The organism is Pseudomonas sp. PSPC2-3 (assembly GCF_049898265.1).
Taxonomy (GTDB): domain Bacteria; phylum Pseudomonadota; class Gammaproteobacteria; order Pseudomonadales; family Pseudomonadaceae; genus Aquipseudomonas; species Aquipseudomonas veronii.
In genome coordinates, this window is record NZ_JAFCXJ010000002.1 from 513,447 (window position 1) to 569,731 (window position 56,285).

The window sequence follows — 56,285 nt, forward strand, 5'->3', positions numbered from 1 at the left end:
TACCCCATGAACGATTTCAACACCCTCGAACTGATCACCGACAGCCGTGGTTTCGCCACGCTGTGGCTCAGTCGCGAAGCCAAGCACAACGCCTTCAACGCCGAAATGATCCGCGAACTGATCATCGCCCTCGACCAGGTGCAGGGCAATGCGTCGCTGCGCTTTCTGGTCCTGCGCGGGCGCGGCAAACACTTCAGCGCCGGCGCCGACCTGGCCTGGATGCAACAGTCGGCCGAACTGGATTACGCCACCAACCTCGACGACGCACGCGAACTGGCGGAGCTGATGTACAACCTGGCCAAGCTGAAAATCCCGACGCTGGCAGTGGTGCAAGGCGCAGCCTACGGTGGCGCGCTGGGCCTGATCAGTTGCTGCGACATGGCGATCGGGGCCGATGACGCGCAGTTCTGCCTGTCGGAAGTACGCATCGGTTTGGCGCCTGCGGTGATCAGCCCGTTTGTGGTGCAAGCCATCGGGGAACGCGCGGCGCGGCGTTATGCGCTCACGGCCGAACGCTTTGGCGGCGAACGCGCGCGCGACATCGGCCTGCTGGCGGAAAGCTATCCGGCCGAAACCCTGGATCAACAGGTCGACCACTGGATTGCCAACCTCCTGCAAAACAGCCCGGCAGCGATGCGTGCAAGCAAGGATCTGCTGCGCGAAGTCGGTAACGGCGCCCTCACCCCGGCGCTGCGGCGCTATTGCGAAAATGCCATCGCCCGGATCCGCGTCAGCGCCGAAGGCCAGGAAGGTTTACGCGCATTCCTGCAAAAACGCCCGCCCAGTTGGCAGTCGCAGGAGCCACGCTCATGAGCACACTGACCACCGTACTGGTGGCCAACCGTGGCGAAATTGCCTGCCGCGTGATGCGTACCGCCAAGGCGATGGGGTTGACCACCGTGGCGGTCCATAGCGCCACCGATCGCGATGCGCGCCATAGCCGCGAAGCCGATATCCGCGTCGACCTGGGCGGCAGCAAAGCGACCGACAGTTACCTGCAAATCGACAAACTGATCGCCGCCGCCCAGGCCAGCGGCGCCCAGGCGATTCATCCGGGCTACGGCTTCCTTTCCGAAAACGCCGGTTTTGCCCGTGCCGTCGAGGCGGCCGGGCTGATCTTCCTCGGCCCGCCCGCCTCGGCAATCGACGCCATGGGCAGCAAGTCCGCCGCCAAGTCACTGATGGAAACCGCCGGCGTGCCGCTGGTGCCGGGCTACCACGGCGAAGCTCAGGACCTGGACACCTTCCGTGCCGCCTGCGCGCGCATCGGCTACCCGGTGCTGCTCAAGGCCACGGCCGGTGGCGGCGGCAAGGGCATGAAAGTGGTCGAGGACGTCAGTCAACTGGCCGAAGCCCTGGCTTCCGCCCAGCGTGAGGCGCTGTCGTCCTTCGGCAACGCGCAGATGCTGGTGGAGAAGTACTTGCTCAAGCCACGCCATGTGGAGATCCAGGTATTTGCCGATCAGCAGGGGCACTGCCTGTACCTCAACGAGCGCGATTGTTCGATCCAGCGGCGCCACCAAAAAGTCGTCGAGGAAGCCCCGGCGCCCGGCTTGAGCGGCGACCAGCGCCGGGCGATGGGTGAAGCCGCGGTGCGTGCGGCCCAGGCCATCGGTTATGTGGGCGCGGGCACGGTGGAGTTTTTGCTGGATGCCCGTGGCGAGTTTTTCTTTATGGAGATGAACACGCGGCTGCAAGTGGAGCACCCGGTGACCGAGGCGATTACCGGCCTCGACCTGGTGGCCTGGCAGATTCGCGTGGCCCAGGGCGAAGCGCTGCCGATCACCCAGGCGCAGGTGCCGTTGATCGGCCATGCGATCGAGGTGCGCTTGTATGCCGAAGACCCGGCCAATGATTTCCTCCCCGCGACCGGCCACCTGACGCTGTACCGCGAGTCCGCACCCGGCCCGGGCCGCCGCGTGGACAGCGGCGTCGAGCAAGGCGACAGCGTTTCGCCCTTCTACGACCCGATGCTCGGCAAGCTGATTGCCTGGGGCGAGGACCGCGAACAAGCGCGGCTGCGGCTGTTGAGCATGCTCGACGAGTTCGCCGTCGGCGGACTCAAGACCAACCTGGGCTTTGTGCGACGCATCATCGCCCATCCGGCGTTTGCCGCCGCCGAGCTGGATACCGGCTTTATTCCGCGCTATCAGGACGAACTGCTGCCGCTGCCCGGAGCGTTGAGCGACGAATTCTGGCAGGCCGCGGGTTCGGCCTTCATGCAGAGCCTGCCGGCCGGCGACGGGCCGTGGGCAGACACTCGCGGCTTTCGCGCAGGGCTGCCCGCCGAAGTCTCACTGCACTTGAGCTGCAACGGCCAGGATCGCCTGGTGACGTTGGCGCAACACACGCCGCGACTGCAAGGCGAACAGCTGCTGATCGACCATCAGGGCGTGCGCCGTGCCCATCTGGCCGTGCGTAGCGCAGGCACGCTGTTCCTGCGCTGGGAGGGCGACATGCATGCCGTCAGCCTGTTCGATCCGATTGCGGCAGTCGAAGCCAACCAATCCCACCAAGGCGGCCTCACCGCGCCGATGAACGGCAGCATCGTGCGGGTGCTGGTGGATGTCGGCCAGACCGTCGAAGCCGGCACGCAGTTGGTGGTGCTGGAGGCGATGAAGATGGAACACAGCATCCGCGCGCCCCAGGCCGGCGTGGTCAAGGCACTGTTCTGCCAGGAAGGCGAAATGGTTGCCGAAGGTTGCGCGCTGGTCGAGCTTGAACCCGCGGACTAGAACTTCGCCGTGGCCTGCACGACGACGCCGAGGATGCGGCAATCGTCGCTGAACAGGCGCTTGGGGTAAGTCGGATTGAGCGGCACCAGGTACAGTTGGCCGCTCTCTTCGCGCAACTGGCGGAAGGTCGCCTGCGGGCTGTGCGCCCACTGCGCGACCACCAGCTTGCCGGGTTCGGCGTCGATGGCCGGGTCCACCAGGATCATCATCCCGGCACCGATGCTCAGGCCACTGGGCGCGGTCATCGCGTCGCCGACCACGGGCAGCCAGTAAGCCTCGCCCTGGGCATGGTAGTCCGTCAGTTCGAAGCGCGCCGCGCCGTAGGCCGGGCGCTCTTCGCGAAGTTCGCACACGCCTTTCCAATCGCTGACCGGGTAGCGGAAGTACGGGTTGTAGTGTGGTGGCCCAACCGGCAGCGCATCGGCCTTGCGACGAATATCCAGCGCGACTTCCAGGGAGCCCAGCCCCAGCGCTTCCAGCACCCGGTTCATGTCCGCCAGGCTTGGCACCCGGCGCTTGTTCAGCCAATGCCCGACACCGCCCTGGGACATGCCCAGGCGTTCGGCCAGTTCATCCTGCGTGACCTTGCGGTCTTTCATGTTGGCCCTGACCAACGCGATCCATTTATCCATGGGGCCTGACAATACGTCGCGTATTTTTCAGGGCAATAAACAGTTTGTAGTAATCCATAAAACGACATAAATACGATACGTACTATCATCGGGTATCAGCGTTTCGACACCCAACCCGAGTACCGCCCTATGACGACAAGCCCGTATCGCCTGCCCTGCGAACCCGAATCCCATGAGCTGCTCGACATGCGCAGCAGCGGCGCCGCCCAACGTGCGCTGGATTACTATTTGAAAGAAGAGATGTGCGCCTCGGCCCCGAACGACGCCTTCTTCAGCATCAAGCCCGGTGTCAGCCCGGAGGAAGCCCTGGTGCATGCCTCGGACCTGTTGCGCAGCGCGGCTGCCACAGCCTACGAATCGGCGAGCAGCCATCAAGGCAACCAGCGTGACCTGGCATTTTCAGTGGTGTATTTGATTGATATGGCGAAGGCGATGGTGGAGCGATCGTTGCAGGCGCCGCAGGCTCAGGACGGTGCATGAGCCACGCGAAAGAAAAATATTTCTATCCCACGGATAAAAACATTTGACTTGCAAATGATAATGATTATTATTGGACCAAGCTGATCGCGAGATCAGTCGATAGACCAAGGGACCTTAGGTCGGACTCTTGGAATATCTCCTCATCAGGCTAATCACGGTTTTTGACCCGGCTCTTTGGCCGGGTCTTTTTTTTGCCAGTGTTTCTGGCTTGGCTTCAGGCTAATGAAGACTGTGTGTTGCTTGATGGCACGCATGATAGCAAAAGACCATCGTCAAAAGAAAGTCGGGCGACCGCTCTGGCTCAGACCTTTGCGAAATAGCACTTGAGAATCAATCTCATAGATTCTAAGCTGCTGCGGCGTCAAGGATGACGCCCCCCTCCTCCCGCAACAATTTTGCATCCGGATTTTGCCCGGCCTCTGTGTAAGATAACCGCCACAACACTCATACTCAGGCAGCCAGACTATGACCGTGGCCTTGACCTCCATCAAAATCAGCACCAACTTCGACAGCGGCAACATCCAGGTTCTGGATGCCAGCGATGCCTATCACTTGTTGCTGGCAATCAAACCCGATACCCGCAGTCACCATTTCCAATGGTTCCACTTCAAGGCCGAAGGCATGCACGTGGGCCACACCCACACCTTCCGCCTGAGCAATGCCGGGCAATCGTCCTATAAACACGCCTGGAGCGGCTACAGCGCCGTGGCGTCGTATGACCACGTCAATTGGTTCCGGGTGCCTACGCGTTTCGACGGCGAAACCCTGCACATCAGTCTCGAAACCCGTGAGAAACACGCCTGGTTTGCCTACTTCGAACCCTACAGCCGCGAGCGCCACGACTGGCTCATCGACCAGGCGCTGAACCATGCCGGCACCCGCTTGCTGGCCACCGGTAAAAGTGTCGAAGGCCGCGATATCCAACTGTTGCGCCGTGGCAAAGGTGGCGAAGGTCGGCGCAAGGTGTGGATCATCGCCCAGCAGCACCCCGGCGAGCACATGGCCGAATGGTTTATGGAAGGCATCATCGAACGCCTGCAGCAGGACGGCGACGCCGAGCTGAAAAAGCTGTTGGCCGTCGCCGACCTGTACCTGGTACCGAACATGAACCCCGACGGCGCGTTTCACGGCCACCTGCGCACCAACGCCATGGGCCAGGACCTCAATCGCGCCTGGCAGAGCGCCAGCCAGGAGATCAGCCCGGAAGTGCTGTTCGTCCAGACGCAAATGGAAAAGTATGGCGTCGACCTGTTCCTCGATATCCACGGTGACGAAGAAATCCCCTACGTATTCGCCGCCGCCTGCGAAGGCAACCCCGGTTACACCCCGCGTATCGAAGCCCTGGAAAAGCACTTTCGCAGCCACCTGAGCGCCTTGACCCGTGACTTCCAGACCACCCACGGCTACACCCGCGACCTGCCGGGCGAAGCCAATATGACCCTGGCCTGCAATGCCGTCGGTGAGAAGTACGACTGCCTGTCGCTGACCCTGGAGATGCCCTTCAAGGACAACGACGACGCGCCCAACCCGAACACCGGCTGGTCGGGCAAACGCTCGATGCAGTTGGGCAAGGATGTGTTGAGCAGCGTGGCCGATATCGTCGGCCTGTTGCGCTGAATGTGGCGAGCGTGCTCGCCACACGGATCAAGCGCGGGCCTCAGTCCTGGGTGCCCGTCATGCTCTGCAGCACGCCGTCACGGCGAATCAACCCATGGAACAGCGCCGCCGCCAGGTGCAACAACACCGTGAAAAACAGCACGTAGGCGAGATAACCATGGGCCTTGCGCAGCACCGCGAACAGCGGTGCGTTGGCCGACACCAGCGCCGGCAGTTGCACCGAATGGCTGAGCATCACCGGGTCGCCCGCCGCCGAAATCATCGCCCAGCCGAGCAGCGGCAACACCAGCATCAAGGCATACAGCAGCCAATGGGAGGCCTTGGCCGCCAACACTTGCCATCGCGGCAAATCGCCAGGCAACGGCGGTTGGCGCGTGGAAAAACGCACCGCCAAACGCACGATCACCAACGCCAGGATCGCAATACCCAGCGGCTTGTGCAGGTGGATCAACCATTCATGCCGTTCGGAAACCGACGCTGCCAGGCCCGCGCCGATAAACAGCATGGCGATGATCATCAGCGCCATCAGCCAGTGCAGCAGGCGCGCCAGGGGGGCGAAAAACCGTGGTTGGGCATTCATGGCTTCGACTCCTGAGGGGGGCGGTGCAACGGGCTGACTTCTGCGGCGCGGCGCAGGTAGGAACTGGCGTAGGCGGCCGAACGCGCGGCCAATAGCGGGTCATTCGAAGCCTCGATGCCGCTTGGCAGAATCAGCGGATCGAAGTTGATGTCGCGGCAATCGCCGTCTGCTTGCGCTTGGCTGCTTTGCAGCACCAGGGTGCCGGCGTTGAGTATTTTGTGTTCGCCGATCCAGGGTTTGCTTGCATCGTCGAGCGGATCGCCGGGGTTGGCCAGGGTCAGGTTCAACTGCCAACGCAGCGGTCCGGAAGCCAAGCGTTGCACCAGGTCTTTTTCCAGGAAGTCACTGCCGGCTGGCGCGGTATCGCCCACAGCATCCTGACTTTGCGCGACAACCGCCCAACGCACGGCCTGGCGCTTGCCATCGGCGCCCACCAGGAAAAACGCGTTGATGCCGTTGTAGGTTTCCGTCGCATAGCTGGCGGATGGCTTGGCCGTCTTGACCCACGCCAGGAACGGCGCGGCCTCGGGATGGGCCGCAAAGAACGCCGGCATATTCGCCGGGTTGGGCTTGCCGGTGGCCGGATCGGGCGCGCCGGCCTTGAGCAGTTGGTAGAACGCCTCGGGGGTGCCCACCGGAAACACCGGCATGCTGTTCATCCCGGTGCGCCACTGCTGGCCGTTGGCCTGGCTGAATTGCACGGCAAAACTGCGGATCGGCACACTGCTGTCCGGCGCGTAGGGGTTACCGCTGGGCAAGGCAAACCGGCCGATCAATGGGGTCCTGGCCGCATTGAATACCTGGGCACTGGAGTAGGCACGCGCCTCGGCGCTGCTCTCGAAGTACCCCGCGACACACACGCCCTTGGCATGGTTGCGCCGAAACCCCGGGTGGATGCCGTTATTGGTTTCCAGGGCATTGACCAGGGTTTTGGGCTGCAGGCGTTGTGGGTCGAAGGTGCCGTTGACGTAGGCAAACGCCCCGGCGACAGCCGCTACCACGCCACCGATACACGCCAGCCTGATCGCCAGGCTGGCCGTGCTGAGTGGCGGACGGGGCGGTGATGAGTGATCTACCATGAAAAGCTCCAGGGCACATGGCCAAGGGGAAATTGAGCTATGAGACGAATCCCATGTAGGTTTATTCCTCCTTCACTGTAGTTTTTTTCAGAGCAGCCCAGCGCCGAGTCCTTGGCCCTCCTACACCCGATTAAACGCGGCCGGTCGCTTGTCGAGAAACGCCTGCATGCCCTCCTGCTGATCGGGCGTGGCGAACAGACTGTGGAACAGTCGGCGTTCCAGCCGCACGCCCTCGTGCAGCCCGAGCTGCAGGGATTGCTCGACCGCCTCGCGCGCCGCCCGGGTGGCCAGGCGAGAAAAATCGGCGATTTGCGCGGCCACCGCCAGCGTCTGCTCCAGCAAGCTCGCCGCCGGATAGACACGCGACACCAACCCGGCCTGTTCAGCCTCATGAGCCGTCATCGGCCGCCCGGTCAGCACCAGATCCATGGTCTTGGCCTTGCCGATCAAGCCTGTCAGACGTTGGGTCGCCCCCATGCCAGGGATCACGCCGAGCTTGATCTCCGGCTGGGCAAAGGCGGCGCTATCGGCGGCAAAGATCATGTCGCACATCAGCGCCAGTTCGCACCCTCCGCCGAAGGCGTAACCGTTGACGGCGGCGATGGTCGGCGTGCGCAGGCGGGTAAATGCCTCCCAGCCGACGAAGTAATCCTCGTTGAGCATGTCCTGATAGGTCTTGCCGCTCATCTCCTTGATATCGGCTCCGGCGGCAAAATACTGCGCACCGCCAGTGATGACAAAACACCCGACCTGAGGGTCCTGGTCCAGGGCCTCCAGACAGGAAACCAGCTCGGTCATCAGCGCCGAGTTCAGCGCATTCTTGACCTGGGGACGATTGAGTCTGACCAGGACCACCCGACCCTGACGCTCGATCACTACATTCATAGGCACCTCCATTGATTGATATCGTTTAATGAACACACGCACTTCACGAATCCCAGATCGCGCCATAGGCGGGTATCCCCCGGGCTTCCAGCTCTTGCACGACCTGCTGCGTCAGTCGTTGGTTGGCGATACAGATCACGGCCTCCGCGCCACAGGCTTGCACCGCGCCGTAGGCCAACTGCACCAGGTCAGGTTTGCCGCGCTCATCGGTGTCCCAGATCAACGCGTCGGGCTGGGCACCCAGGATCTCGTCGACCCATTCGTCGCCGTAGGTCTTGCGCGGGCTGCGGGTCGACCAGATCAGCTGGATCGGCAGCCGCGCCGCGAGTAAATGCGGCATGACCGGGCCGATCCCGCTGCCGGTGGCGACGTACACCACCGACTTGAACAGGGTTTCCACATGGGCCACGCCAGCGGTGGTGATGCCCTTGACCCACACATGGCGCGGCAGGTCCTCGATAAACCGCCCCGTCCAATCCCCTGCGCGGGAAATGGTCAGCCGAAACCCGGTTTGGCCCGGTGTGGGGATGTTGGCAAACGAGTGCCACTCCAACAGCGGATGTCGGCTGATCGCGGTCGACGAACCGGCGAATGGTGTGGTGTGGGTAAAGCGCGTAATCACCGCATGCCCGGAAGGCCGCGTGTGCTCAACGGCGACCTTGCGCAGCCGCAGCCAGGGCAGCGCGATGCTCAGCGTCAACAGCACCAGCATCCAGAACGCGCCACTGTGCAGCAGGCTCGCACCGCGTTCGACGGACGCCAGCAAGGTCTGCGCCCAAAACAACAGCAACGCGGCCCACCCCGCAAACCGATGAACCCGCTCGAAGCCATTGTGAAATCGCCCCCGGATGCGCGGTTGCGCCATGCCCACCATCAACAGCAACACGCCGAGCAGCGTCGCGCCAAGCCACAACCCGGTGGACGAAACGCTGCCCGGCCGCTGCAGATAGTCCGTGGCCTGCACACCGACCCACCCCGCGAACCAGCCCGTGGCCGCCAGCGCCGCGCCACTGTGCAGCCCGCCGACGTGGTACACCTTGGCCGCGCTGCGCCGCACACGCAGCGGCCAGGTGACGGGGATGCGCGTCGCCAGCCAGAACAACGCATTGATCAGGTATTGCTGGCGAATCAGGATGGCCAGCGACAGGTTGATCAGCACCAGCGACGACAACGTCTGGGCGCTGACGCCCTGCAGGCCGACGCCCAGCACCGCAAACGCCAGGTTGCTGAGCAACACCAACGCCGCCAGGCGGTTGTAGTAGGAAAACACCGGCAACGCCGTCCAGCGCCGCCAAAGCGCCGGTTTGGGCGGCACCACGGTTTGGCTCAGGGCATCAAGCATGGCCGGGCTCCTGCACCGCGAACGCCTGCACGGCCACCCACCTTTCACGCGCCCGTTGCAGCAACAGCGCCTTGTCGATCTTGCCGCGGGCGGTCAGTGGAAAATGCTCCACTGCGTCGATCAGCGCCGGCACGCAGTAGTAGGCCAGGCGCTGCTCGCATTGGCGTCGGCAGGACGCCACGTCGGCGCTGGCCGGCGAAACAAAGGCGACCAAGGTGCGGCTGTCGAGTTTTAGCGTGACGGCTCGCGTGCAGCCATCGCCGGCTTCCAGGGCACTGGACACCGCGTCCAGCTCCACCCGGAACCCGCGGACTTTCACTTGGTCATCGACGCGCCCCAGGTGCTCGAGTTGCCCGTCGGCCGTCCAGCGTCCCAGGTCGCGTGTGCGGAACATCATGGCGTCGCCGCCCACAAAGGGGTCCGGGCGGTACCGTTCGTGGGTCAATGCGCGGTTGTTCAGGTAGCCCGCCGTTACCCCGGCGCCGCCCGCCCACATTTCCCCGGCTTGCCCCGCCTCACAGGGGCGGCCCTGTTCGTCGAGCACATACACGCTGTTGTTGGGGGTCGGCTGGCCGATGGTCAATGGGGTGCCAGGCACATGCCGATGCAGCGTATTGACGATGGTGGTTTCGGTGGGGCCGCAGCCGTTGTAGAACGTGCAATGCGCCGCCCAACGCTCGGCCAGGGCCTGGGAACAGGGTTCTCCGGCGACCGCGACCACCTGGAGATCGGGGCACTGCCGAGGATCGAGGCCGGCCAGGATCGAAGGGGTTGCGATCAACACATGGCACTGTGCAGCGGTCTGCGCAATGGCTTTGCCGCGAATCAGCAACGTCGCGCCATGGGCCAGGCAGCCGAGTATTTCCCAGGCCGCCATGTCGAAGCCGATATTGAGGATCTGCCCGACGTTGCGGCCCGGCGCCATGCCCATCCGCCCGGGCTGCGTCAACAGGATGTTGCATACGTTACGGTGACTGACACACACGCCGTTGGGGCGCCCCGTGGTGCCGGACGTGAACAGCACGAAACACAAGTCGTGGGTGTCGACGACGGCGCCCACCGGCTTATTGTCCTGGGTGATCCAGGGCACTTCGGCCAGGAACGTGTCCAGGCACAAGCTGCGATGGGCGGCGTCTGACGGGATGCGATCCGCCAGGTGCGACAGGGTCAGAATCAGCGGGCTGGTCAATGACTCGAGGACCATGGCCAGTTGCAGGGGCGGGACGATTCTGGCGTCCTGCGGCACATACGCGGCGCCGACCTTCAACACGGCCAACAGGCCCACCAGCATGGGGATCGAACGCTCGACGAACAGCGCCACAGTGTCGCCGCGTTTGACGCCCTGCTCGATCAAGCCCGCGGCCAAACGATTGGCTTGGCGGTTGAGTTGTTCATAACTGATGCGCTGCCCCGCACACACTGCCGCCGTCGCATGCGGCGCCAGCGCCGCTTGCGCTTCGATGGCGTGGTGGATACAGGCGGCGCTCGGCGGGGTCGATGGGCCAAAGCCCCATTGCTCAACCAAGGCGCGCTGCAGGACAGGCAGAGGCGCCAGCATGGGCGGGGAAAAAAGCGGTTTTTCGGTCGGTGAAAACATCATGGATACACCCTCATCGGTTGACTGCCGAAAAATGGCTGGCAGGTACGAGGGTGGATTGAGGTACGAGCCTGCGATTACAGGCGCTCAGGCTTTACAGAAACTTCTCACCGACACGCGTAAAGTTTCTTTTCATCGCGAGTGGAATAACCTACAGGGAGCAGCGTCTACCTGCACACAACCGGTTAGACTCGACTCCCCATGCATGAACTCGACGAACAGTTACGTGAACTCATCCCCAGGCTGCGGCGCTTTGCCCTGTCCCTGAGCCGTAACGCCAGCAGCGCCGACGACCTGGTGCAATCGACCCTGGAACGGGCGATCACCCGCTGGGCCGACAAAACCGTCGACGGCGACCTGCGCGCCTGGCTGTTCTCGATCCTCTACCGGCAGTTCCTCGATGCCCATCGGCGCACCCGGCGCTATGCGCGCATGCTCGAGTTCTTCACCGGCCGCGACGATGTGCAGCCGTCGGTCGAACGCACGGTAATCGCCCAGTCGACCCTGCAAGCCTTCGACCGGCTCAACAGCGAACAGCGCGCCCTGCTGTTGTGGGTGTCGGTCGAAGGCTTGAGCTACAAGGAAGTCGCGCAGATTCTCGACGTGCCCATCGGCACTGTGATGTCGCGTCTGTCCAGGGCGCGCCAAGCCCTGCGTCAACTCAGCGATGGCGAAATGACCAGCCCTTCCCTGCGGATACTCAAATGATCAGCCTGCCCCCCAGCGAACGCGATTTGCATGCCTACGTCGACCAGCAACTGCCGGAGAGCGATCGACGCGTGCTGGAAACCTACTTGGCCGCCCACCCCGAGGTCGCCGCCCAGGTGCATGCCTGGCAGCAGGACGCGCACGTATTGCGCGCCGCCTTGAGTGGCGCGTTGCAGCAGCCGGCCAACCCGGCCCTGGACCCGGCGCTGATCCGCCAGCGCATCAAGCAGCAGTCGCGCCGCCATTTCGCCACGGCGGCGGTGTTGCTGATGGCGGTCAGCCTCGGCGGCCTGGGTGGCTGGCAGGCGCGCGAAGCCACGCAACCGCCCATGCTGCCCATGGCCGATGCCATGCAGGCTTACCGCCTGTTTGCCCAGGACGGTGTGCTGCCCGCCGACTATCACGCCCAGGGCAACGCCACGATGCAAACCTGGCTCGACCGCTATTTCAACCAGGCCCAGCGTCTACCCGACTTGAGCCAGGCGGGTTTCACCGCCGTCAGCGGGCGCTTGCTCAGCACCGAACAAGGCGCAGCGGCGATGGTGCTGTACGAGGATCGGCAAGGCCGGCACATCAGTTTCTACATCCGCCCGCCGGGCCCGGAAAATAACTTCCTGCCCCGCGGCAGCCGCAGCGCCGATGGTTTGCTCGCCGAGTACTGGTCCGGAGGCGGGTACAACTACGCAATGGTCAGCCCGCAGGGGCTGCCGACCACGCCGCTGCTGCAGTTCTGAAGCCCACGCCCCGTAAAGGCCATGCGTTTTCGAGATGGCTGGCGGCGCGCTTCGCTATTGGTCAAATCCCGATTGTCGCCCTAAAGTGAGCGACCACCGCACACAGAGTGACTCCCCTTGGCGCCGCGTTCCCTGATCCGTCGTTTGCTCGGTAAAAAACACCCCACCCACGACGACTCCCCCATCCCCACCTTCTTTCAGACCAAGGCCGAGCAGCACGGCTATACCCTCAGCGCCGCACAGGCCCGGGCGATTGCGGCGATGGCGCGCGAGACCCACCACCTGCTCGCCGGCCAGCCCACCCGCAGCCTGTATTTGCACGGGCCGGTGGGGCGCGGCAAAAGTTGGCTGCTGGACGGGTTTTTCCAGGCATTGCCGATCGCCGAAAAACAACGCGTGCATTTCCATGATTTTTTCGCCCGCCTGCACCGGGGCATGTTCGCCCACCGTCAGCACCACGACGCACTGGCGGTGACCCTGGATGCGCTGCTGGACGGCTGCCGCGTGCTGTGTTTCGACGAATTCCATGTCCACGATATCGGCGATGCGATGCTGATCAACCGCCTGTTCAAGGCGTTGTTCCAACGTCGCGTCCTGGTGCTGGTGACGTCCAATTATCCGCCGCAAGGGCTGTTGCCCAACCCGCTGTACCACGAGCGATTCAAGCCGGTGATCGACCTGATCGCGGCGCGCATGGACGTGCTGGAAGTCAGCTCGCCCAAGGACTTCCGCAGCCTGCCCCAGGCCCATGCCGAACAGCGCTTCAGCAGCGGTCGGTACGTGTGGCCGGGTACACCGGCGCAGCGAACCGCGCTCGGGCTGCCGGCCACGGATTGCCCGGCGCAGGTGCTGACGGTCGGCAACCGCCAGTTGCGCTGCCGCAGCCAGCAGGCACGGCGCATCGCCTTCACCTTCCATGACCTCTGCGAACAACTCACGGCGGTGATGGATTACCTGCTGCTGTGCCAGGACTTCGACGAGTGGATCATCGACGGGCTGCCGCACCTGGCAGACTGCCCGATCGCCGTGCAACAGCGCTTTATCAACCTGGTGGACGTGCTCTACGACCAGGATAAACAGCTGATCCTGATCGGCGCGCACCCGCTGGAGCAGGCCTTGAGCGGCCAGGCCATCGATCTGGCGCGCACCGCCAGTCGCCTGAACCAATTGCAGGCGGTCCGCCCGCAACACACGCCCGACCCGGTATCATGAGCGCCTTTTTACGCCCCCTTGCCGAGTGACCGCGCCGTTCATGAATACCCTCGCCCAACTCAAGGCCGGCCAATTGGCCGGCATCCAGCGCCTGGACCTGTCCTGTGGGCTGACCGAATTCCCCCGGGAAATCTTCGAACTGGCCGACTCACTGGAAATCCTCAACCTCAGCGGCAATGCCCTGAGCAGCCTGCCCGACGACCTGCATCGCCTGCCGCACCTGCGTGTGTTGTTCTGCTCGGACAACGCCTTTACCGAACTGCCGGCCTGCCTGGGCCAATGCGCAAAGCTGAGCATGATCGGCTTCAAGGCCAACCGCATCCGCCACGTGCCGGCCGCCGCGTTGCCGCCGCTGTTGCGCTGGTTGATCCTCACCGATAACTGCATCAGCCAACTGCCCGACGAATTGGGCGAGCGGCCGCTGCTGCAAAAACTGATGCTGGCCGGCAACCACCTGGCGCACCTGCCGCCAAGCCTGGCCAATTGTCACAACCTGGAGCTGATCCGCATCGCCTCCAACCGCCTCACCGGCCTGCCCGATTGGCTCCTGGCGCTGCCCAGCCTGACCTGGCTGGCCTACGCCGGCAACCCGGTGGAAATGGCGGCGGACGTGGCCGCCGACGATGCGACGCCTGACATTCCATGGTCGGCGCTGGAACTGGCCGAGGTGCTCGGGGAAGGCGCCTCCGGGGTGATCCGCAAGGCGCTCTGGCAGCCCTCGGCCAAGCCGGTGGCGGTCAAGCTGTACAAAGGCAGCATCACCAGCGACGGCTCACCGCTGCACGAAATGCAGGCATGCATTGCCGCCGGGTTGCACCCCAACCTGATCAAGGTGGAAGGCCGCGTGGTTGGCCACCCCGACGACCAGGCCGCGCTGGTGATGGACCTGATCGAGCCGAGCTACCGCAACCTCGCCGCCCTGCCGAGCCTGGCGTCCTGCACCCGCGACATCTACGAACCGGCTACCCGCTTCAGCCTCGCGGTGGCATTGCGCATGGCTCGCGGCATCGCCTCGGTGGGCGCGCACCTGCACCGCCATGGCATCACCCATGGCGACCTGTACGGCCACAATATCCTGTGGAACGCGGCGGGCGACTGCTTGCTCGGGGATTTCGGCGCGGCGTCGTTCCATGCCACCGCCGACACCCTGGAAACCCGGGCACTGCAACGCATTGAAGTGCGTGCGTTCGGAGTGTTGCTCGGGGAGTTGTTGCAGCGGATCGACGTAGGCTTGAGCGACACCACACGCCAGATCCTGGAAAGCTTGCAGGCGCGCTGCTGTCAGCCCGAAGTGCTGGCGCGGCCGGGCTTCGAGGAAGTCGAAGCGCTACTGCAATCTATTCCACAGCACTGAACCCAATGTGGGAAGGGGCTTGCTCCCGATGGCTGTGGCCCATTCAACATCATCGTTGACTGACACACCGCTATCGGGAGCAAGCCCCCTCCCACAGTTTTGAGCGCGTTTATTCAGGCATGGATCAGCCGGCCAGGCCGACGAACATATCCTGCACGTCGTCATGGTTGTCCAGGCCTTCGAGGAAGGCTTCGACTTCAGCCATCTGCTCGTCGGTCAACCCCGTCACCGGGTTCTTCGCGATATAGCCCAGTTTGGCCGACAGCACGGTAAAACCCTGCTCCGGCAGCGCTTTCTGCACGGCGTCGAGGTCGGTGGTTTCGGTGATGAACAGGGTGGTGCCCTCTTCTTCGCCCTCTTCGAAATCCTGGGCGCCGGCTTCAATGGCCGCCATTTCAGGATCGGCGTCCGGGCTGTCCGGCGCGGCTTCGATCAGGCCGACGTGGTTGAAGTCCCAGGCCACGGAGCCGGAAGCGCCCAGTTGGCCCTTGCGGAACGCCACGCGGATTTCCGCCACGGTGCGGTTGATGTTGTCGGTCACGCACTCAACGATCAGCGGCACCTGATGCGGGGCGAACCCTTCGTAGGTCACGCGGTGGTACTGCACGGTTTCCCCGAGCAGACCGGCGCCTTTCTTGATGGCGCGGTCCAGGGTTTCCTTGGGCATCGAGGCTTTTTTGGCCTGCTCCACCACCAGACGCAAGTGGGCGTTGGTCGCGGTGTCGGCACCGTTACGGGCAGCGATGGTGATCTCTTTCACCAGTTTGCCGAAGATCTTGCCCTTGGCATTGGCTGCCGCTTCTTTATGTTTGACTTTCCACTGTGCGCCCATGACTTGCTCTCTTCCTCATCCATCGCGCCGAGACGTCTACTGGCCGGCGCTTTGGGGGCAGAGTTTATAGGGCAAAAACGCAACGTTCCACCAAAAAACCTTCACGGCGCCAGCTCGAAAAACGCCTGAATCAAACGCAGCGACCGACGGCGCTCCATGCACCCCAACATGTGTCGGTTGAGCAGCCCCTGCCCGTGGATCGGCAGCGCACACACGCGCGGGTCCGGGCTGACCTCCATCGAGGACACCACGCCAACCCCCAACTCGGCGGCAACGGCTTCGGTCACCGCTTCACGGCTGTCCAGCTCCAGCAGCACTTTCGGCTGCACCCCGGCGCCGAGGCAGGCGTGATCGAAGGTGCGCCGGGTAATGGAGCCCGGCTCGCGCAGCACCATGATCACCTCATGCAATTGCTCCAACTGAATGCCCTGGGCCAGCGTCGCCCACGGGTGGCTGGCCGGCACCAACGCGCAGATCCGCGATTCGCCCAGCGCCTGCAAGTGCAGGCCGTTGCGTGGTTCGACTTCGGTGAGCACCGCCACATCCGCATGCTCGGACAGCAGCGCTGCCAGGGTTTCCTGGGCATTGCCCAGGCGCAGGTTCACGGTGATCCCTGGGTAGCGCGCGCGCAGGCTGGCGATCATCGGCATCACCAGGTGCGGGCCATCGGCCGCCACTTCGAGGCGCCCGCTGAGCAACTGCCGATTGGCCTCCAGCAGGGCCTGGGCTTCGTCCACCAGGCCAAAGATCGCCCGGGTGATCGCTGCCAGGCGTGTCCCCTCTTCGGTCAACTCGACGCGCCGCGCGGTGCGGCGCAACAAGGGGATCTGGTAGTGCTCTTCGAGGGCCTTGATGTGCCCGGTCACCGCCGGCTGGCTGATGAACAACCGCGCCGCGGCGCGGGTAAAGCTGCCCTCGCGGGCCACTGCGTCGAATGCGCGCAGTTGGAACAAATTCATGTTGAGTGACCTTTCTATCGGCCTTACTGATAGCTCGCATAACAACAAACAATTTGATTGATGACAAGCCAAACTGCAATTTAGGCGCCGTAACGTCCACCCCGGACACTTTGCGAGGACTTGAAATGAGCAGCGCCGCGCCGATCCTGCTGACCCCAGGCCCCCTGACCACCTCTGCCCGCACCCGCCAGGCAATGCTGGTGGACTGGGGTTCATGGGATGAGCGCTTCAATCAACTGACCGCCAGCGTCTGCTCGCAACTGCTGGCGATCCTCAACGGCGCCGCCACTCACCATTGCGTGCCGTTGCAAGGCAGCGGCACCTTCGCCGTCGAAGCGGCCATCGGCACCCTGGTGCCACGCAACGGCAAGGTGTTGGTGCTGATCAACGGCGCCTATGGCAAGCGCCTGGCGAAGATCTGCGAAGTGCTCGGCCGCGATTTCAGCACCTTTGAAACCGCCGAGGACGAACCCACTACCGCCGCCGACGTCGACCGCCTGCTGCACGCCGACCCGGCCATCACTCACGTCGCGTTGGTCCATTGCGAAACCAGTACCGGCCTGCTCAACCCGCTGCCGCAGATCGCCCAGGCGGTCAAAGAGCATGGCAAGCGCCTGATCGTCGACGCGATGAGTTCCTTCGGCGCGCTGCCGATCGATGCCCGCGAAGTACCGTTCGACGCCCTCATCGCCGCCTCGGGCAAGTGCCTGGAAGGCGTGCCGGGCATGGGCTTTGTCTTCGCTGAAAAACACGCGCTGGGCGCCGCCCAAGGCAACTGCCACTCCCTGGCGCTGGACCTGTTCGAGCAGCACGAGTACATGGCCAGGACCGGCCAGTGGCGCTTCACCCCGCCGACCCACGTGGTCGCCGCGCTGCACGAAGCGCTGCTGCAATACCACGAAGACGGCGGCCTGCCCGCGCGCCAGCGACGCTATGCCAACAATTGCCAGGTGCTGCTGGACGGCATGGCCGAACTGGGCCTGCGCAGCTTCCTGCCGGCGGCGATCCAGGCACCGATCATCGTCACCTTCCATGCGCCGACAGACCCGCGCTACCAGTTCAAGGCGTTCTACGAACGGGTCAAGGCCAAGGGTTTCATTCTGTACCCCGGCAAATTGACCGAGGTGGACACCTTTCGCGTGGGCTGCATCGGCCACGTCGATGCGGCCGAGATGCGCGCGGCGGTCGCGGCCATTGCGCAGGCGCTGCATGCGATGCAAGTGCTGGACATCTGATTGCCCTTTTTATCCCCAGGATCTGAACCATGAACTATCAACACCCCGATACCCTGCAGGCTGTCATCCTCGACTGGGCCGGCACCGTGGTCGACTTCGGCTCGTTCGCGCCGACGCAGATTTTTGTCGAAGCCTTCGCCGAGTTCGGCGTACAGGTCTCCATCGAAGAAGCCCGTGGCCCGATGGGCATGGGCAAATGGGACCATATCCGCACCCTGTGCAACCAGCCGCAGGTCGCCGAGCGTTACCGCCAGGCGTTCGGCCGCACGCCCAGCGACGAGGACGTGACCGCGATCTACCAGCGCTTCATGCCGCTGCAGATCGAAAAGATCGCCGAGCACTCGGCGCTGATCCCCGGCGCCCTCGACTGCATCGCTGTGCTGCGTGCGCAAGGGCTCAAGATCGGTTCCTGTTCCGGCTATCCCAAGCAAGTGATGGACAAGGTCGTCGCGCTGGCCGCCACCAACGGCTACGTCGCCGACCATGTGGTCGCCACCGACGAAGTACCCAACGGCCGCCCATGGCCGGCGCAGGCCCTGGCCAACGTGATCGCCCTGGGCGTTGACGATGTGGCGGCATGCGTCAAGGTCGACGACACCGTACCGGGCATTCTCGAAGGCCGTCGCGCCGGGATGTGGACCGTGGCGCTGACCTGTTCCGGCAACGCCCTGGGCCTGACCTACGCGCAGTTCCGCGCCCTGGACAGCGCCGGCCTGGCCCATGAGCGCACGCGTATCGAAGCGATGTTCGAAGGTTCGCGCCCGCACTACATGATCGACACCATCAGCGACCTGCCAGCGGTGATCGCCGACATCAACCAGCGCCTGGCCCGCGGTGAAATGCCGCAAAGCCACTGATCGAGGTCAACTCAACGGCATTCGCGCCGAGCAAACCCTGCAAAACAGGCTTACAGTAAAAGGACTTCGTCGCCAAAGAACGGAGGTTTGCCCTGATGAGTGAGGAATCAAGCGATGCCGTGGAAAAATTCCGATTCACGTTACAGCACCATGTCGATTGCGTTGCACTGGTTGATGGTGGTGCTGCTGGCGGTGGTCTACGCCTGTATTGAGTTTCGCGGGATCTTCCCCAAAGGCAGTGGCGGGCGAGCGCTGATCGTGGAAATGCACTTCATGTTCGGCCTGACCGTGTTTGTGCTGGTCTGGCTGCGCCTGTTTGCCCGCTCGCTGGGGGTCGCACCGAAAATCGTACCGGCACCGCCGCAATGGCAGAGCCTGCTGGCGACCCTGATGCACTTTGCACTGTATGCCTTCATGATCGGCATGCCGATCGCTGGCTGGCTGATCGTCAGCGCCCAAGGGCATTCCGTGATGTTCTATGGGATCGAGTTACCGCCCCTGATCGGCGAAAACAAGGACTTGTCCAAGCAGATCAAAGAGTGGCACGAGCTGGGCGGCTCCATCGGTTATTGGTTGATCGGCCTGCATGCCGTGGCGGGTCTGTACCACCACTACTTCATCCGCGATAACACTGTGTTGCGCATGCTGCCCAAGCGTTAGGCAGCCAACCCTCGGCGGCCTTGCAAGCCGCCGGTGTGGACGAAGATCAGACGCGTGCCGGGAGGGAAGCGTCCGGCTTCGACCTGTTGCTTCAACGCCAGCAGTGCCTTGCCGGTATAGAGCGGCTCCAGCGGCAGGCCGCAGGCCCGTTGCGTGGTCTCGATAAAGTCGAGCAACCACGGGTCGACCTTGGCGAAGCCGCCCCGGCTGGCGTCCAACAACGCAAAGCCGTCCTGCACGATGGCGCGCACGTTCTGCGCCACGCCGTGATCGTCCGGCACCGCCATTGCACCGTACACCGGATGTCTCCCCGCCTCGGCCAACGCCAGCCCGGCCACAGTCGTGCCGGTGCCTGCCGCCAGCCACCATGCGTCGTAATCGTCCCACCCCACGTTGCTCAATTGCGCACGCGCCTGCTCGACCAATACGCCGCAACCCAACGCCCCGGCGATGCCCCCGCCGCCTTCGGGCACCGGGTAGAGATGGGGATAATGTTCGTGCCACGGCTGCCAGAAACCGGGTTCATGCCGCGCGCGGTAGCCGCCATAGCCCAGCCAATGCAACTGCATGCCGAAGGCTTTCAAATCGAGAACGGTGGGTGTGTCTTGGGGATGGCCGCGCAACAGGCCGACGGAGGGAAAATCAAAACGCTTGCCGGCCGCCGCCAGCGCATGCGGGTGGTTGGAGTACGCCCCGCCGAGGCTGATGATCCCGTCGGCACCGGCCTGTTGCGCCAGGGCCAGGTGTTCGCTGAGCTTGAACCACTTGTTGCCGCTGATCAGCGGGTCGATGCGGTCCAGGCGCAGCACGGCCAATTCGACCCCGTTCAGCCAATCCAGCGGCAGCGGTTCCAGGGGCGCATGGGGGAGCCAGTCGAAAGGGCCCATCGGCGCAAGTCCGTATGAAAAAGGGGCAGTAGTCTAACACTGCCCCTTCTCGGCGTTTTACAACTCAGCCGCCAGGCGCGAGCCCTGGTTGATGGCGCGCTTGGCGTCGAGTTCGGCGGCGACGTCGGCACCGCCGATCAGGTGCACGTTCTGGCCCGCTGCGACCAAGCCGTCCTGCAATTCGCGCAACGGGTCCTGGCCGGCGCAGATCACAATGTTGTCCACCGCCAACAACTGCGGCTCGCCCTCGGCGCCGATGCGGATATGCAGGCCCGCGTCGTCGATCTTCAGGTACTCGACGCTGTTGAGCATCTGCACCTGCTTGTTCTTCAACCCGGTGCGGTGAATCCAGCCGGTGGTCTTGCCCAGCCCGTCGCCAACCTTGGAAGCCTTGCGCTGCAGCAGGAACACCTCGCGCGCCGGCGGGTGCGGTTGCGGCTTGATCCCGGCGACGCCGCCACGCGCTTGCAACTGCGTGTCGATGCCCCACTCTTTCCAGAACGCGTCGCGGTCCAGGCTGGTGGACACGCCTTGATGCACGAGGAACTCCGACACGTCGAAGCCGATACCGCCGGCACCGATCACCGCGACGCGCTTGCCCACGGGTTTGCGCTCGAGGATCACGTCGAGGTAGCTCAGCACCTTCGGGTTATCGATGCCCGCAATTGCCGGCGTGCGTGGGGCGATACCGGTGGCGAGGATGATCTCGTCGTACCCGCCTGCCGTCAGTTGCGCGACGTCGACGCGGGTGTTGAGGCACACCTCCACATGGGTGGTCTGCAATTTGCGGTTGAAATAACGCAGGGTCTCGAAAAACTCTTCCTTGCCCGGCACGCGCTTGGCGATGTTGAACTGGCCACCGATCTCGCTGGCCGAATCGAACAACGTCACCTGATGGCCGCGTTCGGCCGCCACCGTGGCAGCGGCCAGGCCCGCGGGACCGGCGCCGACCACGGCGATTTTCTTGATCTGTTTGACCGGCAGATAGTTGAGCTCGGTCTCGTAGCACGCGCGCGGGTTGACCAGGCAGGTGGTCAACTTGCCGCCGAAGGTGTGGTCGAGGCAGGCCTGGTTGCAACCGATGCAGGTGTTGATTTCATCGGCACGACCGGCCGCGGCCTTGTTGACGAACTCCGGGTCGGCGAGGAACGGCCGCGCCATCGAGACCATGTCGGCATCGCCTGCGGCGAGGATCTGCTCGGCAATCTCCGGGGTGTTGATGCGGTTGGTGGTGATCAGCGGGATCTGCACCGCGCCGCGCAATTTGGCGGTGACTTTACTGAACGCGCCCCGTGGCACCTTGGTGGCGATGGTCGGAATGCGCGCTTCGTGCCAACCGATCCCGGTGTTGATGATGCTCGCACCGGCCTGCTCGATGGCCTTGGCCAGTTGCACGATTTCTTCCCAACTGCTGCCACCTTCCACCAGATCGAGCATCGACAGGCGGAAGATAATGATGAAGTTCGGGCCGACCGCTTCGCGCACCCGGCGCACGATCTCTACCGCCAAACGCATGCGGTTTTCGTAGCTGCCGCCCCAACGGTCGGTACGGTGGTTGGTGTGGGCGGCGAGGAACTGGTTGATGAAGTAGCCTTCGGAACCCATGATTTCCACGCCGTCGTATTCGGCGGACTGCGCCAGCAGCGAGCAGGTGACGAAATCCTGGATCTGTTTCTCGATGCCCGCTTCGTCCAGTTCCTTGGGCTTGAACGGGTTGATCGGCGCCTGGATCGCGCTCGGTGCCACCTGCTTGGGGCTGTAGGCATAACGGCCGGCGTGGAGGATCTGCATGCAGATCTTGCCGCCGGCTTCGTGTACGGCGCGGGTCACGATCTTGTGCTTCTGCGCCTCTTCGTCGGTGGTCAGCTTGGCCGCGCCGGAATACACCCCACCCTCATCGTTCGGGCCAATGCCGCCGGTGACCATCAGGCCCACGCCGCCACGGGCGCGCTCGGCGAAGTAGGCCGCCATGCGTTCGAAACCGCCCGGTTTTTCTTCCAGCCCCGTGTGCATCGAGCCCATCAGGGTACGGTTGCGCAAGGTGGTAAAACCCAGGTCCAACGGGGCCAGCAGGTGCGGGTACGCAGCAGCGGTCATGGTCAAGCTCCACAACGGATCATCACGGGACGTGGCACGCTCTTACGGCTTGCCATCGGTTTATGTCCCACAGACTAAGAGGCGTTCGGCTAGCACTCAATGACCGAAACTGACAAGTTATTGATCCAAATGCACAGCGCCCCTTGGCAAGCCGAGCCGCGGGCCCTACCCTAGTCGCGAACCCTGCACTCGGTCCGTTGTCTGTTCCCCCATGCGTAAACTTCTCGCTTTTACCGTCACCCTGGCGCTGGTTGCCGCCGTCGCCGCCTATCTGGTCTGGACCCAGGAACGCCCCGTGGCGCATTACCTGTCCGACCTGCGCATCACCCTGGCCGTCAACGAAGGCCAGCCTGCCGATCGCGGCAACCTGCTGGGCATTCAGCCGGAGCTGTTCCCTGGCGACTACCAGAGCCTGGAACGCCTGCACCTGAAGCTCGCGGCCTACCTGCAAACGGCGCGAAACCAGGGGCTGATCAATGAAAAAACCATCGTGGTGCTGCCGGAACATATCGGCACCTGGCTGATGCTCCGCGGCGAAAAAAACGAGCTGTATCAGGCGACCCACCTGAAAGATGCGATGAACTGGCTGTCGATCAGCAACCCGCTGCAGTTCATGCGCGCCTGGATCAGCGCCACCGGCGACAACCGCATGGACGACGCATACTTGCGCATGAAAGCCCCGGCAATGGCGCGGGACTACCAAGTGCTGTTCGGCGGCCTGGCCAAGGAGTTTGGCGTGACCCTGGTGGCCGGTTCCATCGCGTTGCCCAACCCCAGCGTGAGCGAGGGGCAACTGCAGGTCGGGCATGGCGCGCTGTACAACGCCAGCCTGGTATTTGCGGCCGATGGCCTGCCCCTGGGCCAGCCGCAGCGTCAGCTCTACCCGATCTACGACGAGCGCGGCTTCATTGCGCCCGGGGATGAAAACACCGTCAGCGTGGTCGACACCCCGGCCGGACGCCTGGGCATCCTGATCGGCAGCGACAGCTGGTACCCGGACAACTACCGCAAGCTCAATGAGCAAGGTGCAAGGTTGATCGCCGTCCCCGCGTTTGTTATCGGCCGCGACACCTGGGGCCGCCCTTGGCGCGGCTTCAAAAGCGTGTCGACGCCCGCGGAAATCAGCCTCAAACCCGAAGAACTCAGCGAAGGCGAAGCCTGGCGGCGCCTGACCTTGATCAGCCAGCCGCCCATCAGCCAGGCCATTGCGGGCATGAGCGTGTTTCTGCGCGGGCAGTTCTGGGACCTGGGCAGCGCCGGCCAGAGCTTTCTCAGCAGCAACGGCCAGGTGTTCGCCGACGGCGACGCCCGTGGCGCGCGCTTGCTGAATATCTGGCTGTAACGCCGTGAAGCCGGTACGCCTGGGGGATCTGTCGGTGGGCTTCGTGCACACCCTGGCCGACGCCATCAGCAGCCACGGCCTGGACCCGCAACCGCTGTTGCTGCAATACGGCCTGGACCCGGTACGGCTCGCCGAAGCCGGCGCGCGCTTGTCGATCCCGCGTTACATGCGCCTGGGCCATGCCGCCATTCAACTGACTGGCGATCCGAGCCTCGGCCTGCGCATGGGCCAGTCGAGCCGCTTGAGCCAGGCCGGCCTGGCCGGCGTCACGGCCGCCCAGGCGCCCAACGTGCGCGAAGCGGCCCGCACCCTCACGCGCTTTGAAGCGCTGTACGGCTCCAACTATCGCGGGCAGTCGAGCTTTCATGAAGACGCCGAAGGCGCGTGGCTGCGTTTCTACTCCATCAGCCCGTATAACGCCTATAACCGCTTTGTGGTCGACTCGATCATCGCCGGCTGGCTGCACCAACTGTCGAGCCTGGCCCAGCAGCCGGTGCAGGCGCAGCGCATCGAGATCGAATTCGAAGCACCGGACTACAGCGAACAATACAGCGTGCTGGGTGACAGCCCGGTCCACTTCGGCGCCGAGGCCAATCAACTGCGCCTGAGCCAGACAACCCTGGCGCTGCGCAACCCGGAGCATTGCCCGAGTACCTGGCAACTGCTGTTACAACTGTGTGAAAGGGAGTTGGAGCAGTTGACCCGCACCCGCAGCCTGCGCGAGCGCATTACCCGCTTGCTCGGGCCGATGCTCAATGGCGGCCGGGAACCCGACCTGGAAGAAGTGGCGGCGCGCTTGAAGCTGCCGACCTGGACCCTGCGCCGCAAACTGGCCGATGAAGGCACTCAGTTCCGGGCGATCCTCAACGATACCCGCCGCGACCTGGCCATGACCTATATCCGCGATACGGAACTGGCATTCGGCGAGATCGCCTACTTGCTCGGTTTTGCCTCGGCCCAGGCCTTTCAACGGGCGTTCAGGCGATGGAATAACCAAACCCCAGGGGAATTTCGCCGCAGTCAGCGGCAATCCGCCTGAAGCCGGTCTTACAGCTCAGTAGCGTCGTCGGCGGGATCCAAAGGGTCCCATTCAAAGGCCTGGTACTCCAGCAGTTCTTCTTGGTAATCGTCCATGGTGAACTCCTTTTTGAGTTGAAAGCAGCCGCAGGTAAATGACCTGCACAGCCAGCCTAATGTGCCGTGATGACGGAAAAATGTCGGTGTCATGACGTTCCTGCACGTTCAGATTAAACGTAGCAGCGTTGTGCGGATTTAGCACTGAGTCATCGAAAAACAATTGCAACCATTGCAATTGCAATTATAAGTCGATTTCCCTTAGGGTAAGCCTCCCTTGCCGAGGAGTCAGACCGATGATTGCCACCACCGCGCACGCCGCACAGATTTGCTGTGATGCGTTGAACCAGGCCGGACACACACGAAGTTCGCCATTGCACACCGTCATGAGCATGGCCAACACCCTGGAAGCCAGCCGGCAGGCCTGGGTGATTCGCGGCCAGTCCCGTTCCCTGCGTGTGGGCAGTTGGCCCGTCTGGTTTGCGCGCAAAACTGCGGAAAAACCGTTGCTGTACCTGCACAGCGCGGTGTCGTCGGCACAACTGTGTGCCTTGTCTACCGAGACGGCGCAGCGCGGCATCCTGTGCAACGACATCGAAACCCAACCCTCGGCCTGGCCCAAGGGCGCACAGCCTTCTCTCCCGCTGTGGCTGGCGAGCAATCCGCATTGCACACCCTACGATCCTGCCACGGGTGAGGAAGTCCGGGCGATTGTGCTGGCGGGACTGCGCACCTTGTATATCGACGGCAAGCCCGGGTTTTACTACCTGGCGCTGCATGACGACGACAACGCAGTACCGTTGACCGAGCAGGACCGTGAAGATGCGCTCAAGGGTATGTATCCGCTCCAGCGCGATGCCCCAGGGGACGTGCGCTTGCTCGGCGCAGGTCGGGCGCTTGAAGAGGTCGTGCAGGCCAAACGCTTGTTGGCAGAGGACTGGAATATCACCGCGCAGCTGTGGAGTTGCCCCAGCTACACGCGGCTGGCTCGAGAGGCCGCGGCCGCCGAACGCTGGAATCGCCTGCACCCCACCGCCCCCAGACGCAGCAGCCACTTGCGCGAGTGCCTGGCCGGGAATACCGCGCCGGTGATTGCAGTGACCGGCTATGCACAGCCGATTGTCGACCCGTTGGCGGCTTACGTGGATGCGCGGTTCGTGGGGCTGGGCGCGGGCTCGGTACAGGCATCGGCGCCCAGTCGTTATTGGATTGCGGTGTCTGCATTGAGCGCCCTGGCGAAGGACGGGCTCATCGCTGCACAGCAGGTCGAACGGGCGATGAAGCGCTACTCACTGCAATGAGCCGGAATGCGAACAACGGCGCAAGGGGCTTGCTCCCGACAGCGGCGGGTCAGTCAACAGCTGCCTGTTATCGGGACCACGCCATCTTCCACGTTGAATCGTCGTGTCTCAGGATTTGCGCCGGCTACGGACCTGCACACCGGCCTCCATCGCCAACCCGGCAGTACGTTCCAGGGCTTCGGCAAACCCCTGGCGCTGCTCCGGTGCGATCTGCGACAGGAACAGCTCATCCACCGTGCTTTCGTAGATGCCCCACATCTTTTTGCGCAACACCCGGCCGGCCTCGGTGATCGTGGCAAACGCGGCACGGCCGTCGCCGTCGGAGCGGGAGCGCACCACCAGGCCGTCTTTTTCCAGGCGGTCCACCAGACGCGTCAGGTTATAGCGCTCGATGGCCAGCACATCGGCCAATTCATGCATGCGCCGAGTACCTTCGGGGCCGCTTTCCAGGCCCCACAATGCGTCGTACCAGGCGTAGGGCGGCAGGTCGGCCGCAGCCAGGCGCCGCTCGATTTCACGGATGACCGTCCTGTGGGCCCTGACAAAACGGAACCAGACATCAGGCTCTTTCGACGACATGCAACACCATCCGGGGAATTTCAAGAAGGTTGCAATAGTAGCTCATCCCGCGCTAGATTCAGACATGTAGTTGCAATTGCAACTATATGTGCGCCGCTCCCACAAGGAGCTCGCTGCTTGATATTCGCCGACCCTGGAGCCTCACATGACCCCGAATACCGCAGTAAGACTGGACGACGACCCACAGGAAACCCGCGAATGGCTGGAAGCCATCGAATCGGTGCTGTCCACCGAAGGCCGCCCGCGTGCCCACTACCTGATCGACCAGTTGCTGGATTTCGACGTGGCGCAACATGGTGACGTCTACGGGCGGGTAACCACGCCCTACATCAACACAATCCCGCTGGACCGCCAGTTGCCCTACCCTGGCAACCTGGCCCTCGAACGCCGCACCAGTGCGTTTATCCGCTGGAACGCCATGGCCATGGTGCTGCGCGCCGGTAAACACTCCGGCGTCGGTGGGCATATCGCCACCTACGCGTCGGCCGCCGTGCTGTATGACGTCGGCTTCGACCACTTTTTCCGTGGGCGCACCGACACCTTCGATGGCGATCTGGTCTACATCCAGGGCCACTCCTCCCCCGGCATCTACGGCCGCGCGTATCTCGAAGGCCGCATCAGCGAGGCTCAGCTCGACAACTTCCGCCGCGAAACGGGCGGTGCAGGCTTGTCGTCCTACCCGCACCCACGGCTGATGCCGGATTTTTGGCAATTCCCCACCGTGTCCATGGGGCTCGGACCGATCACCGCCGCCTACCAGGCGCGCTTTATGCGCTACCTGGAGTTGCGTGCGCTCAAGCAGCACCAGGGCCGCAAGGTCTGGGCGTTCCTTGGTGATGGCGAAATGGACCAGCCGGAATCCCTGGCCGCCATTTCCCTGGCCGGGCGTGAAAAACTCGACAACCTGATCTTCGTGGTCAACTGCAACCTGCAGCGCCTGGACGGCCCAGTACGCGGCAATGCCAAGGTGATCCAGGAATTCGAAAGCCTCTACCGCGCGGCCGGCTGGAATGTGATCAAGGTTATCTGGGGCGGCGGCTGGGATGCGCTGCTGGAAAAAGACCAGAGCGGGCTGCTGCGCCAACGCATGATGGAGTGCGTGGACGGTGATTATCAGAACTACAAATCCCAGGACGGCGCCTACGTGCGCGAACATTTCTTCGGCAAATACCCGGCGTTGCTGGCATTGGTTGCGGACCTGTCAGACGAGGACATCTGGAAACTCTCACGCGGCGGTCATGACCCGGACAAGGTCTATAACGCCTATGCTGCCGCCATGAGTCATTCAGGCCAACCCACGGTGATCCTGGCGAAAACCGTCAAGGGCTTCGGCATGGGCGAAGCCGGCGAAGGCCAGAACATCAACCATCAGCTGAAAAAAATGGGCGCCGACGCCGTCAGAGCGTTCCGTGATCGCTTCGGCCTGGAAGTCCCCGACGAGCAGTTGGCTGAAATTCCTTACCTCAAGCCGGCTGCCGACAGCGAAGAGGCGCGCTACTTCGCAGCCCGGCGCCAGGCGTTGGGTGGCTACGTGCCGGCGCGCCACAGCGCCGTCGAATCGCTGCAGATTCCTGAACTGAGCGCTTTCGCGACCCAGCTCAAAGACACCGGCGAGCGCGCCATCTCCACCACCATGGCCTTTGTGCGGATCCTCGGCACACTGCTCAAGGACCCGCACCTGGGCAAGCTGATCGTGCCCATCGTGCCGGACGAATCACGCACCTTCGGCATGGAAAGCCTGTTCCGTCAGATCGGCATTCACTCCGCCGTCGGCCAGCTCTACACCCCACAGGACGCAGGGCAACTGAGCTACTACAAAGAGAGCAAGGACGGACAGATCATGCAGGAAGGTCTGAATGAGTCCGGTGCGATTGCCTCCTGGATCGCGGCGAGTACGTCCTACAGCAACCATGCTCTGATGACCGTGCCCTTCTACATCTTCTACTCGATGTTCGGCTTCCAGCGCGTCGGCGACCTGGCCTGGGCGGCAGGCGATGCCCGGGCACGCGGCTTCCTGCTGGGTGCCACGGCCGGGCGCACCACCCTGATGGGCGAAGGCTTGCAGCACGACGATGGGCATAGCCATATCCTGGCGTCGGTGATTCCGTGCTGTGTGTCGTATGACCCGACTTTTGCCTACGAACTGGCGGTGATCATTCGCGAAGGCATGCGGCGCATGTATGTCGAGCAGAAGGACATTTACTACTACATCACCCTGCTCAACGAGAACTACCCGCACCCGGCAATGCCCGAAGGCGTGGAAGAAGGCATTCTCAAGGGCTTGTATCCGCTGAGCACACACCAGCAGGCACAGGTGCAATTGATGGGCAGCGGTTCGATCCTGCGGGAAGTGATCGCCGCAGCAGCGTTGCTCGACAAGGATTTCGCCGTACACAGCAGCGTATGGAGTGCGCCCAGCCTGACCGAGCTGCGCCGTGACGGGCATGAAGCCGAACGCTGGAACCTGTTGCACCCGGAACACGAGCCGCGCTTGAGTTACGTTGAGCAATGCTTGGCCGGGCATACGGGTCCGGTGCTGGTGGCCACTGACTACATGAAGCTGTTCGCCGACCAGATCCGCCCCTTTGTGCCGAACCGACGCTTTGTAGCGCTGGGCACGGACGGCTTCGGGCAGTCGGATACTCGGGAGGCCTTGCGCGAGTTCTTCGAGGTGGACCGGCATTTCATTGTGCTGGCGGCACTGAAGGCGCTGGCCGATGACGGGCTGATAGGTCGCGAGAAAATCAGTGAAGCGATCAGTCGCTACGGGATCAATGTCGACAAGACCAATCCCGTAGCGGTCTGACTTACTGCGCGGGCGTCGGCAGGGGCGGAATCGCCTCTGTCGGCGGCGGCAGGTCCGGCGTGGTTGGCGCAGGTGCCGGTGCCGGCGCAGGGCTCGGTTCTGCCTGCGGGACGATCGGCGCAGGCTCCGGTGCCGGTGTAACCGGCGTCGAGACGGCCGGCGCTACAGGTTCTTCCTTCGGCGCTGGCACCTTCTCCGCTGCCGGGGCAACTTTGGGTTCCGGCACCCCCAGTTCAGCCTTGGGCTGTTCGGGAATATGTTCGGTCTTCTTCACCTCTTGGGGCAGGAACACATCCACCAGTGCGAAATAGCGCTCGTAGAACTTCGGCGCCGAGACAGTCTCACTCGCCACCTTCACCATCGAGTCGTCGGTGGAGCCGATCGGCATCGACACCGAGCCCAGCACACCCACACCCAAGCTGGCGGAGTTGTTGACCTTCTTCAGCGCATAACGATCCTGCAGGGCGTTGGCAAACATCGTCGAGTGGCTTTTACCTTTGCCATCATTGGCACACACCACATTGAAGCTGATCTGCATGTGAGTTTCGCCGGTCTGCTGGAAACTCTTGTTACCCACCACCAGCTTCGGATCGCTGCTGGTGATGATGTAGCCCTGGCTCAGCAAGGCACGGCGTGCGGCTTCGCACGCGGCGATGTCACTGACCGGGTAATTACGGGAGAACGTACCGGAGTCGTCGAAATTCTCGTGCTCGTAAACAGCGGTCTTGGGTGACGAGCAGCCCGTGGCGCCCGCCAACACCAGCGCCAACCCGAGGCTACGCAAGTGAAATGATGTCGACATTGAAAATCCTGAGGAAAACGGTCTGGGCGGTATTGTGCAACAGAACGAGGCCTTGGCGCGCGCATTCCTGTCGATAAAACGTCACAAGCCTACACAGCGGTGCCTGCAGGGAAAAGCCCGGCGCACATATGGTCAATAAACACGCGCAACTTGGCAGATGCATGACGACTTGACGGCCACAGTATCCAGAAACTGCCACGGTGTTCGAGATAATCATCCAACACCCGTAGCAAGCGCCCCTGCCCCACGGCCTCGTTGACCATGTAGTCGGGCAGACAGGCGATGCCCAATCCCTCGTGTACCACATGGTTGAGGGACTCAATGGTGGTACTGACCAGCGGTGTACGCAAGGTCGGTTCGGCGGCGCCCGGCAGGTGACGCAACGGCCAGTTTTCCAGCTTGCCGGTGGCGCAGAATTTGTGCCGCAGGCACGCATGATCGTTGAGATCCTGCGGTTGCTGCGGGGTGCCGTGTTGAGCGAAGTAGCCCGGCGTGCCCACAAGTACCAACTGGTAATAGCCCAGATGCCGCGCCATCAAGCGCGAATCTTCGGGCTTGCCTGTGCGAATCACCGCATCGAAACCTTCCTCGATCACGTCCACCATGCGGTCGGAAAAATCCACATCCAACTCGATATCCGGGTAGGCGCGCATAAAGTCACTGAGCACCGGCATCAACAAGCCGCGTACCTGCGGCAGGCTGACGCGCAACTTGCCGCGGGGCGTAGCGCTGGCGTCCGTCAATTCCTGCTCGGCCGCCTCGACCTCGGCCAGAATGCGCCGCGAACGCTCAAGAAACAGCGAGCCTTCGCTGGTCAGGGTGATACTGCGCGTGCTGCGGTGAAACAGCCTGACGCCCAGGCGCTCTTCCATGCGCGCGATACTTTTGCCCACGGCCGACGACGATACCCCCAGCACGCGACCGGCGACGGTGAAGCTGCGCGTCTCCGCCACCTGCACAAATACCGACAGGCTGCTCAAGCTGTCCATGATCACGTCTCGACTGATTACGGACGCATCCGTCCGCTAAGTTCGGAACCTTAGCCTGTTTTTCCGCACAGCACAGCCCCTTACTCTGCCGCCTTGCCCCTTTTATATGGATAAAGCGTCATGAGCGACAACCCTTCACTTACCCATTGCCCGGCGAACGCCGAGCCTGACGTGCTGCCGCTGGGAGGCTTGTTGGCCCTGGCTTGCGCGGGTTTTATCACCATCCTCACCGAAGCCATGCCTGCGGGGCTCCTGCCGCAGATGGGCGCAGGCCTGGGTGTGTCGCCCGCCCTGGTTGGCCAACTGGTCACGCTCTACGCACTCGGATCATTGCTCGCGGCCATCCCCTTGACACTGCTGACGCGGGGTTGGCGCCGACGCCCCCTACTGCTGGTGGCCATTGCTGGCTTCGCCCTGGTCAACAGCGTGACGGCCGTATCCAGCCACTACGGGCTGACCCTGGTAGCGCGCTTTTTCGCCGGGGTATTCGCCGGGTTGCTTTGGGCCCTGTTGGCGGGTTACGCCAGTCGTATGGTCGCCCCTCACCTGCAAGGCCGGGCGATTGCCATCGCAATGCTTGGCGCACCGCTGGCCCTGACCCTGGGCGTGCCGGCCGGCACCCTGCTGGGCACCCTCGTTGGCTGGCGCTTGAGTTTTGCGATCATGACCGGGCTGACGTTGGCATTGCTGCTCTGGGCGCGCTGGCAACTCCCGGACTTTGCCGGCCAAGCAGCACAACAGCGCCTGGGGCTGCACCAGGTGATGAGGTTGCGCGGTATTCGCCCGGTGCTTTGGGTGACCTTTACCTACGTGCTGGCCCACAACATTCTCTACACCTACATCGCCCCCCTGCTGGAGCCCGCCGGCATCCAGGCCGATATCGACCGGGTACTGCTGGTGTTTGGCCTGACGGCGTTGTTGAGCATCTGGCTGGTGGGCCTGCTGATCGATCGATGGCTGCGCCCGTTGGTGCTGTTCAGTTGCATCCTGTTTGGCCTGTCGGCGCTGGCGTTGGCGTTCTGGATCGACTCGCCGGCGATCATCTACACCGCCGTCGCGGCCTGGGGGCTGGCATTCGGTGGCCTACCGGCCTTGCTGCAAACCGCCCTGGCCAAGTCGGCGGGCGAGTCGGCGGACGCCGCGCAGTCGATGCTGGTGACGGTATGGAACCTGGGCATTGCGGGCGGCGGTCTGGCGGGCGGGTTGTTGTTGCAGAGCTGGGGCGTGCTCGCGTTTCCCTGGGCGGTAGTGGCGTTGATGTTGCTGGCCCTTTGCAAACGCCCATGAAAAAGCCCCCGGTCTTTTCAGGCCGGGGGCTTTTTATTCAAACCGAGATCAGTACTTCTTGATCTCAGCCTTGGTTTCCAGCTGCTTGCGATACGCCGCGAAATCCTGCTGCCCAACACGGGAAGCGAGGAAACGACGGTATTGCGCCTTCTCATCGTCCGATGGAGCCGCCGCTTCGGTGACGCCGTTCAAGCGCACGATCACCAGGCTGCCATCAGCGAGGGTCACGGTGGTGAAGGTCGGCTTGTCCTTGGACGCAGGCTTGGGCATGCGGAACAAGGCTTGCAGCACCACCGGGTCGATCGTTTCCTGGCTACGGGTAGCCGCTTCGGTGACTTTCCAGGCCTGGCCATCAACGGGCTGGTTCAGCGGGGTCTTGCCATCACGCAAGCTGGCGATCAACTCGTCAGCGTGAGTCTTGGCGGCCGCGCTGGCGCGTTCCTTGGCCATCTGGGTGCGGATCGCCGCTGCCACGCTTTCCAGCGGCAGTTGCGTAGGCTTCAGATGCTCTTTGGCCCGCAGCACGATGATGGTTTCCGGGTCGAGCTCGATGGCGGTGCTGTTGGCACCCTCATCCAACACTTCCGGGCTGAACGCGGCAGTGACCACGGCACGGTTGGCCGCGACACCCTCACCGCCTTCGCGACCAAACGGCGCAGAGGTGTGAACGGTCAGCTTCAGATCGGACGCCGGCTGAGCCAGGTCGGAGGCTTCGAACGCCGCATCTTCCAATTGCTTGGTCGCTTCGACAAAACGCTGTTCAACCTGTTGGTTCTTGAGCTCGTGAGTCAGCTTGTCTTTCAGGCTGGCGAACGATGGCACTTCTGGCGCTTCAACGCCCAACAGCTTGATCAGGTGCCAACCGAAGGTGCTGCGCACCGGTGCCGAGACCTGGTCCTTATTCAAGGCGTACAGGGCAGCTTCGAAGTCCGGATCGTAGACGCCAGGACCGGCAAAGCCGAGGTCACCGCCATTGCTGGCCGAACCCGGGTCCTGGGAGAACTCCTTGGCCAGGGCTTCGAACTGCTCACCCTTGGCCAGGCGCGCCTGGATTTCCTCGATCTTGGCCTTGGCTTGGGCGTCGGTGACCTTGTCGTTGACTTCAATCAGGATGTGCGCGGCACGACGCTGCTCAGCGAGGTTGGCGGTTTCTTTCTCATACGCTGCCTGCAGTTCATCGTCCTTGACGGTGACCTGGTCGAAGAAAGACGACTTCTTCAACTCCAGATAGTCGATGACCACCTGGTCCGGGGTCATGAACTCTTTGGCGTGCTGGTCGTAGTAAGCCTTGACCTCGTCGTCGGTGAGTTTCACCGCCGCAGGGTTGGCCTTGATATTGACGGTGGCGAAATCGCGGGTCTGTTTTTCCAGGCGGGCGAATGCCAGCACCTGCGCGTCAGTCACGAAGGCGCTGCCGAGGATGCCCAAGCGAGTCTGCTCGATCAGCATTTGCTGGGTCATCATCTGACGGAACTGCAGACGGCTGTAGCCCAGTTGACGGATCACCTGGTCAAAACGCTCGGCGTTGAACTTGCCGTCCACCTGGAACTCCGGCGTCTGCAGGATCACTTGGTCCAGCGCGGCGTCAGAGAAGGCAAACTTGGAATCAGCGGCACCTTGCAGTACCAGCTTGCGATCGATCAGGCTCTTGAGCGCCGCGTCGCGCAGCAGTTTTTCGTCCAGCAGGGAAGCATCGAAATCCTTGCCCATCTGTTGCATCAGTTGGCGACGTTGCATGTCGACGGCCTGGCTCAGTTCGGTCTGGGTGATTGCTTCACCGTTGACCTTGGCCACGTCCTGCTTGGTGTTGGTCGAAGCCTGAAAAATAGCCTCGATACCGGTGAACGCCATCAATGCGACGATGATCCCGATAATGGTCTTGGCAATCCAGCCTTGTGAATTGTCCCTGATATTTTGCAGCATGCGTCCCCCAGAAACGGTTGAACTTCAAAAATTGGCAACCGTGGAGCGTGGGTAGAGTCCGGATAGAAGAAAGGCGCATCCGAGGATGCGCCTTCTCTCGTAACTGGCGGAGCGGACGGGGGTTAGAACCCACACCCCCGGCGTGGTGACCCGATGGATACGTGGGTCAGCTGCCGCTCCGCTGCCAGGCCAGACCTGCGTCGGACCCGGGTAGGTAAAGGCTTGATCGAGGCTTAGTTAACGGCTTCTTTCAGGGCTTTACCGGCTTTGAAACCTGGTTTCTTGGCAGCAGCGATTTGCAGTGCTTTGCCAGTCTGTGGGTTACGGCCAGTGCGAGCTGGGCGGTCAGTCACAGAAAAAGTACCGAAGCCTACCAGTACCACCGAATCGCCGGCCTTCAGAGCGCCAGTGACGGATTCGATTACTGCGTCCAGCGCACGGCCAGCAGCAGCTTTCGGGATATCAGCGGATGCGGCGATAGCATCAATCAGTTCCGACTTGTTCACTCTAAGTCCCCTTATATATCTATTGAGTATGATTCTAAGTTTTTTGGTGAAAGCAAAAACCAGTGCTGAATGGCCTACAGACACTTAAGAGCCGCTTTATAACAAGGGCTCTAAAAAGCTGTCAAGGAAGCCCCCAGGCTTTAACGCATTAATGCGTGCTAATTCTTTCCTTGGAATCAGACTCGCGCTTTTCGTCCTTCGCGACTATCTCCGGAGCCACATCCGGCAAGGGCTCCGGCGCGTATTGCAGCGCAATTTGCAGGACCTCGTCAATCCATTTAACCGGTTTAATCTGAAGATCTTGCTTGATATTGTCAGGAATTTCCTTCAAGTCGCGGACATTCTCTTCAGGAATGATCACGGTCTTGATTCCACCCCGGTGTGCGGCGAGCAATTTTTCTTTCAGACCACCGATGGCCAATACCTGGCCACGCAGGGTGATTTCCCCGGTCATGGCCACATCGGCGCGTACCGGAATGCCGGTCAGGGCCGATACCAGGGCCGTACACATGCCTACGCCAGCGCTAGGGCCGTCTTTCGGGGTCGCCCCCTCCGGCATGTGGATATGGACGTCGTGCTTCTCATGGAAGTCCAGGGGAATCCCCAGGCTCCGGGCGCGGCTGCGCACCACGGTCTGCGCGGCGGTGATGGATTCGACCATCACGTCACCCAGGGAACCGGTCTTGATCAATTGGCCCTTGCCCGGGATCACCGCGGCTTCGATGGTCAGCAATTCGCCACCCACCTGGGTCCACGCCAGGCCAGTCACCTGCCCTACCTGATCCTGCTGTTCCGCCAACCCGTAGCTGAATTTACGCACGCCCAGATAGTGCTCCAGCACATCGGCGGTAATCTTCACCGAGAAGCGTTTTTCCAGCGCATGCTCCTTGACCGCCTTGCGGCAAATCTTCGCAATCTGGCGCTCAAGCCCCCGTACACCGGCCTCGCGGGTGTAGTAACGCACCATATCGCGGATCGACTCGACCTCGAATTCGATCTCGCCTTTCTTCAGGCCATTGGCCGAAATCTGCTTGGGCGCGAGGTATTTGACGGCGATGTTGATCTTCTCGTCTTCGGTGTAACCCGGCAGACGAATCACCTCCATCCGGTCCAGCAACGCTGGCGGAATGTTCATGGAGTTGGAGGTACACAGGAACATTACGTCGGACAGGTCGTAGTCGACTTCCAGGTAATGGTCGTTGAAATTGTGGTTCTGCTCCGGATCGAGCACTTCGAGCAAGGCCGATGCCGGATCGCCACGCATGTCGCTGCCCATTTTGTCGATTTCATCGAGCAGGAACAGCGGGTTGCGCACGCCGACCTTTGTCATCTTTTGAATCAATCTTCCTGGCATCGAACCGATATATGTGCGGCGATGACCACGGATTTCCGCTTCATCACGCACGCCGCCAAGGGCCATTCGCACGAATTTACGGTTGGTGGCATTGGCAATCGACTCGGCCAGGGAGGTTTTACCCACACCCGGCGGACCGACCAGGCACAACACCGGGCCACGAATTTTCTTCACGCGCTTTTGCACGGCGAGGTATTCGAGAATGCGTTCTTTGACTTCTTCGAGGCCGTAATGGTCGGCATCGAGGATATCTTCGGCGCGAGCCAGGTCCAGGCGCACCTTGGTCTGAGCCTTCCACGGCACCTGCACCAACCAATCGATGTAGGAACGAACCACGGTGGCTTCGGCCGACATCGGCGACATTTGCTTGAGCTTGTTCAGCTCGGCGTTGGCCTTGGTCAGGGCGTCTTTCGGCAGGCCGGCGGAATCGATGCGCTTTTTCAGCTCTTCGATTTCGTTGTGGCCTTCCTCGCTGTCGCCGAGTTCCTTCTGAATGGCCTTCATCTGCTCATTCAGGTAGTACTCGCGCTGGCTGCGCTCCATTTGTTTCTTCACGCGACCACGGATGCGCTTTTCAACCTGCAGCAGGTCGATTTCGGCATCGAGCAGCGCCAGGACGTGTTCGACACGGGCCGGCAGGTCGATGATTTCGAGGATGTCTTGCTTCTGCTCGATTTTCAGCGCCATGTGCGCGGCCATGGTGTCGACCAGGCGGCTAGGCTCATCAATGCTGTTGAGGGAAGACAGGACTTCAGCCGGGACTTTCTTGCCCAACTGCACATACTGCTCGAATTGCGAGAGCAGGCTGCGTACAAATACTTCGGACTCCCGCTCCGGGGCCTCGACTTCGTCGATCAGTGCCACTTCGGCGCGCAGGTGGCCGTCCACCTCCATGAAGAGCTCGACCGCACCGCGCTGCTCACCTTCCACCAACACCTTGACAGTGCCGTCGGGCAGCTTGAGCAATTGCAGGACAGTCGCAACGGTACCGACGCGATACAGGGCATCTTCGCCTGGATCATCATCAGCAGGATTTCTCTGGGCCAACAGCAGGATCTGCTTGTCGCCCGTCATCGCGGCCTCGAGGGCTTCGATAGACTTCTCGCGCCCCACGAACAGCGGGATAACCATGTGCGGATAGACGACGACATCACGCAACGGCAGGAGAGGCAATTCGATGGTTGTCTTCATGATTTCGCCTCTATGACAGTTGAAAAGTAAGCATGAAACCAAGATGGGGGCTGCCGGCAAAAAAAACAAGCTCAATGCCAGCAGTTAAATGCAGGAAAAACACGCCCTTAAAACAAAAGGGGCCCCTAAAGGCCCCTTGTTGTTATGCAGCAGCCGGACGCTTACGCGTCTGGCGCAGCCTTGGCAGCCGGCTCACTGTTTTCATAGATATACAGTGGCTTGGACTTGCCTTCGATAACGCTTTCGTCGATCACCACTTTGCTCACCTCGGACTGCGAGGGGATTTCGTACATGGTGTCGAGCAATACGCCTTCGAGGATCGAACGCAGGCCACGCGCACCGGTTTTGCGCTCCAGTGCCCGCTTGGCCACTGATTTGAGTGCGTCGGTACGGAACTCGAGGTCTACGCCTTCCATTTCGAACAGCTTGGCATATTGTTTGGTCAGGGCGTTTTTCGGCTCGGTGAGGATCTGAATCAGAGCAGCCTCATCCAGCTCGTCCAATGTCGCCAGGACCGGCAGACGACCAACGAATTCCGGGATCAGACCAAACTTGACCAGATCGTCAGGTTCGACTTCACGCAGGGACTCGCCCACCTTCTTGCCTTCTTCCTTGCTGCGCACTTCCGCACTGAAGCCGATGCCGCCACGGGTGGAACGGTTTTGAATAACCTTTTCCAGACCGGAGAACGCACCGCCGCAGATGAACAGGATATTGCGCGTATCAACCTGAAGGAACTCCTGCTGTGGATGCTTGCGGCCGCCTTGTGGCGGTACGGAAGCAACCGTGCCTTCGATCAGTTTCAACAAGGCTTGCTGCACGCCTTCACCGGAAACATCCCGAGTGATCGACGGGTTGTCGGACTTGCGCGAAATCTTATCGATTTCGTCGATGTAGACGATACCCATCTGGGCCTTCTCTACGTCGTAGTCGCACTTTTGCAGCAACTTCTGAATGATGTTCTCGACGTCCTCACCCACGTAGCCAGCCTCGGTGAGGGTGGTGGCGTCGGCGATGGTGAACGGAACGTTCAGCAGGCGAGCGAGGGTTTCCGCAAGCAGGGTTTTACCCGAGCCTGTAGGACCGATCAGCAAGATGTTGCTCTTGCCGAGCTCGACTTCGTCGTTTTTCTTGTCACGCTGGTTCAAACGCTTGTAGTGGTTGTACACCGCTACGGCCAGAACCTTTTTTGCACGCTCTTGACCAATCACGTACTGATCAAGGATGCCGCTGATTTCTTTAGGCGAAGGCAATTTATGCGCGCTGCTTTCGGCCTGGGCTTCCTGCACCTCCTCACGGATGATGTCATTGCACAGGTCGACGCACTCGTCGCAGATAAAGACCGAGGGGCCGGCAATCAATTTGCGTACTTCATGCTGGCTTTTGCCACAGAAGGAGCAATAGAGCAGCTTGCCGTTGTCCTCGCCGTTGCGGGTGTCAGTCATTCGTTCGATCCAAATCCGATAGGCTTGCAACACAAGATGAAGGCTTATGCGGGCTTTTTCAAGCCCGCAGGTGATCGGACTTGCCGACCTGGCCTATTTTGAGCTGCTTATATTAAGCGGGGCGCTTGTCAATCACTGCGTCGATCAACCCGTAATCACGCGCGGCTTCGGCGCTCATGAAATTGTCACGGTTGGTATCACGCTCGATTTCTTCCAAGGTGTGCCCGCTGTGCTTGGCCATCAGCGTGTTAAGACGCTCACGAATAAAGAGGATTTCCTTGGCATGGATTTCGATGTCCGATGCCTGGCCCTGGAAACCGCCCAGTGGCTGGTGAATCATCACGCGCGAGTTCGGCAGGCAGTAACGCTTGCCTTCGGCACCTGCGGTCAGCAGGAAAGCGCCCATGCTGCACGCTTGGCCGATGCAGGTGGTCGACACGTTTGGCTTGATGAACTGCATGGTGTCGTAGATCGACATGCCCGCGGTCACCGAACCGCCCGGCGAGTTAATGTAAAGATGGATGTCCTTGTCCGGGTTTTCCGCTTCAAGGAACAGCAGTTGCGCACAAATCAGGTTGGCCATGTAGTCCTCTACCGGCCCCACCAAAAAGATCACTCGCTCCTTGAGCAGGCGCGAGTAGATGTCGTAGGCGCGTTCGCCACGAGCGGACTGCTCGACAACCATCGGGACCAGGCCGCCTGCGGCCTGGATATCAGAGTTCTGCTGAATATAGGAATTACGGAACATGCTCTGCAGTTACTCCCAAATAGTCATGTCTTGAAAACGCATAAGCCAGCGCGAGGCTGGCTTATGGTTGTATTTCAAACGAGTTGGACAATCAGTCGGCTTGTGCTGCTTCCGCCGGCTTGACTGCTTCTTCGTAAGAGACCGCTTTATCGGTCACCTTAGCCTTCTGCAGAACAGTATCCACAACTTGTTCTTCCAGCACAACCGAACGTACTTCGTTCAGTTGCTGGTCGTTCTTGTAGTACCAAGCCACAACCTGCTCAGGCTCCTGGTAGGCCGAAGCCATTTCCTGGATCATTTCACGAACGCGGTCTTCGTCAGGCTTGAGGTCGAACTGCTTGACCACTTCAGCCACGATCAGGCCCAGCACGACGCGGCGCTTGGCTTGCTCTTCGAACAGCTCGGCCGGCAGTTGGTCAGGTTTGATGTTGCCACCAAACTGCTGAACGGCTTGTACGCGCAGGCGATCCACTTCGTTGGACAGCAAAGCCTTAGGCACTTCGATCGGGTTGGCGGTCAGCAGACCGTCCATGACCTGGTTCTTGACCTTGGACTTGATGGCCTGACGCAGCTCGCGCTGCATGTTCTTGCGAACCTCGGTGCGGAAGCCGTCGATGCCGGTTTCCTTGATGCCGAATTGAGCGAAGAACTCTTCGTTCAGCTCTGGCAGCTTAGGCTCGGACACGCTGTTGACCGTCACGGTGAACTCGGCGGCTTTGCCGGCCAGGTCCAGGTTCTGGTAGTCAGCCGGGAAAGTCAGGTTCAGAACGCGCTCTTCGCCGGCTTTTGCGCCAACCAGGCCGTCTTCGAAACCCGGGATCATGCGGTTGGAACCCAGCACCAGCTGAGTACCCTTGGCGGAGCCGCCAGCGAATGCTTCGCCGTCAACCTTGCCCACGAAATCGATGTTCAGCTGGTCTTCGTTCTGGGCAGCACGTTCGGCCACTTCGAAACGGGTGTTCTGCTTGCGCAGGATTTCCAGCATGTTGTCCAGGTCGGCATCAGCCACTTCGGCGCTCAGGCGCTCGATCGCGATACCGTCGAAGCCGGCAACTTCGAACTCTGGGAACACTTCGAATACAGCAACGTATTCCAGGTCCTTGCCCGCTTCCAGGGACTTAGGCTCGATCGAAGGCGAACCAGCCGGGTTCAGCTTTTGCTCGACAACCGCTTCGTAGAACGACGCCTGGATCACGTCGCCTACCGCTTCCTGACGCGCATCAGCACCAAAACGGCGCTTGATTTCGCTCATTGGCACTTTGCCTGGACGGAAGCCAGCGATCTTGGCCTTTTGGGCAGTCTGCTGCAGACGCTTGTTGACCGCAGTCTCGATGCGCTCTGCCGGCACGGTGATGCTCAGGCGGCGCTCGAGAGCAGTAGTATTTTCAACAGAAACTTGCATGGATATTCCTCGTTGCACAGACGTTAGCCGGCCGTTTCCGACCCCAGAATCAAGGGCATGCATTCTAGTGGGTCAAACTCAAGAAGTCACCCTACTGGAAACGGGTAAAAAAACAGCAGGCAATTTATCGGTACGAAGACACTGTTGCGCCTCGCCCCGGTGACAAATACAGCCAATCGCGCCAGGGCTCTGCGCCGACCCTTCTATATATAGAAGAAGTCGCCAATCATCTCCCTGACGGCCGCCCCTGCGAACAGGACCGGCAGGCAGCGCGGCATCATCGAGACACATAAATACGACGAAACGCCCTGCCTTGCGACCCAGAACCTGCAGCCGCGGAATACTCGAACCACTAAAACAAAAAAGGCGCCAGACTGTTAAATCTGGCGCCTTTCGAATATGGGGTGGACGAAGGGGATCGAACCCTCGACAACGGGAGTCACAATCCCGTGCTCTACCAACTGAGCTACGCCCACCATATTGCGTTAACAAAGAAACCAAACCACTTCTTTGTCGAGCCTGACCCCGCCTTCCGGCCGGGCAAAGCTTTAATTGGTGCGGATGAAGAGACTCGAACTCTTACGCCTCGCGGCGCTGGAACCTAAATCCAGTGTGTCTACCAATTCCACCACATCCGCGCTTGAAGCTCTTAAAGCAAAGGCGCCAGATGATTAATCTGGCGCCTTTTCAAAATATGGGGTGGACGAAGGGGATCGAACCCTCGACAACGGGAGTCACAATCCCGTGCTCTACCAACTGAGCTACGCCCACCATCTAACGCTACTTGTGCCAAAGCTGCCTAATGGCGCACCCGGCAGGACTCGAACCTGCGACCATCCGCTTAGAAGGCGGATGCTCTATCCAGCTGAGCTACGGGCGCCTGATTAATCTGTACTCTTGGAGGATTACAAACTAAGTGCTTCCAGCCTTGCAGAACAACAATCCTGCTAGACCTTCTTAACCAGTGCTAGGCTGTGCCCGACAAGTGCGACGAATAGTATAGACGCGCCGGAAAGCCGTCAAATCTTTTTTGAAAAAAATTCATTTTATTTAAGGGGTTAGGCCAATTTGCAGACCAAGCGCCTTTGCCCCCACGTCTTGGCATGCGAGAATGCGCGCACTTTTCTTCCCCCTCTCGATGGTTAATCACGCGTAATGACTGCACAACTTATCGACGGCAAATCAATCGCCGCCAGCCTGCGCCAGCAGATCGCCAAACGCGTCACCGAGCGTAGCCAGCAAGGCTTGCGCACGCCTGGCCTCGCGGTGATCCTGGTCGGCAGCGATCCTGCGTCTCAGGTTTATGTCTCGCACAAGCGTAAAGACTGTGAAGAGGTCGGCTTTATTTCCAAGGCCTACGACCTGCCTTCCGAGACCACCCAGCAGGCCCTTACCGACCTGATCGACGGCCTCAACGATGACCCGAACATCGACGGTATCCTGGTGCAACTGCCATTGCCCGCGCACCTGGACGCCTCCCAGTTGCTCGAACGCATCCGCCCGGACAAAGACGTCGACGGTTTCCACCCGTATAACGTCGGCCGCCTGGCCCAGCGCATCCCGCTGCTGCGCCCATGCACGCCCAAAGGCATCATGACCCTGCTCGAAAGCACCGGCGTCAACCTTTACGGCCTCGACGCCGTGATCGTCGGCGCCTCCAATATCGTCGGGCGCCCGATGGCCATGGAACTGCTGCTCGCCGGCTGCACCGTGACCGTAACCCACCGCTTCACCAAGGACCTCGCCGGTCACGTCGGCCGTGCCGACCTGGTGGTAGTGGCTGCCGGCAAGCCGGGCCTGGTCAAAGGTGAGTGGATCAAGGAAGGCGCGATCGTCATCGACGTCGGCATCAACCGCCAGGCAGACGGCAAGCTGGTCGGCGACGTGGTGTACGAAACCGCCCTGCCCCGTGCCGGCTGGATCACCCCGGTACCGGGTGGCGTTGGCCCGATGACCCGTGCGTGCCTGCTGGAAAACACGCTGTATGCAGCAGAAACCCTGCACGGCTGATCAACTGCCGCGCTGAAAAGAGCCCTGCCTTGTCGCAGGGCTTTTGGTTTCTGATGAACCTCACGCTCTGCTATCGTGCATCCGCGGCTGACATGTTCGGCACCCGCCAGATGCCGCAGGAACCCCAGGAGTGCTTTAGCCATGCGCAACCTACATGCCGCCCCTCTGCTGATCCTCATCGCGGTATTGATCCCCGCTTGCACCACCCAACTGACTGAAGCGGGCAAACAGGTCAACCTCGTCACGGCCTCATCCGCCCACGCTTGCCACGTCGTCAAAGCCTTCACGGTGCAGGGCTCATCCAACGGCGACGCTCTGAACACCGCATTCAATAAAGCCGCCGAGGCTGGCGCTGACAGCCTGAGCATTGTCAATGTGGGGGACGCTGGCAAAATGCAGGTAGCCGCCTTGAACTGCCGACGCTGACGGGCTTGCCCAATAGAACATGCACCCGAACATCCGGCTCGTTCACCCAGGCGCAGCACCCGGTTTCGCGTTTCTTCGACATCCTTTTCACCCGCCATCGACAGGATCGGGCGCAACTTACCTCTACTCCTTTGAAAATCCCCATTAGACCCGCCCTCATAGCGGGCCTTTTTTTGCCCGCGATGGGCTACAAGCCTAACCAATCATCGTCTTACAGCCTTTATTTAAAGGCTCTCTATCGTTTTCTGATCCATACTCCTAAAATGTAACGTCATTTTTCATAAAGCCCGTTGCAGAACGGTATTTCTTACTTTTTTTAGCGAGTTCATCCGCGTGAAAATTCGTCTCTCTCTCGTCAGCCTTTTATTTGCTTTCACCGGCACCTTTGCGCACGCCGCCGAAACCACCCTGGCCCCGCGTGACACCTCAAAACTGCAAATCGCTTCCGGCAGCGCCATGCTGGTCGATCTGCAAACCAACAAAGTCATCTATTCCAGCAACCCGGACGTGGTGGTGCCGATCGCTTCCGTGAGCAAGCTCATGACCGGCCTGATCGTGCTGGAAGCCAAGCAGAACATGGACGAATACATCGACATCAACATCACCGACACGCCGGAAATGAAAGGCGTGTTCTCCCGGGTGAAAATCGGCAGCCAGATGCCGCGCAAAGAGATGTTGCTGATCGCCCTGATGTCCTCGGAAAACCGCGCCGCCGCGAGCCTGGCTCACCACTACCCGGGCGGCTACGCAGCCTTCATTGCGGCGATGAACGCCAAGGCCAAGGCGCTGGGCATGACCAGCACCCATTACGTCGAGCCTACCGGCCTGTCCATCCATAACGTGTCGACCGCCAGGGACCTGAGCAAGCTGCTGGCCTACGCGCGCAAATTCCCGATGCTGAGCCAATTGAGCACCACCAAGGAAAAAACCGTGGCGTTCCGCAAGCCCAACTACACCTTGGGTTTCTCCAACACCGACCACCTGATCAACCGCGCCAACTGGGACATCAAGCTGACCAAGACCGGCTTCACCAACCAGGCCGGCCACTGCCTGGTGCTGGTGACCAGCATGGGTAACCGCCCGGTGTCGCTGGTGATCCTCGACGCCTTCGGCAAGTTCACCCACTTCGCCGATGCCAGCCGAATCCGCAACTGGGTCGAGACCGGCAAGGGCGGTTCGGTGCCGGACGTTGCGTTGCGCTACAAGGCCGACAAGAACCTGAAGAACCGCCCGAACGCGACAGAGGTTCGTCGCTGAACGGCGCCCCCCCCCAAAACGCCCGCCTGACCAATGCCCCGACATGCTCGGGGCATTTTTTTCGGCATAAGCCACGCAAAAACAGGCCGTTGCATCGCTAACCGGGGTTGCGGATCACGCCCACGATCTGCGGCAAAATAGCGCACAGACAGGCTTTTACTTTGCGCCTGAACTGCCGCTAAATGTTCACCCCTTTCAGTCGACTTCGTTCATGGCTCGTCTCAAACGCATCAGTCCCTGGCTAGCCTGCCTGGCCATCGTGCTGAACATGCTGGCCATGCCGCTCAGCCGCGCCATGCAGACGCCGGACATGGGACTGTTGATGTGGGGCGGATTCTGCTCGGGGGGCGCCTCGCAAGCGCTGCCTCCCAACTTGAGCAAGCTGATCGACCCGCTCCAGTCGGCGCCGTCGCAATCCGCCATGAAACACAGCGATTGCTGCTGCGGTCATGCCGGACTGGCGGCGCTGCCGTCCGACTACTACAGGCATTTCCTACCGCGATACGCCCCCGACACCACCCTCGACAACCCCGAGTTGCCGACGCTGCACCCCAGAATCCGCTGGCCGAGCCTGAGCCCGCGCGCCTCCCCTACCGTTTGATCGACACCCGCGCCGCCCCATAGGCGGCGCGATCTGCTTGTCAGCCGCCCGCCTGGGCGTCCTCGAAGTGTCTTGATCATCAGGAATGGTGCGTTATGCCTGCTCGAATGACTTTGCCTCGCGCAAAGCGTGTCTCTGTGTCCCGCCCGCTATGGCCCTTGCTGTCCATCGGCCTGTTCGCCCTCAACCCGCTGTCCTCGGCACTGGCCGAAACCGGTAAAACCGAAGACTCCACCCTCACCCTCGGCACCGTCACGGTCCAGGGCGCCAGCGCCAGCAGCGGCCCGCTGAGCACCAGCAGCGTGCTCAGCTCGGTGGACATTCTCGGCGCCGACATCCTCGAAAAAATGCCGGTCAACTACAGCTGGGAACTGTTCAGTCGCGCGCCAGGGGTGATCCTCACCGAGTTCAACCAAGGCACCACCTCCGGCAAGATTTCCTTTCGCGGCTTCAACGGGGAAGGCGAAGTCAACGCAGTGAAGTTGCTGATCGACGGCATCCCGAGCAACAGCAACGACGGCAACATGCCGTTCATGGACATGATTTTCCCCATGGAGCTGGACAGCATCGAAGTGGTGCGCGGCACCAGCGATGCGCGCTACGGCCTGAACAACATCGCCGGCAACGTCAATATGCTGACCCGCACCGGCGGCGACTACACCAAGGCGCGGGTGCGCTACGGCAGTTACAACACCCAGGAAACCCAGCTGGCCAAAGGCATCGAAGGCAGCAACTGGACGCAGAACTACTTCTTCGCCTACCAGAAATCCGACGGTTACCGCGATCACGCCGAGGCGGACAGGTTTTCCATGTCCGGCAAATGGTTCTACACCCCGGACGACAACAGCTACCGCATCGGCCTGATCGCCCGTCACTACGAAACCGAGGCGCAGGAACCCGGCTACTTGAGTGAAGAGGACGCCCACCAGCACCCGACCATGACCAACAGCTACAACGCCACCGACAAAGGCACGCGGCGGATGAACCAGGTCAGCCTGCACTTCGACACCGACCTGGCCGAAACGCTGGCCTGGTCGGCAAAAACCTACGTCAACACCTTCGACGACCGGCGCTGGACGCAATACTGGCGCACCAGCGCCCAGCAGGAGCGCGACGCCTACGAAACCCAGTATGGCGCCCTCACCTCCCTGACCTGGCGCCCGCAAGTCAGCTGGCTGTACGACTTCGCCCTGGAAGGCGGCGCGGACATGCAGCAGCAGCAGAACAAGAGCGAGCGCTACCGCACCAAGGACCGCCTGCGCCTGGCCCAAACCCGCGACCAGCGATTCGACTTCGACACCTACGGCGCCTATGTCCAGGCCGAGATCAAGCCGTTCGAGTCGCTGAAAATCGTCCCGGCATATCGCGTCGATAAGATCCAGGGCGACTTCACCAACGAAATGACCGGCATGGACTACGACATCAACGACTATGGGCTGATCAAACAACCCAAGCTCAGCGTGGTGTATTCACCGTGGGACGTGGCCAGCATCTATGCCAACTGGGGGCGGACCTTCCAGGTCGGCACCGGCGCGGCGGCCTATAAGATTCCACCGCGGGATACCAACCTGGCGCCGTCGATCAACGACGGCTGGGAAACCGGGGTCAAGTTCACCCCGGCGGACTGGATCGACGGCCGCATCGCCTATTGGCAGCAAGAAGCCAGCGGCGAAGTCAGTCGCCGCCTCAACGACCCGAGCGGCGAGTCGGACAACGTCGGCGAAACCCGGCGCTGGGGTTACGACGCGCAAGTCAATCTGCACCCGGACGAACGCACCGAAATCTGGATGGCCTACTCCTGGCAGTACTCGAAAATCCTCCAGCCCAGCGCGACTTTGCCCAACAGCAAAGGCCAGGAAATCGACCACATCCCGCATCACCTGTACAACGCCGGCGTCAGCTACAAGGCCACGCGGGCGCTGCAGTTGACGGCGTGGATGAACGGCCAGACGAATTACTACCTGGAACGCGAGAACACCAAGGGCACTTACGGCGGCTACGTCTTGATGAACCTCGGCGCGACTTACCAGGTGACCGAATCGGTCAGTGTCGACCTGCAGTTGAAAAACCTCACCAACCGCTACTACGAATACGTCTGGTATGACCCGGACGGCGCCCAGGCCTCGCTGCACTCACCCGGCGACGGGCGCGCGCTGTACACAGGCGTCACCGTCGACTTCTGATCGGCAGCGCCGCCGGGGCGCGATGAACGTTCAGGCCGGCAAGCGCAAAAACTGAACGTTCACTTCAAACCCGTCGTCCCGGCCTGTGGCCGGCGACGCCAGGGTCATGTGCGCCTTGACCCCATGGACGATGGTCTTGGCAATCGCCAGGCCCAATCCGCTGCCGCTGGCTTCGCTGCTGCCGCGCACGAAGCGTTCGGTCAGGCGCTGCAACACCGGCGCCGGCACGGCCGGTCCGCCGTTGACCACCCGCAGCAACGCATCGTCCGTGAGGCTGACGTCGACCGGTTGATCCGCCGCGCCGTACTTCAACGCATTCTCGATCAAGTTGCGCAGCAGGATGCCGAACGCGTCCGGGTCGATCGCGCAATACACGCTGCCCTCGCTCGGCAGTTGCAAGCAGATGCGCTGCCCGCTGCTGCGGTTCCACTCATCGACCCCATGGGCCAGTAAGGGAATCAGGTCCTGGGGCGCCTCGGACAACAACCCGCCGCCCTCGGCCTTGGCCAGTTGCATGAGTTTTTCCGAAAGCCGCGCCAGTTCGCGCAAGGCGTGTTCGATCTTCGCCGCACGCACGCGCAACGGGCCTTCCGGCGCTTCCTGGCGCAAACGCTGGATCTGCGCCAGCGTCGCCGCCAATGGCGTGCGCAACTCGTGGGCGCTGTTGGCGGTGAAGCTGCGCTCGGCCTCCAAGGCCTTGCGCAAGCGCTCCAGCAGGTGGTTGACCGCGTCGGCCAACGGGTCGATTTCAGCCGGCAGCCGGGCCACGCTGATCGGCGACAAATCCCCCACACCACGCGCTTCCACGGCACGGCGATAAGCCAATACGCTGCGCAGGCTGAAGCGCACAAACAACCATGTGCCCAACAGGCTGATGGGGATCAGCGCCAATAACGGCATCAACAGGGCCAACAAGGCTTCCCGCGCCGCCTCACGGCGATGCCCCAGCGGCTCGGCGATCTCAATGAACAGCGTATCGCGCAGCGCACTCGCGCCGTACAGCCGGTATTTTCGGGTGGTGGAAAACCCTTCGCTCGGGTGTTCGCTGAAGATCTTCGGGTTGGCGTCATGGGACTGCATCAGAATCTGGCCCTGGGCATCGCGCACCAGGTACGTCAGGTATTCCTTGTGCATCTTCAGGGTGGCGACGTGCTGGGCGGTGCGCGGTTCTTCGCGGTTGCTGATTTCCAGCACGGCCAGGGGCAGGATGCGTTGCGCGGTCTCTTCCAGGGCGCTGTCGAACGCCTCGTTCAATTCGTGTTGCACCACCAGCCAGGCGCCGACGGTCGCCCCCAGCCAGAGCAAGGTCATGCCCAGGGTCAACCCGAGGCCGAGGCGTTTTTGCAGGCTGATCGGCGACTTCATCCGGCCATCAACCGATAACCCATGCCACGCACGGTTTCCAGCAGGTCGCGCCCGAGTTTTTTGCGCAGGCGGCTGATATAGACCTCGATGGTGTTGCTCTCGATTTCCGCACCGAAGGCGTACAAGCGCTCTTCGAGCTGCGACTTCGACAGCAACGCCGTGGGGCGCTGCACGAACGCCTCGAACAGCGCCCATTCGCGCGCCGTCAGGTCGACGGTGATGCCGGCACGCTGCACGGTGCGCGCGTTCATATCGATCTGCAACTCGCCGAGTTTGATCTGCGGGTTGGGATTGCCGCTATAACGGCGGGCCACGGCGGCCACCCGGGCCGACAGCTCGAACAGGTCGAACGGTTTGACCAGGTAATCGTCGGCCCCGGCGTTGAGGCCGGCGATACGATCGGATATCTGGTCCTGGGCGGTGAGGATGATCACCGGGGTCACATTGCCGGCCGAACGCTGCTGGCGCAGAAAGTCCAGCCCGCGACCGTCGGGCAGCATCAGGTCCAGCAGGATCAGGTCATACGGCGTGCTGCGCACGCTGTTGTTCGCATGCTCCAGGCGCTGCACCCAATCGACCGCATGGCCGTCGTCGGCAATCTGTTCGCGCACCGCCTCGCCCAGCCCGGGTGCATCCTCGACCAATAAAACCCGCATCTGGCACCTCCTGTGGTGGTTGTCGTGCCGCACCTTACCGAGCTTACCTGACGTGAATCTGAAGATTCAGCTGGTTGTCAGGAATGCCCTTTAGGGTAAGCCGCAAATGCCAATCCGGCCGGAGACAGATCATGAAATCAGCTTTTATTGTCAGCACCGCATTGCTGGGCGTCCTGCTCGGCGCAAACGCCTTGGCCGACGACGACTGCAGCGAGCCGGTCAGCGACTGGCAACCACGCGAAACCCTGCGCCAGCAAGTGGAACAGCAATACGGCTGGAGCGTGCAACGCATCAAGGTCGACGACGGCTGCTATGAACTCAGGGGCACCGACCGCAAAGGCAATGCGATCGAAGCCAGCTACGCACCCGCCTCGCTTCGTCTGCGCAAACTGGAAATCCATTTCGGCGCCAACGGCGACGCCCGGGATTACCTCAACCGCCCTGGATCGGAATGATCAGCGGTTTTTCCACGGCTTTCAGGTTGCTGTCAGCCAGCAGGTCCAGGCTCTCGCCACAACGTTCAACCAGGACATCATCATGAAAAAGATCATTGCTGCAACCTGCCTCGCCGGCGCCATTGCCCTGCCGGGGCTGGCCCAGGCCCGCGAAGTGACACTGACCACCCAACTCAAGGACTACAGCGGCAACGGCGCGTACCTGGCGATCTATGTTACCGACGCCAACGGCCAGTACCAGAAAACCCTCTGGGTCGCCGGCAAAAAGGCCAAGTACTACCGGCACCTGAGCGACTGGGCGCGTGGCAGCGCCATGAAGCCGAGCGAGTTTGACGGCCTCAGCGGCGCCAGTGTCGGCAGCGGCCGCAGCCTCACCGTCAGCGTGGAACTGGCCGACACCTTGATCGACGCCGGGTATCAGATCCGTATCGACAGCGCCGTGGAAGACAAGCGCGACAGCCGCGCCGACGTCAGTGTTCCGCTGACATCGGCCGGGTCGGGCAAGCCGGTCAGCGGCAGCACTTATGTCGAGTCCTTTACCTACGACCTGTAACACCTGCGACTTCTGGAGGCTGAACATGCTTCGCCAGTTCCATTCACTGCCCGGTCTGATCGCCGCCCTGTTGGTCATGATATTGGCCATCAGCGGCGCAGTGCTGTCCGTCAATCCGGCCTTGGAACGCCTGCACGGCACGTCAACCGCGGCCGGGCAGCTCAATGTCGGCCAGTTGGCGGGACGCATCGCCAACCACTTTCCGGGGGTGGAGCAGATCCAGCGCAGCGCCTCCGGAACAGTGATCATCTACTACAACCAGGACGGCCAGGCGGGTGCGCAAACCGTCGATCCACTGACCGGCCAGGGCCTCGGGCCCTATGAGCCGTCCGTTGTTTCGCGCTGGGTAAAAGACCTGCACCGCTCGCTGTTCATGGGTACCACCGGGCATGGGATCGCGGGCGTCGGCGCACTCTTCATGTTGATGCTTTGCGTGTCCGGCGCGCTGTTGCTGGCGCGCCGCCTGGGTGGCCTGCGCAACCTGTTGCGGCCGCTGCGCGGCTCGTTCAGCCAGCGCTGGCACGCCGAAGTCGGGCGCCTGGCCGTGCTCGGGCTGCTGCTGTCGGCCTTGACTGGGCTGTACATGTGCGCCACGACCTTCGGTTTGATCGCCGACGGCAGTCAGGCTGAGCCGGCCTTCCCCGCGCATATCAGCGTCGGCGCGGCGCAGCCGGTGGCCAACCTGCAAGCCTTGCAGGCCATCGATCTGAACGACCTGCGCGAACTGGTTTACCCGAGCCCCGGTAACCCCGAGGACGTGTTTTCCCTGCGCACCGCCCAGGGTGACGGCTACGTGGACCCGGTCAGCGGCACGCTGTTGTCGTATCAGGCCCACGATTCAATGCACAACCTGTATCAACTGATCTATCAATTGCACACCGGCGAAGGCCTCTGGTGGCTGGGCTTGATCCTCGGGGTTAGCGCCCTCAGCGTGCCGTTGATGAGCGTGACCGGCATCCTGCTGTGGTGGCGCCGCCGCAAGGCCGCGCCGAAGATTCGCCATAACAGCCCGGCCCACGCCGCCGACAGCGTGATTCTGGTGGGCAGTGAAACCAACAGCACCTGGGGTTTTGCCAATACCTTGCACGCGGCGTTGCACCAGGCCGGGCACCGGGTTCACAGCGCCGCGATGAACGATTGGAAGGGCGAGTACCGCGCTGCCCAGCGCCTGTTCATCCTCACCGCCACCCACGGCGACGGCGATGCACCGGCGTCGGCCGCGCAGTTCCTGGCACGGCTGCAGCAAGTGGGCCTCAAACCCGGCCTGCCCTTTGCGGTACTCGGGTTTGGCGACCGGCAGTTTCCGCGATTCTGTCAGTACGCCCATCAGGTGCAGGACGCGATGGTACAAGCCGGCGGCACGCCATTGCTGGGGCTGGAAACCGTGAACCGTCAATCCTCGCAGGAATTTGCGCGCTGGGGCGATGCGTTGGCGGCGCCACTGGGCCACGAGCTGCCGCTGATCCACACGGCGCAGCGCCCGCGCAGCCGTCGTCTGGAATTGACCGAGCGCATCGTCTATGGCGAAGCCGTGAACGCACCGACCCACGTCCTGCGTTTCAAGGCCGCGGGCGCGCTACCGAGCTTCCAGGCCGGCGATCTGGTCGGCATTTTGCCGCCGGACAACCCGGTGCCGCGCTTTTACTCGCTGGCCAGTTCCTCTGAAGACGGCACGCTGGAAATCTGCGTGCGCAAACACGAAGGTGGCCTATGCTCGGGGTTCCTGCATGAGCTGAAGATCGGCGGGTCGGTCGAAGCGTTCATCCAGCCCAATCCGCAATTTCGTCCGGCGTCGGGCGCGCACCCGGTGATTCTGATCGGTGCCGGCACCGGTATCGGGCCCCTGGCCGGTTTTATTCGCCATAACACCGCCAAACACCCGATGCACCTGTATTGGGGCGGACGCAACCCGGCTTCGGATTTTCTCTATGAACCGGAGCTCAAGCGTTACCTGGCCGACCGCCGCCTGACCGCATTGCGCGCGGCGTTCTCCCAGGTTCAGGAGCGCAGCTATGTGCAAGACCGGTTGCTCGGCGATGCCCTGGCGTTGCGCGCCCTGATCGAAAACGGCGCCCAAGTGCTGGTGTGCGGCAGCCGCGAGATGGCCAAAGGCGTGATGCAAGCGCTGGATAACGTGTTGGCCCCGCTCCATCTGAGTGTGCTGGCCCTGAAAGCACAAGGACGCTACCGTGAAGATGTCTACTGAGCCCCAACGCTACAGCCTGAACGGCGAGACCATGGGCACGCGCTATACCGCCGTGTTCTATGCCGAGGCAGGCGTCGACACCGACGCGATCAACCGCGGCCTGGCCCAGGCCGTGGGCCGGGTGGACCAGCAGATGTCCACCTGGAAGGCCGATTCCGACCTCAACCGCCTCAACGCCGGCCCCGAGCAAACATGGTTGCCGGTGCCCCAGGAACTGGCCACGGTGTTGGCCGCCGCGTTGCGGGTCAGCCAGCAATCCGGCGGGGCTTTCGACATCGCCGTCGGTGATCTGGTGGACGCCTGGGGCTTCGGTCCCGGCGCACCCTCAGTCACAGAACAGACCATCGACGCCCTGCCGTCACGCAGCGGTCTGTCGGCCACTGCGGCGTTGACGGTGGACACGCAACGCCACCAAGTGCGCAAACGCGCGCCGCTGCACCTCAACCTCAACGGGATCGCCAAAGGCTTTGGCGTCGACGAACTGGCGCGCTGCCTGGACGGCTTCGGGCTGACCCGCTACCTGGTCGGCATCGATGGCGAAATGCGTGCCCGCGGCGTCAAGCCGGATGCTCAACCGTGGGTCGTGGCCATTGAAAAACCAAGCCGGGGCCAGCGTGAAGTGATGGGAGTCATGGAACTCAGCGACGCCGCCATCGCCACCTCCGGCGACTACCGACACTGGATTGACGTGAAAGACCGACACTATGCTCACACCATGAACCCGGCCACCGGCGCCCCGCTGTGCAATACCGTCGCCGCCGTCACGGTGGTGGCCGCCTCGTGCATGCTCGCCGATGCCTGGGCCACGGCGTTGATGGTGCTGGGCGAAGTCGAAGGCCCACGCCTGGCGCAGGCACGCGGGATGGACGCGTTGTTCGTGCTGCGCGAGGGTGAACAACTCAAAGAAATATCGATTGTCGGCGGTATTCTGCAGGCGCAGATTGAAAGCCGTCCGCCCCAACCCCGTCCACGAACGTGAGTCCCGCACACCGATGAAATTCATGCACCGGCACACCGAATCCCACCGCAGTGACCGTATCGGCTGGCTGCGCGCCGCGGTACTGGGCGCCAATGACGGCATCGTCTCCACCGCCAGCCTGTTGATCGGTGTCGCCGCCGCCAACGCCAGCCACGCCTCGCTGATCGTCACCGGCATGGCCGGGCTGGTGGCGGGGGCGATGTCGATGGCGGCCGGTGAATACGTTTCGGTGCATTCCCAGGCCGATACCGAGCACGCCGATCTGGCCCGAGAGCGAGCGGAACTGGCGAGTAACCCGAAAGCCGAACACCGCGAACTTGCCAACATCTACATGCAGCGTGGCGTATCACCCGAATTGGCTCATCAGGTCGCCGACCAATTGATGGCGCACGACGCCTTGGGGGCTCACGCCCGGGACGAGCTGGGCATCAGCGAAGCCCTCACCGCCAAACCGCTGCAAGCGGCGCTGGCCTCGGCGGCGAGTTTCGTGGTCGGTGCCGCGTTGCCGCTGGCGGTGACGCTCATCGCGCCAGAGCACAGCGTGGTGCCGTGGATCTGCGGCATGTCCCTGCTGTTTCTTGCCAGCCTTGGCGCCGTGGCGGCCAGGGCCGGCGGGGCGAAAGTCTTCGTCGGCGCCTGGCGCGTAACCCTGTGGGGCGTGCTGGCCATGGGCATTACGGCCAGCGTCGGGGCATTGTTCGGCGCGGTGGTGTAGCGCGAAAACACACCGCGTCCCAACGTGGCGGGCGCGGTGTGTCTTACTTTCTTTCGGCCAATACCTTGAGTGCCTGCGCCGCAGCCTGCTCTTGCCCGGCCTGGGCGGTGGCATTGGCCGCTTCGCGCCAGCGCTGCGTATCCACATTGGCCGGCAACTGGCTCGGGCGCTGGGTGAGGATTGCCCAGTGACCGGCGCTGCTCCACTTCGACTCAAAGTCACTGAAGCTCATCAACAGCCGCCGATCCATGCCTGAGCGCAGCAGCACCGTGCTTTTCTGCTGGTTGAAACCCACCACGACCACGTAGTGCGTGCTGGACAACAGGCCGCCGCCGATCCGCGCCATCACCGGGTAACCCGCGCTCACCTGCGCCAGCACCGAGGTGAACTTGGCGTCGAGCGGATACACCATCAACCCGTATTCACGGGCCAGCACCTGCATGTTGCGCTCCAGGTTCGCTTCGTCGCCCGGCAAGTGCAGCGGCTTATCCAGCAAGCCCGGTGTCATGACAATGCCTTGTTGCGACAGCATGCTGGCTAACGCCGTGGGACCGCTTTGATAAGCGTCGCTGCGAAACGTCGGCACGCCATTGAGCTCGACACGCTCCGGCAGGCCCGGCAGTTTCGACGGCTGCCCGGAACAGGCCGCGAGCCCCAGGGTGCAGGCCAGCAGCAAGGACGTTGTAACGTTGGACCGTAACCGCAATTTTCTACCCTCTTGATCAACTGCCGGTAAGGGCCCTGATCATAGGACGCTCTTCCGCTCGGGTATAGCCTTGAACCGCAGTAAAACGCCCGGGATAGAGCAAAGAAGTTGGATCGACACGACCATTGGTCAATAGCAGGCAACCGTCGTCTGACTAGACTGTCCATTGAGAAGACTGTGTGTGCGCCCTGCTGGGCGAAAGGAGGCCAGAATGAGCCTTGCAACGACGATTTTCCTGTTGATCTGCGGTTGGCTCGCAGTGGCCGCCGCCATGTTGTGGGGGGTGTTGCGCATTACCCGTCGGCACCATCACCCCCACGTCAAAGCGGCTGCATCCGCCAAGCCGCACAAGACGGCGGTGCATCACGCCTAGCCAGGCATGCAATTGAAGTCCTGCGTTGCCGCGACTTCCTTACCGTGACCATCCAGGAGCGATGCGCGCACGGTGGTGCCCAGGCTGGATTCGATCAGGGTGTAGTGCTCACCCGCCTTGAAGTCTTTGTACTCCACGCGACCCTGGCAGTCCTGCTGGTTATCGTCGCCCGGCTCTTCCTCGAACAACGTCACATCCAAACGATGGGCTCCCGGCGGCACTTCGAAAAAGCGCCCGTCATCCACGCGTTTGCCGTCGACGCGCTCGGCCATCAGGTCATTCGGCGCTTCTTCTTTCAATCCGATCCAGGCTTCGCTGGGGTCGGCTTTGGGCATCGGGCCGGCGCAGGCCGACAGTAACAACACAGCGCTCAAGGCGGGAATCAGCAATAACGGTTTGAGTGACATGGCAGAACTCCAAAGAATTTCAGTTAAAAGACGCATCGCATCCGATGGGTCACAAGCTTGGAGAGCCGCCCTTTGTAGAACAAATGAATACACATGAAACGATCTTCAGCCCATACCTAAATCTTCCTTCACCTGGCTGAAAGGTGCGTGTTAGGTGGGTCG

General features: G+C 62.0%; 51 protein-coding genes and 4 tRNA genes. 27 read left to right on the top strand and 28 right to left on the bottom strand.

The annotated features are described in order from the left end of the window. Positions 1–6: 6 nt before the first annotated feature. Together ACP7E3_RS06250 and ACP7E3_RS06255 are read left to right on the top strand one after the other, a co-directional pair. Complete coding sequence (locus tag ACP7E3_RS06250) at positions 7–813, top strand: gamma-carboxygeranoyl-CoA hydratase (RefSeq protein ID WP_017848114.1); 807 nt, start codon at positions 7–9, stop codon at positions 811–813. Further along, positions 810–2,735, top strand: a complete 1,926-nt coding sequence (locus tag ACP7E3_RS06255; RefSeq protein WP_046382868.1) for an acetyl/propionyl/methylcrotonyl-CoA carboxylase subunit alpha — start codon at positions 810–812, stop codon at positions 2,733–2,735. The genes ACP7E3_RS06250 and ACP7E3_RS06255 overlap by 4 nt, the downstream gene beginning before the upstream one ends. On the opposite strand, the gene ACP7E3_RS06260 is transcribed toward ACP7E3_RS06255, so the two are convergent. Beyond that, the gene (locus tag ACP7E3_RS06260) at positions 2,732–3,367 is read right to left on the bottom strand and encodes a LexA family protein (RefSeq protein ID WP_079444220.1); all 636 of its coding nucleotides are present in this window, start codon (positions 3,365–3,367) and stop codon (positions 2,732–2,734) included. The two genes, ACP7E3_RS06255 and ACP7E3_RS06260, sit on opposite strands and share 4 nt — an antisense overlap. Positions 3,368–3,496: 129 nt before the next feature. Between ACP7E3_RS06260 and ACP7E3_RS06265 the strand changes: the two genes are divergently transcribed. Both ACP7E3_RS06265 and ACP7E3_RS06270 read left to right on the top strand, forming a co-directional pair. Next, positions 3,497–3,847, top strand: coding sequence for a DUF6124 family protein (locus tag ACP7E3_RS06265; protein WP_026140171.1), 351 nt, complete (start codon positions 3,497–3,499; stop codon positions 3,845–3,847). A gap of 465 nt (positions 3,848–4,312) precedes the next feature. Then, positions 4,313–5,464 carry a M14 family metallopeptidase gene (locus tag ACP7E3_RS06270; protein ID WP_128191840.1) on the top strand — a complete coding sequence of 384 codons (1,152 nt, stop codon included), beginning with the start codon at positions 4,313–4,315 and terminating at the stop codon, positions 5,462–5,464. 40 nt (positions 5,465–5,504) lie between these two features. On the opposite strand, the gene ACP7E3_RS06275 is transcribed toward ACP7E3_RS06270, so the two are convergent. From ACP7E3_RS06275 to ACP7E3_RS06295, 5 genes are all read right to left on the bottom strand, one after another. Next, complete coding sequence (locus ACP7E3_RS06275) at positions 5,505–6,044, bottom strand: cytochrome b (RefSeq protein WP_017848120.1); 540 nt, start codon at positions 6,042–6,044, stop codon at positions 5,505–5,507. Next, positions 6,041–7,123, bottom strand: a complete 1,083-nt coding sequence (locus ACP7E3_RS06280; RefSeq protein WP_017848121.1) for a catalase family peroxidase — start codon at positions 7,121–7,123, stop codon at positions 6,041–6,043. Before ACP7E3_RS06280 ends, ACP7E3_RS06275 begins: the two co-directional genes overlap by 4 nt. 120 nt (positions 7,124–7,243) lie before the next feature. After that, positions 7,244–8,008 (bottom strand): enoyl-CoA hydratase-related protein, encoded by a 765-nt coding sequence (locus ACP7E3_RS06285; RefSeq protein WP_177030118.1) that lies wholly within the window; start codon positions 8,006–8,008, stop codon positions 7,244–7,246. 43 nt (positions 8,009–8,051) lie between these two features. Then, positions 8,052–9,350: a hypothetical protein gene (locus ACP7E3_RS06290; RefSeq protein WP_108525063.1), complete on the bottom strand. Its 1,299-nt coding sequence runs from the start codon at positions 9,348–9,350 to the stop codon at positions 8,052–8,054. Then, on the bottom strand, positions 9,343–10,950 hold the full coding sequence (locus ACP7E3_RS06295; protein WP_108525061.1) for an amino acid adenylation domain-containing protein: 1,608 nt from the start codon (positions 10,948–10,950) through the stop codon (positions 9,343–9,345). The genes ACP7E3_RS06290 and ACP7E3_RS06295 overlap by 8 nt, the downstream gene beginning before the upstream one ends. A gap of 198 nt (positions 10,951–11,148) precedes the next feature. Here ACP7E3_RS06295 and ACP7E3_RS06300 point away from each other — a divergent pair, with 198 nt between their 5' ends. The 4 genes from ACP7E3_RS06300 to ACP7E3_RS06315 all read left to right on the top strand — a co-directional run bounded on the left by ACP7E3_RS06300 (position 11,149) and on the right by ACP7E3_RS06315 (position 14,955). Further along, positions 11,149–11,655 carry a sigma-70 family RNA polymerase sigma factor gene (locus ACP7E3_RS06300; protein WP_046382864.1) on the top strand — a complete coding sequence of 169 codons (507 nt, stop codon included), beginning with the start codon at positions 11,149–11,151 and terminating at the stop codon, positions 11,653–11,655. Beyond that, positions 11,652–12,389, top strand: a complete 738-nt coding sequence (locus ACP7E3_RS06305; RefSeq protein WP_017848126.1) for an anti-sigma factor family protein — start codon at positions 11,652–11,654, stop codon at positions 12,387–12,389. The genes ACP7E3_RS06300 and ACP7E3_RS06305 overlap by 4 nt, the downstream gene beginning before the upstream one ends. 117 nt (positions 12,390–12,506) lie before the next feature. Then, complete coding sequence (zapE, locus tag ACP7E3_RS06310; RefSeq protein ID WP_169864386.1) at positions 12,507–13,601, top strand: cell division protein ZapE; 1,095 nt, start codon at positions 12,507–12,509, stop codon at positions 13,599–13,601. A 40-nt stretch (positions 13,602–13,641) separates the two neighbouring features. Continuing rightward, entirely contained in the window at positions 13,642–14,955 is a 1,314-nt protein-coding gene (locus tag ACP7E3_RS06315) for a leucine-rich repeat-containing protein kinase family protein (protein WP_169864388.1), read from the top strand. A gap of 124 nt (positions 14,956–15,079) precedes the next feature. Here the strand turns inward: ACP7E3_RS06315 and ACP7E3_RS06320 are convergent, their stop codons facing one another. Together ACP7E3_RS06320 and ACP7E3_RS06325 are read right to left on the bottom strand one after the other, a co-directional pair. Further along, positions 15,080–15,787 (bottom strand): YebC/PmpR family DNA-binding transcriptional regulator, encoded by a 708-nt coding sequence (locus ACP7E3_RS06320; RefSeq protein WP_017848129.1) that lies wholly within the window; start codon positions 15,785–15,787, stop codon positions 15,080–15,082. A gap of 101 nt (positions 15,788–15,888) precedes the next feature. Continuing rightward, complete coding sequence (locus ACP7E3_RS06325) at positions 15,889–16,746, bottom strand: LysR substrate-binding domain-containing protein (RefSeq protein ID WP_046382861.1); 858 nt, start codon at positions 16,744–16,746, stop codon at positions 15,889–15,891. 125 nt (positions 16,747–16,871) lie between these two features. Here ACP7E3_RS06325 and ACP7E3_RS06330 point away from each other — a divergent pair, with 125 nt between their 5' ends. The 3 genes from ACP7E3_RS06330 to ACP7E3_RS06340 all read left to right on the top strand — a co-directional run bounded on the left by ACP7E3_RS06330 (position 16,872) and on the right by ACP7E3_RS06340 (position 19,498). Continuing rightward, a complete protein-coding gene (locus tag ACP7E3_RS06330) occupies positions 16,872–17,981 on the top strand; it encodes a 2-aminoethylphosphonate--pyruvate transaminase (protein ID WP_426122587.1) in 1,110 nt (369 codons plus the stop codon). A gap of 29 nt (positions 17,982–18,010) precedes the next feature. Next, complete coding sequence (phnX, locus tag ACP7E3_RS06335) at positions 18,011–18,838, top strand: phosphonoacetaldehyde hydrolase (RefSeq protein WP_057004456.1); 828 nt, start codon at positions 18,011–18,013, stop codon at positions 18,836–18,838. 114 nt (positions 18,839–18,952) lie between these two features. Next, complete coding sequence (locus tag ACP7E3_RS06340) at positions 18,953–19,498, top strand: cytochrome b (protein ID WP_046382858.1); 546 nt, start codon at positions 18,953–18,955, stop codon at positions 19,496–19,498. Here the strand turns inward: ACP7E3_RS06340 and ACP7E3_RS06345 are convergent. Beyond that, complete coding sequence (locus ACP7E3_RS06345; protein WP_426122590.1) at positions 19,495–20,385, bottom strand: 1-aminocyclopropane-1-carboxylate deaminase/D-cysteine desulfhydrase; 891 nt, start codon at positions 20,383–20,385, stop codon at positions 19,495–19,497. The genes ACP7E3_RS06340 and ACP7E3_RS06345 overlap by 4 nt on opposite strands. A gap of 57 nt (positions 20,386–20,442) precedes the next feature. Beyond that, a complete protein-coding gene (locus ACP7E3_RS06350) occupies positions 20,443–22,482 on the bottom strand; it encodes an NADPH-dependent 2,4-dienoyl-CoA reductase (protein ID WP_017848135.1) in 2,040 nt (679 codons plus the stop codon). 211 nt (positions 22,483–22,693) lie between these two features. Between ACP7E3_RS06350 and ACP7E3_RS06355 the strand changes: the two genes are divergently transcribed. Both ACP7E3_RS06355 and ACP7E3_RS06360 read left to right on the top strand, forming a co-directional pair. Next, positions 22,694–23,824, top strand: coding sequence for a carbon-nitrogen hydrolase family protein (locus ACP7E3_RS06355; RefSeq protein WP_046382855.1), 1,131 nt, complete (start codon positions 22,694–22,696; stop codon positions 23,822–23,824). Positions 23,825–23,828: 4 nt separating this feature from the next. Then, entirely contained in the window at positions 23,829–24,863 is a 1,035-nt protein-coding gene (locus ACP7E3_RS06360) for an AraC family transcriptional regulator (protein WP_057004460.1), read from the top strand. An 8-nt stretch (positions 24,864–24,871) separates the two neighbouring features. On the opposite strand, the gene ACP7E3_RS06365 is transcribed toward ACP7E3_RS06360, so the two are convergent. After that, on the bottom strand, positions 24,872–25,051 hold the full coding sequence (locus tag ACP7E3_RS06365; protein WP_126585751.1) for a hypothetical protein: 180 nt from the start codon (positions 25,049–25,051) through the stop codon (positions 24,872–24,874). 143 nt (positions 25,052–25,194) lie between these two features. On the opposite strand from ACP7E3_RS06365, the gene ACP7E3_RS06370 reads away from it, so the two are divergent. Next, positions 25,195–26,199 (top strand): transketolase-like TK C-terminal-containing protein, encoded by a 1,005-nt coding sequence (locus tag ACP7E3_RS06370; protein WP_426122593.1) that lies wholly within the window; start codon positions 25,195–25,197, stop codon positions 26,197–26,199. A gap of 108 nt (positions 26,200–26,307) precedes the next feature. Here the strand turns inward: ACP7E3_RS06370 and ACP7E3_RS06375 are convergent, their stop codons facing one another. Further along, the gene (locus ACP7E3_RS06375; RefSeq protein ID WP_108525050.1) at positions 26,308–26,778 is read right to left on the bottom strand and encodes a MarR family winged helix-turn-helix transcriptional regulator; all 471 of its coding nucleotides are present in this window, start codon (positions 26,776–26,778) and stop codon (positions 26,308–26,310) included. A gap of 145 nt (positions 26,779–26,923) precedes the next feature. Here ACP7E3_RS06375 and aceE point away from each other — a divergent pair, with 145 nt between their 5' ends. Continuing rightward, complete coding sequence (gene aceE / locus ACP7E3_RS06380; protein WP_301556392.1) at positions 26,924–29,584, top strand: pyruvate dehydrogenase (acetyl-transferring), homodimeric type; 2,661 nt, start codon at positions 26,924–26,926, stop codon at positions 29,582–29,584. A gap of 1 nt (position 29,585) precedes the next feature. Here aceE and ACP7E3_RS06385 read toward each other — a convergent pair whose 3' ends face one another. Further along, positions 29,586–30,386: a DUF2242 domain-containing protein gene (locus ACP7E3_RS06385; RefSeq protein WP_057004463.1), complete on the bottom strand. Its 801-nt coding sequence runs from the start codon at positions 30,384–30,386 to the stop codon at positions 29,586–29,588. Between the two features lie 89 nt (positions 30,387–30,475). Continuing rightward, on the bottom strand, positions 30,476–31,375 hold the full coding sequence (locus ACP7E3_RS06390; RefSeq protein WP_046382850.1) for a LysR family transcriptional regulator: 900 nt from the start codon (positions 31,373–31,375) through the stop codon (positions 30,476–30,478). Positions 31,376–31,495: 120 nt separating this feature from the next. Here ACP7E3_RS06390 and ACP7E3_RS06395 point away from each other — a divergent pair, with 120 nt between their 5' ends. Continuing rightward, on the top strand, positions 31,496–32,662 hold the full coding sequence (locus tag ACP7E3_RS06395) for an MFS transporter (RefSeq protein WP_426122597.1): 1,167 nt from the start codon (positions 31,496–31,498) through the stop codon (positions 32,660–32,662). Between the two features lie 48 nt (positions 32,663–32,710). Here ACP7E3_RS06395 and ACP7E3_RS06400 read toward each other — a convergent pair whose 3' ends face one another. From ACP7E3_RS06400 to ACP7E3_RS06445, 10 genes are all read right to left on the bottom strand, one after another. Further along, positions 32,711–34,585, bottom strand: coding sequence for a SurA N-terminal domain-containing protein (locus tag ACP7E3_RS06400; RefSeq protein ID WP_426122599.1), 1,875 nt, complete (start codon positions 34,583–34,585; stop codon positions 32,711–32,713). A gap of 233 nt (positions 34,586–34,818) precedes the next feature. Continuing rightward, the gene (locus ACP7E3_RS06405; RefSeq protein ID WP_003174819.1) at positions 34,819–35,091 is read right to left on the bottom strand and encodes an HU family DNA-binding protein; all 273 of its coding nucleotides are present in this window, start codon (positions 35,089–35,091) and stop codon (positions 34,819–34,821) included. Between the two features lie 148 nt (positions 35,092–35,239). Next, a complete protein-coding gene (gene lon, locus ACP7E3_RS06410; protein ID WP_426122601.1) occupies positions 35,240–37,636 on the bottom strand; it encodes an endopeptidase La in 2,397 nt (798 codons plus the stop codon). Positions 37,637–37,797: 161 nt separating this feature from the next. Beyond that, positions 37,798–39,081 (bottom strand): ATP-dependent Clp protease ATP-binding subunit ClpX, encoded by a 1,284-nt coding sequence (gene clpX, locus ACP7E3_RS06415; protein ID WP_017848146.1) that lies wholly within the window; start codon positions 39,079–39,081, stop codon positions 37,798–37,800. A 112-nt stretch (positions 39,082–39,193) separates the two neighbouring features. Beyond that, positions 39,194–39,829 (bottom strand): ATP-dependent Clp endopeptidase proteolytic subunit ClpP, encoded by a 636-nt coding sequence (gene clpP, locus ACP7E3_RS06420; protein WP_017848147.1) that lies wholly within the window; start codon positions 39,827–39,829, stop codon positions 39,194–39,196. A 91-nt stretch (positions 39,830–39,920) separates the two neighbouring features. Continuing rightward, positions 39,921–41,231, bottom strand: a complete 1,311-nt coding sequence (gene tig, locus ACP7E3_RS06425; protein WP_046382846.1) for a trigger factor — start codon at positions 41,229–41,231, stop codon at positions 39,921–39,923. Between the two features lie 400 nt (positions 41,232–41,631). Beyond that, a tRNA-His gene (locus tag ACP7E3_RS06430) sits at positions 41,632–41,707 on the bottom strand. A gap of 77 nt (positions 41,708–41,784) precedes the next feature. Then, positions 41,785–41,869 (bottom strand) — tRNA-Leu (locus tag ACP7E3_RS06435). A gap of 57 nt (positions 41,870–41,926) precedes the next feature. Further along, positions 41,927–42,002 (bottom strand) — tRNA-His (locus ACP7E3_RS06440). A gap of 32 nt (positions 42,003–42,034) precedes the next feature. Beyond that, positions 42,035–42,111, bottom strand: a tRNA-Arg gene (locus tag ACP7E3_RS06445). 275 nt (positions 42,112–42,386) lie between these two features. Between ACP7E3_RS06445 and folD the strand changes: the two genes are divergently transcribed. The 5 genes from folD to ACP7E3_RS06470 all read left to right on the top strand — a co-directional run bounded on the left by folD (position 42,387) and on the right by ACP7E3_RS06470 (position 47,708). Further along, positions 42,387–43,241 carry a bifunctional methylenetetrahydrofolate dehydrogenase/methenyltetrahydrofolate cyclohydrolase FolD gene (gene folD / locus ACP7E3_RS06450; protein ID WP_017848149.1) on the top strand — a complete coding sequence of 285 codons (855 nt, stop codon included), beginning with the start codon at positions 42,387–42,389 and terminating at the stop codon, positions 43,239–43,241. A 141-nt stretch (positions 43,242–43,382) separates the two neighbouring features. Continuing rightward, on the top strand, positions 43,383–43,667 hold the full coding sequence (locus tag ACP7E3_RS06455) for a hypothetical protein (protein ID WP_046382845.1): 285 nt from the start codon (positions 43,383–43,385) through the stop codon (positions 43,665–43,667). Between the two features lie 333 nt (positions 43,668–44,000). Continuing rightward, a complete protein-coding gene (gene pbpG, locus ACP7E3_RS06460; protein WP_426122604.1) occupies positions 44,001–44,924 on the top strand; it encodes a D-alanyl-D-alanine endopeptidase in 924 nt (307 codons plus the stop codon). Between the two features lie 211 nt (positions 44,925–45,135). Beyond that, positions 45,136–45,525 carry a DUF2946 domain-containing protein gene (locus ACP7E3_RS06465; protein WP_057004468.1) on the top strand — a complete coding sequence of 130 codons (390 nt, stop codon included), beginning with the start codon at positions 45,136–45,138 and terminating at the stop codon, positions 45,523–45,525. 95 nt (positions 45,526–45,620) lie between these two features. Further along, positions 45,621–47,708 carry a TonB-dependent receptor gene (locus tag ACP7E3_RS06470; protein ID WP_256350937.1) on the top strand — a complete coding sequence of 696 codons (2,088 nt, stop codon included), beginning with the start codon at positions 45,621–45,623 and terminating at the stop codon, positions 47,706–47,708. A 30-nt stretch (positions 47,709–47,738) separates the two neighbouring features. Here ACP7E3_RS06470 and ACP7E3_RS06475 read toward each other — a convergent pair whose 3' ends face one another. Beyond that, positions 47,739–49,073, bottom strand: coding sequence for a sensor histidine kinase (locus ACP7E3_RS06475; protein WP_426122607.1), 1,335 nt, complete (start codon positions 49,071–49,073; stop codon positions 47,739–47,741). Further along, positions 49,070–49,729, bottom strand: a complete 660-nt coding sequence (locus ACP7E3_RS06480) for a response regulator transcription factor (RefSeq protein WP_017848219.1) — start codon at positions 49,727–49,729, stop codon at positions 49,070–49,072. The genes ACP7E3_RS06475 and ACP7E3_RS06480 overlap by 4 nt, the downstream gene beginning before the upstream one ends. A 131-nt stretch (positions 49,730–49,860) precedes the next feature. Here ACP7E3_RS06480 and ACP7E3_RS06485 point away from each other — a divergent pair, with 131 nt between their 5' ends. The 5 genes from ACP7E3_RS06485 to ACP7E3_RS06505 all read left to right on the top strand — a co-directional run bounded on the left by ACP7E3_RS06485 (position 49,861) and on the right by ACP7E3_RS06505 (position 54,637). Beyond that, positions 49,861–50,184, top strand: a complete 324-nt coding sequence (locus ACP7E3_RS06485; protein ID WP_017848220.1) for a PepSY domain-containing protein — start codon at positions 49,861–49,863, stop codon at positions 50,182–50,184. An 82-nt stretch (positions 50,185–50,266) separates the two neighbouring features. Further along, positions 50,267–50,737 (top strand): DUF2271 domain-containing protein, encoded by a 471-nt coding sequence (locus tag ACP7E3_RS06490; RefSeq protein WP_017848221.1) that lies wholly within the window; start codon positions 50,267–50,269, stop codon positions 50,735–50,737. A 25-nt stretch (positions 50,738–50,762) separates the two neighbouring features. After that, the gene (locus ACP7E3_RS06495; protein WP_426122610.1) at positions 50,763–52,943 is read left to right on the top strand and encodes a PepSY domain-containing protein; all 2,181 of its coding nucleotides are present in this window, start codon (positions 50,763–50,765) and stop codon (positions 52,941–52,943) included. Further along, positions 52,933–53,922 carry an FAD:protein FMN transferase gene (locus ACP7E3_RS06500; protein ID WP_128191888.1) on the top strand — a complete coding sequence of 330 codons (990 nt, stop codon included), beginning with the start codon at positions 52,933–52,935 and terminating at the stop codon, positions 53,920–53,922. Before ACP7E3_RS06495 ends, ACP7E3_RS06500 begins: the two co-directional genes overlap by 11 nt. A gap of 13 nt (positions 53,923–53,935) precedes the next feature. Beyond that, positions 53,936–54,637 carry a VIT1/CCC1 transporter family protein gene (locus ACP7E3_RS06505; RefSeq protein WP_046382838.1) on the top strand — a complete coding sequence of 234 codons (702 nt, stop codon included), beginning with the start codon at positions 53,936–53,938 and terminating at the stop codon, positions 54,635–54,637. 43 nt (positions 54,638–54,680) lie between these two features. On the opposite strand, the gene ACP7E3_RS06510 is transcribed toward ACP7E3_RS06505, so the two are convergent. Further along, positions 54,681–55,343 carry a C39 family peptidase gene (locus tag ACP7E3_RS06510; RefSeq protein WP_426122612.1) on the bottom strand — a complete coding sequence of 221 codons (663 nt, stop codon included), beginning with the start codon at positions 55,341–55,343 and terminating at the stop codon, positions 54,681–54,683. A gap of 211 nt (positions 55,344–55,554) precedes the next feature. Here ACP7E3_RS06510 and ACP7E3_RS06515 point away from each other — a divergent pair, with 211 nt between their 5' ends. Then, the gene (locus tag ACP7E3_RS06515; RefSeq protein ID WP_164887010.1) at positions 55,555–55,716 is read left to right on the top strand and encodes a hypothetical protein; all 162 of its coding nucleotides are present in this window, start codon (positions 55,555–55,557) and stop codon (positions 55,714–55,716) included. Here the strand turns inward: ACP7E3_RS06515 and ACP7E3_RS06520 are convergent. Further along, complete coding sequence (locus ACP7E3_RS06520; RefSeq protein WP_046382836.1) at positions 55,713–56,123, bottom strand: hypothetical protein; 411 nt, start codon at positions 56,121–56,123, stop codon at positions 55,713–55,715. The genes ACP7E3_RS06515 and ACP7E3_RS06520 overlap by 4 nt on opposite strands. Between the last annotated feature and the right edge of the window lie 162 nt (positions 56,124–56,285).

Coding starts and splice junctions, on each gene's coding strand:
- ACP7E3_RS06250 (WP_017848114.1), top strand. CDS start 7: ATGAACGATTTCAACACCCTCGAACTGATCACCGACAGCCGTGGTTTC.
- ACP7E3_RS06255 (WP_046382868.1), top strand. CDS start 810: ATGAGCACACTGACCACCGTACTGGTGGCCAACCGTGGCGAAATTGCC.
- ACP7E3_RS06260 (WP_079444220.1), bottom strand. CDS start 3,367: ATGGATAAATGGATCGCGTTGGTCAGGGCCAACATGAAAGACCGCAAG.
- ACP7E3_RS06265 (WP_026140171.1), top strand. CDS start 3,497: ATGACGACAAGCCCGTATCGCCTGCCCTGCGAACCCGAATCCCATGAG.
- ACP7E3_RS06270 (WP_128191840.1), top strand. CDS start 4,313: ATGACCGTGGCCTTGACCTCCATCAAAATCAGCACCAACTTCGACAGC.
- ACP7E3_RS06275 (WP_017848120.1), bottom strand. CDS start 6,044: ATGAATGCCCAACCACGGTTTTTCGCCCCCCTGGCGCGCCTGCTGCAC.
- ACP7E3_RS06280 (WP_017848121.1), bottom strand. CDS start 7,123: ATGGTAGATCACTCATCACCGCCCCGTCCGCCACTCAGCACGGCCAGC.
- ACP7E3_RS06285 (WP_177030118.1), bottom strand. CDS start 8,008: ATGAATGTAGTGATCGAGCGTCAGGGTCGGGTGGTCCTGGTCAGACTC.
- ACP7E3_RS06290 (WP_108525063.1), bottom strand. CDS start 9,350: ATGCTTGATGCCCTGAGCCAAACCGTGGTGCCGCCCAAACCGGCGCTT.
- ACP7E3_RS06295 (WP_108525061.1), bottom strand. CDS start 10,950: ATGATGTTTTCACCGACCGAAAAACCGCTTTTTTCCCCGCCCATGCTG.
- ACP7E3_RS06300 (WP_046382864.1), top strand. CDS start 11,149: ATGCATGAACTCGACGAACAGTTACGTGAACTCATCCCCAGGCTGCGG.
- ACP7E3_RS06305 (WP_017848126.1), top strand. CDS start 11,652: ATGATCAGCCTGCCCCCCAGCGAACGCGATTTGCATGCCTACGTCGAC.
- ACP7E3_RS06315 (WP_169864388.1), top strand. CDS start 13,642: ATGAATACCCTCGCCCAACTCAAGGCCGGCCAATTGGCCGGCATCCAG.
- ACP7E3_RS06320 (WP_017848129.1), bottom strand. CDS start 15,787: ATGGGCGCACAGTGGAAAGTCAAACATAAAGAAGCGGCAGCCAATGCC.
- ACP7E3_RS06325 (WP_046382861.1), bottom strand. CDS start 16,746: ATGAATTTGTTCCAACTGCGCGCATTCGACGCAGTGGCCCGCGAGGGC.
- ACP7E3_RS06330 (WP_426122587.1), top strand. CDS start 16,872: ATGAGCAGCGCCGCGCCGATCCTGCTGACCCCAGGCCCCCTGACCACC.
- phnX (WP_057004456.1), top strand. CDS start 18,011: ATGAACTATCAACACCCCGATACCCTGCAGGCTGTCATCCTCGACTGG.
- ACP7E3_RS06340 (WP_046382858.1), top strand. CDS start 18,953: ATGCCGTGGAAAAATTCCGATTCACGTTACAGCACCATGTCGATTGCG.
- ACP7E3_RS06345 (WP_426122590.1), bottom strand. CDS start 20,385: ATGGGCCCTTTCGACTGGCTCCCCCATGCGCCCCTGGAACCGCTGCCG.
- ACP7E3_RS06350 (WP_017848135.1), bottom strand. CDS start 22,482: ATGACCGCTGCTGCGTACCCGCACCTGCTGGCCCCGTTGGACCTGGGT.
- ACP7E3_RS06355 (WP_046382855.1), top strand. CDS start 22,694: ATGCGTAAACTTCTCGCTTTTACCGTCACCCTGGCGCTGGTTGCCGCC.
- ACP7E3_RS06365 (WP_126585751.1), bottom strand. CDS start 25,051: ATGACACCGACATTTTTCCGTCATCACGGCACATTAGGCTGGCTGTGC.
- ACP7E3_RS06370 (WP_426122593.1), top strand. CDS start 25,195: ATGATTGCCACCACCGCGCACGCCGCACAGATTTGCTGTGATGCGTTG.
- ACP7E3_RS06375 (WP_108525050.1), bottom strand. CDS start 26,778: ATGTCGTCGAAAGAGCCTGATGTCTGGTTCCGTTTTGTCAGGGCCCAC.
- aceE (WP_301556392.1), top strand. CDS start 26,924: ATGACCCCGAATACCGCAGTAAGACTGGACGACGACCCACAGGAAACC.
- ACP7E3_RS06385 (WP_057004463.1), bottom strand. CDS start 30,386: ATGTCGACATCATTTCACTTGCGTAGCCTCGGGTTGGCGCTGGTGTTG.
- ACP7E3_RS06390 (WP_046382850.1), bottom strand. CDS start 31,375: ATGGACAGCTTGAGCAGCCTGTCGGTATTTGTGCAGGTGGCGGAGACG.
- ACP7E3_RS06395 (WP_426122597.1), top strand. CDS start 31,496: ATGAGCGACAACCCTTCACTTACCCATTGCCCGGCGAACGCCGAGCCT.
- ACP7E3_RS06400 (WP_426122599.1), bottom strand. CDS start 34,585: ATGCTGCAAAATATCAGGGACAATTCACAAGGCTGGATTGCCAAGACC.
- lon (WP_426122601.1), bottom strand. CDS start 37,636: ATGAAGACAACCATCGAATTGCCTCTCCTGCCGTTGCGTGATGTCGTC.
- clpX (WP_017848146.1), bottom strand. CDS start 39,081: ATGACTGACACCCGCAACGGCGAGGACAACGGCAAGCTGCTCTATTGC.
- clpP (WP_017848147.1), bottom strand. CDS start 39,829: ATGTTCCGTAATTCCTATATTCAGCAGAACTCTGATATCCAGGCCGCA.
- tig (WP_046382846.1), bottom strand. CDS start 41,231: ATGCAAGTTTCTGTTGAAAATACTACTGCTCTCGAGCGCCGCCTGAGC.
- folD (WP_017848149.1), top strand. CDS start 42,387: ATGACTGCACAACTTATCGACGGCAAATCAATCGCCGCCAGCCTGCGC.
- ACP7E3_RS06455 (WP_046382845.1), top strand. CDS start 43,383: ATGCGCAACCTACATGCCGCCCCTCTGCTGATCCTCATCGCGGTATTG.
- ACP7E3_RS06465 (WP_057004468.1), top strand. CDS start 45,136: ATGGCTCGTCTCAAACGCATCAGTCCCTGGCTAGCCTGCCTGGCCATC.
- ACP7E3_RS06470 (WP_256350937.1), top strand. CDS start 45,621: ATGCCTGCTCGAATGACTTTGCCTCGCGCAAAGCGTGTCTCTGTGTCC.
- ACP7E3_RS06475 (WP_426122607.1), bottom strand. CDS start 49,073: ATGAAGTCGCCGATCAGCCTGCAAAAACGCCTCGGCCTCGGGTTGACC.
- ACP7E3_RS06480 (WP_017848219.1), bottom strand. CDS start 49,729: ATGCGGGTTTTATTGGTCGAGGATGCACCCGGGCTGGGCGAGGCGGTG.
- ACP7E3_RS06485 (WP_017848220.1), top strand. CDS start 49,861: ATGAAATCAGCTTTTATTGTCAGCACCGCATTGCTGGGCGTCCTGCTC.
- ACP7E3_RS06490 (WP_017848221.1), top strand. CDS start 50,267: ATGAAAAAGATCATTGCTGCAACCTGCCTCGCCGGCGCCATTGCCCTG.
- ACP7E3_RS06495 (WP_426122610.1), top strand. CDS start 50,763: ATGCTTCGCCAGTTCCATTCACTGCCCGGTCTGATCGCCGCCCTGTTG.
- ACP7E3_RS06500 (WP_128191888.1), top strand. CDS start 52,933: ATGTCTACTGAGCCCCAACGCTACAGCCTGAACGGCGAGACCATGGGC.
- ACP7E3_RS06505 (WP_046382838.1), top strand. CDS start 53,936: ATGAAATTCATGCACCGGCACACCGAATCCCACCGCAGTGACCGTATC.
- ACP7E3_RS06515 (WP_164887010.1), top strand. CDS start 55,555: ATGAGCCTTGCAACGACGATTTTCCTGTTGATCTGCGGTTGGCTCGCA.
- ACP7E3_RS06520 (WP_046382836.1), bottom strand. CDS start 56,123: ATGTCACTCAAACCGTTATTGCTGATTCCCGCCTTGAGCGCTGTGTTG.